52 protein-coding genes and 6 tRNA genes (1 of these 58 running past the window's edge) are annotated in these 57671 nt (G+C 40.1%); 41 read left to right on the forward strand and 17 right to left on the reverse strand.

The window, feature by feature from the left end:
- Window positions 1–582, reverse strand: partial view of a pseudouridine synthase gene (locus IF202_RS02640; protein WP_191593315.1) — the 5' portion only. Its footprint begins 147 nt before the window's first position; only the first 582 of its 729 coding nucleotides appear in the window; it begins with the start codon at window positions 580–582; the stop codon falls past the left edge of the window.
- Window positions 583–725: 143 nt separating this feature from the next.
- The gene (locus IF202_RS02645; RefSeq protein ID WP_191593316.1) at window positions 726–1001 is read right to left on the reverse strand and encodes a cold-shock protein; all 276 of its coding nucleotides are present in this window, start codon (window positions 999–1001) and stop codon (window positions 726–728) included.
- Between the two features lie 354 nt (window positions 1002–1355).
- Between IF202_RS02645 and clpS the strand changes: the two genes are divergently transcribed.
- Entirely contained in the window at window positions 1356–1703 is a 348-nt protein-coding gene (clpS, locus tag IF202_RS02650) for an ATP-dependent Clp protease adapter ClpS (protein WP_191593317.1), read from the forward strand.
- Window positions 1704–1723: 20 nt separating this feature from the next.
- Entirely contained in the window at window positions 1724–3979 is a 2256-nt protein-coding gene (clpA, locus tag IF202_RS02655) for an ATP-dependent Clp protease ATP-binding subunit ClpA (RefSeq protein ID WP_191593318.1), read from the forward strand.
- Window positions 3980–4071: 92 nt separating this feature from the next.
- On the opposite strand, the gene infA is transcribed toward clpA, so the two are convergent.
- On the reverse strand, window positions 4072–4290 hold the full coding sequence (gene infA / locus IF202_RS02660) for a translation initiation factor IF-1 (RefSeq protein ID WP_012070936.1): 219 nt from the start codon (window positions 4288–4290) through the stop codon (window positions 4072–4074).
- Window positions 4291–4514: 224 nt separating this feature from the next.
- Entirely contained in the window at window positions 4515–5258 is a 744-nt protein-coding gene (aat, locus tag IF202_RS02665; RefSeq protein ID WP_191593319.1) for a leucyl/phenylalanyl-tRNA--protein transferase, read from the reverse strand.
- A 535-nt stretch (window positions 5259–5793) separates the two neighbouring features.
- On the opposite strand from aat, the gene IF202_RS02670 reads away from it, so the two are divergent.
- From IF202_RS02670 to cobA, 7 genes are all read left to right on the forward strand, one after another.
- Window positions 5794–6660, forward strand: a complete 867-nt coding sequence (locus IF202_RS02670) for a hypothetical protein (RefSeq protein WP_191593320.1) — start codon at window positions 5794–5796, stop codon at window positions 6658–6660.
- Window positions 6661–6819: 159 nt separating this feature from the next.
- Window positions 6820–9504: a DNA translocase FtsK gene (locus IF202_RS02675; protein WP_407943806.1), complete on the forward strand. Its 2685-nt coding sequence runs from the start codon at window positions 6820–6822 to the stop codon at window positions 9502–9504.
- An 81-nt stretch (window positions 9505–9585) separates the two neighbouring features.
- Window positions 9586–10215: an outer membrane lipoprotein chaperone LolA gene (gene lolA, locus IF202_RS02680; protein ID WP_235963174.1), complete on the forward strand. Its 630-nt coding sequence runs from the start codon at window positions 9586–9588 to the stop codon at window positions 10213–10215.
- Window positions 10215–11573, forward strand: a complete 1359-nt coding sequence (locus IF202_RS02685; RefSeq protein WP_191593321.1) for a replication-associated recombination protein A — start codon at window positions 10215–10217, stop codon at window positions 11571–11573. The genes lolA and IF202_RS02685 overlap by 1 nt, the downstream gene beginning before the upstream one ends.
- A complete protein-coding gene (crcB, locus tag IF202_RS02690; protein WP_191593322.1) occupies window positions 11570–11941 on the forward strand; it encodes a fluoride efflux transporter CrcB in 372 nt (123 codons plus the stop codon). The genes IF202_RS02685 and crcB overlap by 4 nt, the downstream gene beginning before the upstream one ends.
- A 64-nt stretch (window positions 11942–12005) precedes the next feature.
- On the forward strand, window positions 12006–13307 hold the full coding sequence (serS, locus tag IF202_RS02695) for a serine--tRNA ligase (RefSeq protein WP_191593323.1): 1302 nt from the start codon (window positions 12006–12008) through the stop codon (window positions 13305–13307).
- Between the two features lie 56 nt (window positions 13308–13363).
- On the forward strand, window positions 13364–14107 hold the full coding sequence (gene cobA / locus IF202_RS02700) for a uroporphyrinogen-III C-methyltransferase (RefSeq protein WP_191593324.1): 744 nt from the start codon (window positions 13364–13366) through the stop codon (window positions 14105–14107).
- An 89-nt stretch (window positions 14108–14196) separates the two neighbouring features.
- Here the strand turns inward: cobA and IF202_RS02705 are convergent, their stop codons facing one another.
- From IF202_RS02705 to IF202_RS02725, 5 genes are all read right to left on the reverse strand, one after another.
- The gene (locus tag IF202_RS02705; RefSeq protein WP_191593325.1) at window positions 14197–14517 is read right to left on the reverse strand and encodes a TusE/DsrC/DsvC family sulfur relay protein; all 321 of its coding nucleotides are present in this window, start codon (window positions 14515–14517) and stop codon (window positions 14197–14199) included.
- Window positions 14518–14542: 25 nt separating this feature from the next.
- Complete coding sequence (locus IF202_RS02710; protein WP_191593326.1) at window positions 14543–14830, reverse strand: DsrH/TusB family sulfur metabolism protein; 288 nt, start codon at window positions 14828–14830, stop codon at window positions 14543–14545.
- A gap of 2 nt (window positions 14831–14832) precedes the next feature.
- Complete coding sequence (locus IF202_RS02715; protein WP_191593327.1) at window positions 14833–15180, reverse strand: DsrE family protein; 348 nt, start codon at window positions 15178–15180, stop codon at window positions 14833–14835.
- Window positions 15181–15184: 4 nt separating this feature from the next.
- Window positions 15185–15577 carry a sulfurtransferase complex subunit TusD gene (gene tusD / locus IF202_RS02720; RefSeq protein WP_191593328.1) on the reverse strand — a complete coding sequence of 131 codons (393 nt, stop codon included), beginning with the start codon at window positions 15575–15577 and terminating at the stop codon, window positions 15185–15187.
- Between the two features lie 129 nt (window positions 15578–15706).
- Window positions 15707–16372, reverse strand: a complete 666-nt coding sequence (locus IF202_RS02725) for a Bax inhibitor-1/YccA family protein (protein WP_191593329.1) — start codon at window positions 16370–16372, stop codon at window positions 15707–15709.
- A 417-nt stretch (window positions 16373–16789) separates the two neighbouring features.
- Here IF202_RS02725 and IF202_RS02730 point away from each other — a divergent pair, with 417 nt between their 5' ends.
- The 10 genes from IF202_RS02730 (at window position 16790) to IF202_RS02775 (ending at window position 24735) form a co-directional block, all read left to right on the forward strand.
- The gene (locus IF202_RS02730; protein WP_191593330.1) at window positions 16790–17602 is read left to right on the forward strand and encodes a DnaT-like ssDNA-binding domain-containing protein; all 813 of its coding nucleotides are present in this window, start codon (window positions 16790–16792) and stop codon (window positions 17600–17602) included.
- Window positions 17568–18350, forward strand: coding sequence for a replication protein P (locus IF202_RS02735; protein WP_235963176.1), 783 nt, complete (start codon window positions 17568–17570; stop codon window positions 18348–18350). The genes IF202_RS02730 and IF202_RS02735 overlap by 35 nt, the downstream gene beginning before the upstream one ends.
- 120 nt (window positions 18351–18470) lie before the next feature.
- A complete protein-coding gene (locus IF202_RS02740) occupies window positions 18471–19112 on the forward strand; it encodes a response regulator (protein ID WP_191593331.1) in 642 nt (213 codons plus the stop codon).
- A gap of 17 nt (window positions 19113–19129) precedes the next feature.
- Window positions 19130–20953, forward strand: a complete 1824-nt coding sequence (uvrC, locus tag IF202_RS02745) for an excinuclease ABC subunit UvrC (protein ID WP_191593332.1) — start codon at window positions 19130–19132, stop codon at window positions 20951–20953.
- Between the two features lie 44 nt (window positions 20954–20997).
- The gene (gene pgsA, locus IF202_RS02750) at window positions 20998–21558 is read left to right on the forward strand and encodes a CDP-diacylglycerol--glycerol-3-phosphate 3-phosphatidyltransferase (RefSeq protein WP_191593333.1); all 561 of its coding nucleotides are present in this window, start codon (window positions 20998–21000) and stop codon (window positions 21556–21558) included.
- Window positions 21559–21654: 96 nt separating this feature from the next.
- Window positions 21655–21729 (forward strand) — tRNA-Gly (locus tag IF202_RS02755).
- A gap of 25 nt (window positions 21730–21754) precedes the next feature.
- A tRNA-Cys gene (locus IF202_RS02760) sits at window positions 21755–21828 on the forward strand.
- 12 nt (window positions 21829–21840) lie between these two features.
- A tRNA-Leu gene (locus IF202_RS02765) sits at window positions 21841–21926 on the forward strand.
- Between the two features lie 364 nt (window positions 21927–22290).
- Window positions 22291–22929, forward strand: coding sequence for a response regulator (locus IF202_RS02770; RefSeq protein WP_191593334.1), 639 nt, complete (start codon window positions 22291–22293; stop codon window positions 22927–22929).
- A gap of 63 nt (window positions 22930–22992) precedes the next feature.
- Window positions 22993–24735 (forward strand): ATP-binding response regulator, encoded by a 1743-nt coding sequence (locus tag IF202_RS02775; RefSeq protein ID WP_191593335.1) that lies wholly within the window; start codon window positions 22993–22995, stop codon window positions 24733–24735.
- A 40-nt stretch (window positions 24736–24775) separates the two neighbouring features.
- Here IF202_RS02775 and IF202_RS02780 read toward each other — a convergent pair whose 3' ends face one another.
- Entirely contained in the window at window positions 24776–25465 is a 690-nt protein-coding gene (locus tag IF202_RS02780) for a hypothetical protein (RefSeq protein ID WP_191593336.1), read from the reverse strand.
- A gap of 222 nt (window positions 25466–25687) precedes the next feature.
- Between IF202_RS02780 and IF202_RS02785 the strand changes: the two genes are divergently transcribed.
- On the forward strand, window positions 25688–26119 hold the full coding sequence (locus IF202_RS02785) for an acyl-CoA thioesterase (RefSeq protein ID WP_191593337.1): 432 nt from the start codon (window positions 25688–25690) through the stop codon (window positions 26117–26119).
- Window positions 26120–26244: 125 nt separating this feature from the next.
- Window positions 26245–26679 (forward strand): hypothetical protein, encoded by a 435-nt coding sequence (locus tag IF202_RS02790; protein WP_191593338.1) that lies wholly within the window; start codon window positions 26245–26247, stop codon window positions 26677–26679.
- A gap of 124 nt (window positions 26680–26803) precedes the next feature.
- Here IF202_RS02790 and IF202_RS02795 read toward each other — a convergent pair whose 3' ends face one another.
- Window positions 26804–27313, reverse strand: a complete 510-nt coding sequence (locus tag IF202_RS02795) for a hypothetical protein (protein ID WP_191593339.1) — start codon at window positions 27311–27313, stop codon at window positions 26804–26806.
- A gap of 421 nt (window positions 27314–27734) precedes the next feature.
- On the opposite strand from IF202_RS02795, the gene IF202_RS02800 reads away from it, so the two are divergent.
- Window positions 27735–28607: a DMT family transporter gene (locus IF202_RS02800; protein WP_191593340.1), complete on the forward strand. Its 873-nt coding sequence runs from the start codon at window positions 27735–27737 to the stop codon at window positions 28605–28607.
- Window positions 28608–28736: 129 nt separating this feature from the next.
- Here IF202_RS02800 and IF202_RS02805 read toward each other — a convergent pair.
- Window positions 28737–28821 (reverse strand) — tRNA-Leu (locus tag IF202_RS02805).
- 75 nt (window positions 28822–28896) lie between these two features.
- Window positions 28897–30120 (reverse strand): EAL and HDOD domain-containing protein, encoded by a 1224-nt coding sequence (locus tag IF202_RS02810; protein ID WP_191593341.1) that lies wholly within the window; start codon window positions 30118–30120, stop codon window positions 28897–28899.
- 199 nt (window positions 30121–30319) lie between these two features.
- Here IF202_RS02810 and IF202_RS02815 point away from each other — a divergent pair.
- The 7 genes from IF202_RS02815 (at window position 30320) to IF202_RS02845 (ending at window position 42347) form a co-directional block, all read left to right on the forward strand.
- Window positions 30320–30395 (forward strand) — tRNA-Ala (locus tag IF202_RS02815).
- A gap of 135 nt (window positions 30396–30530) precedes the next feature.
- Entirely contained in the window at window positions 30531–33995 is a 3465-nt protein-coding gene (gene recC / locus IF202_RS02820) for an exodeoxyribonuclease V subunit gamma (RefSeq protein WP_191593342.1), read from the forward strand.
- The gene (gene recB, locus IF202_RS02825; protein WP_191593343.1) at window positions 33992–37717 is read left to right on the forward strand and encodes an exodeoxyribonuclease V subunit beta; all 3726 of its coding nucleotides are present in this window, start codon (window positions 33992–33994) and stop codon (window positions 37715–37717) included. Before recC ends, recB begins: the two co-directional genes overlap by 4 nt.
- Complete coding sequence (gene recD / locus IF202_RS02830) at window positions 37704–39668, forward strand: exodeoxyribonuclease V subunit alpha (protein WP_191593344.1); 1965 nt, start codon at window positions 37704–37706, stop codon at window positions 39666–39668. Before recB ends, recD begins: the two co-directional genes overlap by 14 nt.
- Window positions 39669–39850: 182 nt before the next feature.
- Window positions 39851–40858, forward strand: a complete 1008-nt coding sequence (gene trpS / locus IF202_RS02835) for a tryptophan--tRNA ligase (protein ID WP_191593345.1) — start codon at window positions 39851–39853, stop codon at window positions 40856–40858.
- A gap of 12 nt (window positions 40859–40870) precedes the next feature.
- The gene (locus IF202_RS02840; protein ID WP_191593346.1) at window positions 40871–41728 is read left to right on the forward strand and encodes a Tim44 domain-containing protein; all 858 of its coding nucleotides are present in this window, start codon (window positions 40871–40873) and stop codon (window positions 41726–41728) included.
- A gap of 106 nt (window positions 41729–41834) precedes the next feature.
- Window positions 41835–42347, forward strand: coding sequence for a chemotaxis protein CheW (locus IF202_RS02845; RefSeq protein ID WP_191593347.1), 513 nt, complete (start codon window positions 41835–41837; stop codon window positions 42345–42347).
- A gap of 120 nt (window positions 42348–42467) precedes the next feature.
- Here the strand turns inward: IF202_RS02845 and IF202_RS02850 are convergent, their stop codons facing one another.
- Entirely contained in the window at window positions 42468–43766 is a 1299-nt protein-coding gene (locus IF202_RS02850; RefSeq protein ID WP_191593348.1) for an inosine/guanosine kinase, read from the reverse strand.
- A gap of 85 nt (window positions 43767–43851) precedes the next feature.
- Between IF202_RS02850 and IF202_RS02855 the strand changes: the two genes are divergently transcribed.
- Both IF202_RS02855 and trxB read left to right on the forward strand, forming a co-directional pair.
- Window positions 43852–44604 (forward strand): HesA/MoeB/ThiF family protein, encoded by a 753-nt coding sequence (locus tag IF202_RS02855; RefSeq protein ID WP_191593349.1) that lies wholly within the window; start codon window positions 43852–43854, stop codon window positions 44602–44604.
- A gap of 125 nt (window positions 44605–44729) precedes the next feature.
- A complete protein-coding gene (gene trxB / locus IF202_RS02860; RefSeq protein ID WP_191593350.1) occupies window positions 44730–45680 on the forward strand; it encodes a thioredoxin-disulfide reductase in 951 nt (316 codons plus the stop codon).
- Between the two features lie 123 nt (window positions 45681–45803).
- On the opposite strand, the gene ppa is transcribed toward trxB, so the two are convergent.
- Window positions 45804–46334 carry an inorganic diphosphatase gene (gene ppa, locus IF202_RS02865; protein WP_191593351.1) on the reverse strand — a complete coding sequence of 177 codons (531 nt, stop codon included), beginning with the start codon at window positions 46332–46334 and terminating at the stop codon, window positions 45804–45806.
- Window positions 46335–46542: 208 nt separating this feature from the next.
- Between ppa and ihfB the strand changes: the two genes are divergently transcribed.
- From ihfB to IF202_RS02890, 5 genes are all read left to right on the forward strand, one after another.
- On the forward strand, window positions 46543–46848 hold the full coding sequence (gene ihfB, locus IF202_RS02870; RefSeq protein ID WP_191593352.1) for an integration host factor subunit beta: 306 nt from the start codon (window positions 46543–46545) through the stop codon (window positions 46846–46848).
- A 74-nt stretch (window positions 46849–46922) separates the two neighbouring features.
- Window positions 46923–47246 (forward strand): LapA family protein, encoded by a 324-nt coding sequence (locus IF202_RS02875; RefSeq protein ID WP_191593353.1) that lies wholly within the window; start codon window positions 46923–46925, stop codon window positions 47244–47246.
- Window positions 47243–48430 carry a lipopolysaccharide assembly protein LapB gene (lapB, locus tag IF202_RS02880; RefSeq protein ID WP_328797183.1) on the forward strand — a complete coding sequence of 396 codons (1188 nt, stop codon included), beginning with the start codon at window positions 47243–47245 and terminating at the stop codon, window positions 48428–48430. The genes IF202_RS02875 and lapB overlap by 4 nt, the downstream gene beginning before the upstream one ends.
- Window positions 48431–48529: 99 nt before the next feature.
- Entirely contained in the window at window positions 48530–49237 is a 708-nt protein-coding gene (gene pyrF / locus IF202_RS02885) for an orotidine-5'-phosphate decarboxylase (RefSeq protein WP_191593355.1), read from the forward strand.
- Window positions 49238–49369: 132 nt separating this feature from the next.
- Window positions 49370–49678: a ComEA family DNA-binding protein gene (locus IF202_RS02890; RefSeq protein WP_191593356.1), complete on the forward strand. Its 309-nt coding sequence runs from the start codon at window positions 49370–49372 to the stop codon at window positions 49676–49678.
- A 40-nt stretch (window positions 49679–49718) separates the two neighbouring features.
- Here IF202_RS02890 and IF202_RS02895 read toward each other — a convergent pair whose 3' ends face one another.
- A complete protein-coding gene (locus IF202_RS02895) occupies window positions 49719–51440 on the reverse strand; it encodes a SulP family inorganic anion transporter (RefSeq protein ID WP_206705348.1) in 1722 nt (573 codons plus the stop codon).
- A 218-nt stretch (window positions 51441–51658) separates the two neighbouring features.
- Here IF202_RS02895 and uvrB point away from each other — a divergent pair, with 218 nt between their 5' ends.
- The 3 genes from uvrB to IF202_RS02910 all read left to right on the forward strand — a co-directional run bounded on the left by uvrB (window position 51659) and on the right by IF202_RS02910 (window position 54062).
- Entirely contained in the window at window positions 51659–53683 is a 2025-nt protein-coding gene (uvrB, locus tag IF202_RS02900; RefSeq protein WP_191593357.1) for an excinuclease ABC subunit UvrB, read from the forward strand.
- Between the two features lie 31 nt (window positions 53684–53714).
- Window positions 53715–53903, forward strand: a complete 189-nt coding sequence (locus tag IF202_RS02905; protein ID WP_191593358.1) for a hypothetical protein — start codon at window positions 53715–53717, stop codon at window positions 53901–53903.
- An 82-nt stretch (window positions 53904–53985) separates the two neighbouring features.
- Window positions 53986–54062 (forward strand) — tRNA-Val (locus IF202_RS02910).
- A 471-nt stretch (window positions 54063–54533) separates the two neighbouring features.
- Here IF202_RS02910 and IF202_RS02915 read toward each other — a convergent pair.
- Entirely contained in the window at window positions 54534–55424 is an 891-nt protein-coding gene (locus tag IF202_RS02915) for a LysR substrate-binding domain-containing protein (RefSeq protein ID WP_191593359.1), read from the reverse strand.
- Between the two features lie 170 nt (window positions 55425–55594).
- Here IF202_RS02915 and IF202_RS02920 point away from each other — a divergent pair, with 170 nt between their 5' ends.
- Window positions 55595–56782: an MFS transporter gene (locus IF202_RS02920; protein WP_206705349.1), complete on the forward strand. Its 1188-nt coding sequence runs from the start codon at window positions 55595–55597 to the stop codon at window positions 56780–56782.
- Window positions 56783–56795: 13 nt separating this feature from the next.
- Entirely contained in the window at window positions 56796–57605 is an 810-nt protein-coding gene (dkgB, locus tag IF202_RS02925) for a 2,5-didehydrogluconate reductase DkgB (RefSeq protein ID WP_191593361.1), read from the forward strand.
- Window positions 57606–57671: the final 66 nt, after the last annotated feature.

Genomic DNA, 57671 nt, shown 5'->3' on the forward strand with positions numbered 1-57671 from the left:
TTGCTCTTCAAAACTCATTACCTCTTTTGATAAATCATCGGTTGGCTCAATATGATTCCAGTGACCCACTGGCGTATGGTCTAGGGTGTATGGACCAATAGCGTAACGTATTAATCTTAGAGTTGGAAAGCCAACCGCCGCTGTCATGCGGCGTACTTGGCGGTTCTTTCCTTCACGAATCTGCAGTGATATCCAACTAGTTGGAATGTTCTCTCTGTGTCTTACCGCTGGTACTCTTTCCCAAATATCTGGTGTGTTCAGCTTTTCTGCTTGAGCAGGTTTAGTTAATCCGTCTTTTAGTGCTACGCCTTTTCTGAGTTGTGCTAGGGCATTCTCTGTGATGTTGCCTTCTACCTGAACCCAGTAAGTTTTTGGTAGCTTAAAATCAGGTGAAGCAATGACGTGTTGTAATGCGCCTTGGTTCGTTAAAAGCAATAAACCTTCTGAGTCAAAATCAAGTCGTCCTGCAGGGTAGAATTCTGGTGCTTCAATGTAATCGGCAAGGGTGCTTTTTTCTCCTTCTGCAGAGAATTGGCATAGAACTCGAAAAGGCTTATTAAATAAAATCAAATTGGAAGACATATGCTCTATGTGTGATTGGCTTATGTAGAGAGTATGGAGTGATATTTATTTTCATAAGAAACATCTTACTCCTCGTAATGAAGAGTAAGATAGCAAAGTTGCTCTTAGATAGCGATGTGGCCTGTGCTGATAAGCTTAATCAACTATGCAGTTTGACGGTTTTTATTTTCATCGTTAGGCGTGGTCTTTTGTGATTGTGCTTCTGGTTGCTCACAAAGAATAGGGTTAATATTTATTGCGTGTAGTCCTCTTTCGCCAGGTTCAGTATTAAATGTAACTGTCTGGCCTGCTTTCAGTGTTTTATAGCCTTCAATATTGATTGCTGAGTAATGGATGAATAAATCTTCACCGAAATCTTCTGACACAATAAAGCCATAGCCTTTTGCATTATTAAACCACTTCACTGAACCTTGATGCATGAGTCACTCCTTATTCACTCTAATCGTTGTAAACATCGACTTTCAATTTTCCGTGTTATCAAATATGAGCCATGATATGAATACGGTTTTTTTTAAATATAGGTTTAATTCCTCAGCTTACTAAATAGCTGCAAGTTGTTTTTTATCAATCAGTGCTAGAATTTATTCATTAAATCTAAGACCAAAGATTGATTGCATAAATAATGCCCTAATAATGAGAGTAGAAGTCCTTTTTCAATTTGTAAAATTCAAAGGGCAATGAATGGTATATATAGTTAAGAAATATGAAAAATTAAGTGGTAGTGCGCCGAATTAGGCAAATTACGTAAAAAATTGTAGCCTCAGAGGCATGGGATGATTGTAAACCATAAAATTAGACTAGTATCAGAAGATGAGCAGCATGGGAACGTTAATATAGCTATTGCTCCAGAAGAGGTAGAGCTGCAACCGCCTTCAATGTATCAAGTAGTATTGTTTAATGATGACTTTACGCCGATGGATTTTGTTGTGTTTGTTTTGCAGAGGTTTTTCTCTATGGATGGGGAGAAGGCGAATCAAGTGATGTTGGAAGTACATCAAAAAGGAAAAGGTGTTTGTGGTATTTATCCTTTTGATATTGCAGAGACGAAAGTGGCAATGGTACAACAGTTCGTAGAGCAAAATGAGCACCCTTTAATGTGTGACCTACAAAAGGTCGACTGATTCAGAGTGAGGGAATAGCAATGTTAGATAAAGAACTAGAGCAAACCCTGAATACAGCGTTTAAAGCGGCGCGTGACAAACGCCATGAATTCATGACAGTAGAGCATTTGTTGTTGGCTCTCATTGAAAATCCTGCTGCATTAAGTGTTTTAAAAGCATGTAGTGTTAATTTAGATGTATTAAGTAAGGAGCTTGAGGAGTTTGTTAATAGTACAACGCCTTTAATTCCTGTGGATGATGAAGAGCGAGAAGTTCAACCAACACTAGGCTTTCAGCGTGTACTACAACGAGCTGTTTTTCATGTGCAGTCATCTGGTAAGCGTGAAGTTACTGGTGCAAATGTATTGGTGGCTATTTTCAGTGAGCAAGAAAGCCAGACTGTTTACTTATTAAAGCGGCACGGTGTTGCACGTATTGATGTGGTTAATTTTGTTGCTCATGGCATATCTAAGTCAGGTGAATCTTCTTCGCAAGAGGCAGAGCAAGACGAAGAGTCGGATGACTCCACAGTTGTGCCATTACAGAAGTTCACGACCAACCTTAATGAAGAGGCGAAAGCTGGAAGAATTGACAAGTTAATTGGTCGAGAATACGAAGTCGAGCGTGTGATACAGACGCTTTCACGTCGTCGTAAAAACAATCCGTTATTAGTGGGTGAATCTGGAGTTGGTAAAACGGCTATTGCAGAAGGCTTAGCTAAACGTATCGTTGATGGACAAGTGCCTGATGTGATCGCTGATGGTGTTGTTTATTCTTTAGATTTAGGCGCCTTATTAGCAGGTACTAAATATCGTGGTGATTTTGAGAAACGACTTAAGCAATTGTTGGGTGAGTTGAAAAAGCTACCTCATGCAATTTTGTTTATTGACGAAATTCATACCATTATCGGTGCTGGTGCAGCGTCAGGTGGCGTTATGGATGCGTCAAATTTATTGAAACCGGTGCTTAGTTCTGGTGGTTTGCGCTGTATTGGCTCAACAACCTTTCAAGAGTTTCGAGGTGTGTTTGAAAAAGATCATGCTTTGGCTCGTCGTTTCCAAAAAATTGATGTTAATGAACCTAGTGTTGATGATACTTACCAAATTTTAAAAGGCATTATTGGCTCATTTGAAGAGCATCATAAAATCAAATACGAAGAATCTGCGCTATTGGCAGCTTCTGAATTAGCGCAGCGCTACGTAACAGATCGTCATATGCCAGATAAAGCTATTGATGTCGTTGACGAGGCTGGTGCATATCAGCGTTTGCAGCCCGAAGAAACGCGTAAATCTGTTATTACGGTGACAGAAATTGAAGATATTGTTTCTAAAATTGCTAGAGTGCCAGTGAAGGCTGTCAATTCTGACGATAGGAAAGTGCTGTCAAATCTAGAGCGAAATCTAAAAATGGTGGTGTTTGGTCAAGATAATGCAATCGACTCTTTGTCAGCGGCGATTAAATTGTCTCGCGCTGGCTTAAAAGCAGAGCAAAAACCAATAGGTTCTTTCTTGATGGCGGGACCAACAGGTGTTGGTAAAACCGAAATTACGAAGCAACTAGCGAAGCAATTAGGACTAGAGTTAATTCGTTTTGATATGTCCGAATACATGGAGCGCCATGCGGTATCTCGCCTGATTGGTGCGCCACCAGGTTATGTAGGATTCGATCAAGGTGGATTGCTTACTGAGGCCGTGACTAAAAATCCACACAGTGTGGTCTTGCTTGATGAAATTGAAAAGGCACACCCTGAAGTCTTTAACTTGCTTTTGCAGGTAATGGATCATGGTACTTTGACAGATAATAATGGTCGCAAAGCGGATTTTCGTAATGTCATTTTAGTCATGACGTCAAACGCAGGCGCAGAAGATTTAGCTCGTCGTTCGATTGGTTTCTCAAGCCAGGACAATTCGACTGATGGTATAGAGGCAATTAATCGTACTTTCACGCCAGAGTTTAGAAACCGACTTGATGCCGTTATTCAGTTTCAGCAGCTTGATGAACGCATTATTTTTAATGTAGTTGATAAGTTTTTGGTTGAATTACAGGTTCAGTTGGACCCTAAAGGTGTGATGCTAGAAGTGTCTGATACTGCGAGGGGGTGGTTGGCAAATAAAGGTTATGATCGTCAAATGGGTGCTCGCCCAATGGCTCGTGTTATTCAGGAATATTTGAAAAAGCCTTTGGCGGATCAGATTCTTTTTGGCGGCTTACATGATGGTGGTCATGTAAAAGTATCATTAGATGAGAAAAGTGATGAACTTAAGTTTGAAGTAATAAAGGAAGCGGTTGTTCACTAGTTTTCAAGCAGACATAAAAAAACCGGACTATGCCCGGTTTTTTTATGTCTATTATACCTGTTTGCTATTTAAGTGTTTTTTAAACGCTTAAATTAACGGGCACGATAAACAATACGACCTTTCGAAAGGTCATAAGGTGTTAGTTCTACTTTTACTTTATCGCCAGTTAAAATACGGATGTAGTTTTTACGCATTTTTCCAGAGATATGAGCAATTACAACGTGTCCGTTTTCTAATTCAACACGGAACATGGTGTTAGGCAGCGTATCAATGATAGTGCCCTCCATTTCTAAACCTTCTTCTTTTGCCACAATATGTGTCCTATGGTGTTAACTAATTATTTAGTAGACGCCGACCATGCATTATTCGAAGGTCTACAGACAAAGGGAAAAAATGTTTCTCTTTTGTCAATTGAACGCCAAATTTTCAACTTAAATGTAAATTTAGCGACGTCTGAATTTTGATCGAGCATATTTTGCCTAAAAATACGACGTAAGGCAAACTTAGTTGTGTTTTTATCTAAGCTATTTTTATGCTAAATAGGTTGGTTTTGAGCTTTTTTACCAATACTTATTAGTGCTTTGTTTGTATCTGGGGTAGGAATTAACTGTTCTAGTTTTTTACAGAATTCTTTCCTATCTATAATAGTAGCTCCTAAAGACAGTAGATGGTCTGATTCTACTTGGCAGTCTATGAGTTTTATTCCGCAGCTTTCAGCGATGCTGCAAAATACTTTTAAGGCTATTTTAGATGCGTTAGGCGCTAATGAAAACATAGACTCTCCGAAGAACATGTTACCCATTGCGACACCGTAAAAACCGCCAGCTAGCTGTCCATCTTTCCATATTTCGATGGAGTGGGCATAACCTAACTTATTTAATTCTGTGTATGCACTTTTTATGTCGTCCGATATCCATGTGCCTTCCTTATCTGCTCGTAAGGCTGAGCAATGAGCAATAACGGCTTCAAACTTCTTGTTGATGGAAAAAGTCCATACGTTTTTTTTAATGGATTTTTTAAGTGATGTTGATAAATGGAAGTGTTTGGGGTGAATAACGCACCTTTGTTCAGGATGCCACCATAAAATTGGATCGGGATCGCTAAACCAAGGGAAAAAGCCTTTGCTGTATAAATGTATTAACCGTGTGGAGGATAGGTCTCCACCAACAGCAGATAAGCCTTCAGGGTCTTGTAGTGTGTCGTCTGGGTTTGGTGTGTCATAAGGTGATTCTGAAAGTAGTATAAGTCTTGGTTCATTGCTTTTGGTGCTATCAGTCATATGTCATTTACTTTTTCAATAATTTCATTTTTCAATTGTAATTTTTTTAAGCATAAAAGGCGATCTAGAGGCTTATTGTTTGTTATAAAGTAGATAGTAAGTGTGTGGTGTTTACTTTTTTTGATGTTTAGGGTATAGGTCCTAAAAAAACTAAGAAACTTACAATTAATTGACGCAATGATGTGATTAATTATATATTATATGCATAATAAAGTGTAAGTGAGTGTGTGTTTTTACTTGGTTTGAATCTTTTTGATGGAAAAATGATCAAAAATGTAAAAAAAAAGTTAAAAAGTGCAAACGAACACTTGACCAGTAGGTGAGAGTTTAGGTTTAATTGAGTTAGTCCTAAACTGTGCTTTGTAAATACGATGTTAGGAACTACAGGATGCTTTACTTTTTTGATGTTTGTCATGAAAGTGAAACTGATTAGTTTTAAGATATGGAAATCGTTAATTACAGCGTTTTCTAGTTAGATAAGCTAAATCGAATGGGTCTACAAGGCCATATTATATAATTTAAAGGGGAATTTTGAATGAAAGCGATTAAACTTGCTTCTATCTTCGCGGTATCTGCTGTTGCGGCTGCTGTATCTACAACAACTCTAGCTGCTGAGCCTGTTTTTAAAGGTACTGCTGGTCTTGAGTACAAAGCATTCGCTGACGATGCTGGTACAGATGCTGCAAACTCACAAGGTGAAGTTAACATCATCGGTGATACTGGTCTTGTTTATTTCGATCTAGACATGGAAGGTGCTACAACTTCTTCTGATGGCGGCTTTGACTTAGACGAAATCTACGTTAAAACTGGCGCTGTTATGTTTGGTGATTTTGACGGTTCTCTTGCAGATGCTGCAGCATTTAGTGCTGGCGTTGAAGAAGATAACGATGATGCTAAAGAAGATCTAGGTGATGATCTAGCGATTCGTTACGCTGTATCTGATTCACTAACAATTGCTGCTGAAATTGCAGAGGGTGACAGTACTGGTACTGCATCTTTCGCTTTTGAAACTCAAGTAGATATCGCTACTATTGGTGTATCTGGTGCTTACAAATTCACTAGTGACATTGATAACGTAATCTTAACTTTAGGTGTTAGCGTTCCTGTAGGCGATATGCTTTCTGTTTCTGCTTTCTACCAAGGTGGTTCACTTGCTGATGCTGATGTTAGTAACATTGGTTTAGGTCTAGATCTTGCTATTACAGAAGAGTTTACTGCTGCACTACAGCATTACTCTCAAGAAGGTGAGTCTGCTGTAGGTACTGATTACGCAGATCAAGGTGTTACTGAAGCAACTCTTAATTACCAGCCAGGTGATATTCGTTACTACTTCTCTTACGTAGATTACGAAGCTGATGCAACTGCAGATTACTCTGTAGTTGGTGCTGAAGCTTCTTTCTAAGACTTTTCTTTATAGACTTTTGTCTTAAAAGATTTTCTTAGCGTAAAGCGAAAGCCAGCCCTTTGGGCTGGCTTTTTTTATGGTAAGATGGGCAAACTTGTGACTCCGTGTTTTGGAGCATGTATTTGTCTTGATTAGCATAAAATAGGAAGACGCGTTTTGTCAGAAAATATGAGTGAGTCGGTACGATCACCAATTTGGGATATGTTCGCAAAGCAAGCTGCGTTCATTACAGCTTTGTTAGTTTTATTCTTCTTTGCTTTAGCTACCTATAGCTACAGTCCCGAAGATGCTGGTTGGTTTTATTCTGGCAATGGCAGCGTTGTTCAAAACTCTATGGGCCCAATAGGGGCTACTATTGCCGATCTAATATCTGGTTTTTTCGGTTCACTATTCTATTCACTACCTCCTTTATTCTTTTGGGTTGCTATTATCTTATGGTGTAACCCTCATTCACTGTTACCACTTAATAATGCCTTGCTTTGTACTATTGGTAGTATCTTGTATTTATCTTTTGGCTCTGTCTTATGTTTTTTACACACGGTTGGTGAGCCCTCTCTTCAATATGGTACTGGCGGTATATTAGGCGATGGCTTAGGGCGTTTGCTTTATGGTTTCATTGGATATGATGGCGCCACGTTAGTGAGTCTAGCTTTAGTCGTTTTATCTTTTACATTATTGTCTCAACTGCATTGGTTGAGTCTAATGGATAGATTGGGTGAAATGGCTTTTAACCTTGTGATGTATATTCGCCAGAAATGGTCAAATCACCGTGAAGAGAAAAAAAATAAAGAAAGTACAGCTATTGATAGTGTAAATGATGAAGTTGAAGAGTCTGAAGAGCCTGCGATTGTTCGTAAAAGAAGGAATGCGCAAAAAGAAGAAGTTACTGTTGAAGATTTGTCTGTAGATGAGTCTGCATTAGATGAGCTGTCAAAAATTAAAAAAACTCGATTTGGGCTGACCTCAATTTTTTCTAAGTCTCATAACGTTTCTGCAGATGAGGAGGTTAAGATTCATGAAGAGCCTAGCTTTTCTGATCTAGACTCCCTTTCTATCGATGATGGTGATATGAGTTTTGATGATACGCTTTATATAGAGGAGTCATTTGATACAGAAAATACAAATACCTCATCATCTTTTGCTACTAATGACAGTAAGGTCAAGGAAAATGATAGTAAAGGGCTCCGGACTTCTGGGGTATCAAAAGCGCAAGCGGATGCTATGTTGTTCCAAGAAGAAAAAGCTGAAATAACACCAACAGCCCATAAGCCTGCATTTCGTACTCTATCAGAAGCGAAACAATTAGATTCTTTGGGTGGGCCTTCTGCAAATGAAGAGGGTATTAAGTCTGAACAAAAAGCTTATTCATTACCTGATCGCAGTGTCTTAACTAAGCCTAAACCTAAGCAAGGTGGGTATTCAGAGAATGAGTTGCTGGAATTATCTGAACTTTTAGAATTGCGCCTACAAGATTTTGGTGTGAAGGCGGAAGTTGTCGAAGTAAACCCTGGGCCTGTTATCACTCGCTTTGAGATACAGCCAGCGCCTGGAGTAAAAGTTTCTAGAATTACGAATTTGGCAAAAGATCTCGCACGTTCTTTAAGTGTGATGAGTGTGCGAGTGGTTGAAGTTATTGCAGGGAAATCAACCATAGGTATCGAGATTCCGAATCAAGTTCGTGACACTGTTTCTTTTTCTGAGGTCATTAATTGTGATATGTATGATCGAGCGTCATCTCCACTTACATTGTCTCTTGGTCATGATATTTCTGGTGAGCCGGTGGTTGTTGATTTGGCAAAAATGCCTCACGTTCTTGTGGCCGGTACAACAGGCTCAGGTAAATCTGTTGGTGTGAATGCCATGATCTTAAGTATGTTGCTGAAGTCAACGCCAGACGAAGTTCGTATGATCATGGTTGACCCAAAGATGCTTGAGCTGTCTATTTACGAAGGCATCCCCCATCTTTTAACGCCTGTTATTACTGATATGAAAGATGCAGCGAATGGTTTGCGTTGGTCGGTTGATGAAATGGAGCGTCGCTATAAATTAATGTCAAAACTGGGCGTGCGTAACATCGCAGGCTACAACAAAAAAGTTCGTGATGCTATGGATGCTGGTTCACCAATTGAAGACCCATTATGGCAACCAGAAATGGCGATGTTCTCTGAAGACGGTGTTGCGCGTACAGTTCCGCATTTAGAGCCTTTGCCTTATATCGTTATTATCGTGGATGAATTTGCAGACATGATGATGATTGTTGGCAAAAAAGTTGAAGAATTGATTGCTCGGATTGCACAAAAGGCGAGAGCGGCCGGTATACATTTGATTCTGGCCACACAGCGACCTTCTGTTGACGTAATTACGGGCCTAATTAAGGCTAATATACCAACGCGAATGGCATTTCAGGTTTCTTCAAAAATTGATTCTCGTACAATTTTGGATCAAGGTGGCGCAGATCAGCTTTTAGGTATGGGTGACATGCTGTATTTACCTGCGGGCTTGCCAACGCCAATTCGGGTGCATGGGGCTTTTGTTTCTGATGAAGAAGTGCATGCGGTTGTAGAGGAGTGGAAAAAAAGAGGTGAGCCTGCGTATATTAACGATGTTGTTGTGAACCCTGAAGACTTGATGTCCAATGATAATAGTGAAGACAAAGACGCTCTTTATGATGAAGCTGTGAAAATTGTGTTAGAAACGCGTAAAGCTTCTATCTCATCTGTTCAACGACGTTTAAAAATAGGCTACAACAGAGCGGCGAATTTGGTCGAATCAATGGAATCGGCAGGCTTAGTTGGTCCAATGGGAACTAATGGGCAGCGCGAGATTTTAATTCCTGAGTGATTTTTTACAGTTTTTTAAGCAGCTACTTTTATGCTGATTATTAGAAAATGCTTTCTTGGGGCAGTTATATGGAGAAGTGCTTTGATAAATAAATTAATCACAATGTGTGTCGTAACCGTTTTATTTTCTTTTCAAGCCGCTATAGCGCAAGAAAATGACAATGTTGTTCGTTCAGTTGAAAACTTGTTAGAGGTAAATCGGAATATTGAAGGTGAGTTTCGACAGGTTACTTATGATGAAAAGGGTAAAGAGTTACAAGTCAGTCAAGGTGTATTTCTTTTAGCAAAACCTAATCAATTTGTTTGGGATAGTGTTACACCTTTTGCTCAGCGTATCGTTTCAGATGGTAAAACTATTACAGTATGGGATGTGGATTTAGAGCAAGCAACGCAAAAAGCGGTATCTGATTCGATATCAAGTTCTCCTGCAGCCTTGCTTGGTCAACCTGCTTCAGAAGTGTTGCCTAACTATAAAGTAGAGTCATTGGGTGGTGGTCAATTTAGCTTGTCACCTAAAGAAGGCCAAGATTTATTTCAGACGTTAACCTTGTCATTCGAAAATAAAGTAATCAGCACTATGACTATTTTAGACGCACTAGGGCAAACAACTGTTATTGAGTTTAAAAATGTTGAAACCCATAAGGGTGTGGCTAAAGAGAATTTCTCTTTAGATTTACCTGATAATGTAGACGTCATTGTAGAAGGTCGGTAATGAAAGATCTTTTCTCGGATGTGCCGACAGAGGCTTATAAGCCTCTTGCTGCCAGAATGCGACCTGCATCTTTGGATGATTATATCGGGCAAGCGCATTTAGTCGGTCCGGGAAAACCACTACGAAGAATGGTTGAAACAGGGAATTGCCATTCCTTTATTTTATGGGGGCCGCCAGGAGTTGGCAAAACGACCTTTGCTCAATTACTGTCACATGCTTTAGATGCGCAATTTATTGAGATATCCGCAGTGATGTCTGGCGTAAAAGAAATTCGTGCTGCCGTAGATCAAGCAAAACAACTGCGTATGATGAATGGAACGCAAACAGTCTTGTTTGTTGACGAAGTGCATCGGTTTAATAAATCCCAGCAAGACGCATTTTTACCCTTTATTGAAGATGGCACTTTTTTGTTTATTGGTGCCACCACAGAAAATCCTGCTTTTGAATTGAATTCTGCGTTGCTATCAAGAGCGCGTGTTTATCGGTTAAAAACACCATCAACAGAAGATGTTGAGGCTGTTTTGATTCGAGCTATTGAAGACCGTGAAAAAGGAATAGGAAGCGGTGGGTTTCAGATATCGGAGTATTTTGTTTCTGTGTTAGCGCAAGCCGCAGATGGCGATATTCGACGTGGCTTGAATTTTTTAGAAATATTATCTGATCTTGTGGAGCCCGAAAGCGAGGTGACGCAAGAACAGTTAGAAGATGTATTAGGTGGAAGTGTCCGTCGTTTTGATCGTAAAGGTGATGTTTTTTACGATCAGATATCTGCTTTTCACAAGTCGGTCCGAGGCTCTTCTCCGGATGGTGCCTTGTATTGGATGGCGCGTATGTTAGATGGTGGTTGCGACCCTTTGTATATTGCACGGCGTTTGTTGGCGATTGCGTCAGAAGATATAGGAAATGCAGACCCAAGAGCATTACAGGTAGGTTTAAATGCGTGGGATGTGTTTGAGCGTGTTGGCCCAGGTGAAGGAAATCGAGCAATAGCACAAGCTGCAGTTTATATGGCGAGTGCGCCTAAAAGCAATGCGGTTTATCAGGCGTTTAATCAAGTTATGTCTGATGTTGCTGATCAGCCAAGTTATGAGGTGCCAAACCACTTACGTAATGCTCCAACATCATTGGCTAAAAGTATGGGGCATGGTGATGAATATCGTTACGCTCATAATGAAGAGCATGCTTATGCCGCTGGCGAGAACTATTTGCCAGAAGAGCTTGCTGAGATGCGTTATTATCAACCGACAGATCGTGGGTTGGAGAAAAAAATCACTGATAAGTTAGCGTGGTTATCTGGGCTGGATGATCAGAGTGATCGTAAGCGTTATGAGTTCATGTCACGAGAAAAAGACCTATGATGTATTTTATGATCGCGATTGGCGGAGCCTTCGGTGCGTTAAGCCGATATGGTATGACAAGATGGATTAACAGTTATTGGCAGCATCATTTTCCACTTGCAACCATGCTAATTAATGTAGTCGGTTGTGTGTTAATGGGCGTTGCGTTTGTGGTAATAAGTGAGCGAATGCCGTTACTTGAACCCTATCGTCCTTTGATAATGGTGGGTTTTTTAGGTGCATTTACAACATTTTCGACTTTTTCGTTAGAAATTGTCTCGCTTATTAACATGCAGGCTTGGCTAAGTGCGATAAGCTATTTATTATTGAGTTGTATTTTAGGTATTGTTGGCCTTGCCATAGGCATGGCCATAGCTAGATTTTTCTAATTCATTTTTTGATTGAAATGAGTTGGTTTCTTATTACGTTGTTAAAAAGGATACTGTTGCAGAAATGTTAGACATTAAAGCGTTGCGTGCTGACCCAGAAGCCATTGCGGCTCAACTTAAAAAGAAAGGTTATGAGTTAGATGTGGCGACTTTTTCTTCCTTAGAAGAGCGTCGTAAAGCCATTCAGGTAGAAACTGAACAGCTGCAGCAAGAGCGTAACTCGGTATCCAAAGAAATTGGTCAGGCGATGAAGTCTGGTGAGAAAGATAAAGCGGCTGAACTTAAAGCTCAAACAGCTACATTGGGCGATGATTTAAATGCAGCGAAAGACCTGCTAAACGAAGTTCAGTTAGCCATGGAGGCTTTGTTAGAAGGCATTCCAAATCTTCCTCACTCATCTGTGCCAGAAGGTAAAACAGAAGATGACAACATAGAAATTCGCCGTTGGGGTCAACCTAAAGCCTTTGATTTCGAGCCAAAAGATCATGTGGACCTTGGTGAAGCGATGGAAATGCTGGATTTTGAAGCGGCAGTTAAAATTACAGGATCTCGTTTTGCCGTTATGCATTCAGATCTAGCTCGACTTCACCGTGCCTTGACTCAGTTCATGATCAATACGCACGCCGATGTACATGGTTATAGCGAAGTTTATGTTCCTTACTTGGTAAACTCGCATTCACTAAAAGGTACTGGTCAACTTCCTAAATTTGAAGCAGATCTTTTTAAAGTGCCTGTCGACAAAGACAGTGGAAATAATGATCTTTATTTGATTCCAACTGCTGAAGTGCCAGTGACTAATTTGGTACGTGATGAAATTTTAAATGATGCAGATTTGCATAAGAAATTTGTGGCGCATACTCCTTGCTTCCGTAGTGAAGCGGGCAGCTATGGTCGTGATACGCGCGGTATGATCCGTCAGCATCAGTTTGAAAAAGTTGAGCTTGTGCATGTTTGTCGTCCAGATCGCTCTGAAGAGGTGCTTGAGGAGCTTGTGGGGCATGCGGAAGCCATCTTGCAAAAATTAGAACTTCCTTATCGTACTGTCATTCTATGTGGTGGTGATCTTGGTTTCTCTGCACATAAGACTTATGACATTGAAGTTTGGTTGCCAGGCCAAGCGAAATACCGTGAAATTTCTTCTTGTTCTAACATGTGTGACTTCCAAGCTCGCCGAATGCAGGCTAGATGGCGTAACCCTGAAACGGGTCGCCCAGAATTGGCACACACTTTGAATGGTTCTGGACTAGCCGTTGGGCGTACCTTGGTTGCAGTACTAGAAAATTATCAAAATGCCGATGGAAGTGTGCGTATTCCTGATGTACTAATTCCTTACATGGGTGGCAAAACGCTTTTGAAAAAAGCGTAATTTACAGGACTAATAAAAAAGCCTCGTAGGAGGCTTTTTTTGTATGAGAGCAAATTATGACGGGCAAGGTCTATTTGATTGGTGCGGGTCCAGGGGATCCAGAATTATTAACGTTAAAAGCTTATCGCTTATTAAAAATGGCGGATGTGGTTTTATATGATCGATTGGTTGGTAAAGAAATTATCGATCTGATTCCTGAAACAGCAGAAAAAATGTACGTAGGTAAGGCTAAATCACTTCATAGCCTTCCGCAAAACGAAATTAACAGCTTGCTGGCTCGTAAGGCTAAAGAAGGTAATATGGTAGTTCGTCTTAAAGGCGGCGACCCTTTTATCTTCGGCCGAGGCGGTGAAGAGCTAGAAGAGTTAATTGAAGAAAATGTGGCATTCGAAGTTGTGCCGGGTGTAACTGCTGCCGCTGGTTGTGCTGCGTATGCAGGAATTCCTTTAACGCATCGTGATTATGCTCAATCAGTGCGATTTTTAACTGGGCATTTAAAAGATGGGACAACTGATCTTCCGTGGGAAGAATTGGTTCATCCAGCTCAAACTTTAGTTATCTATATGGGCTTAACAGGCTTAAAGGAGATAAGTCAGTCTCTGATGAAGTTTGGTATGAAGCCATCTATGCCTGTCGCCATTGTCGAAAAAGGCACCACTAAAGAGCAGCGTGTTTTCACATCGACAATTGAACATGCCTATGATGTTTCGATAAAAAATGAAGCGAAATCACCGGCTTTATTAATTATTGGTGAAGTCGTAACCTTACAGGAAAAACTAGAATGGTATGGGAAGTACTAATTCGTAATTTCCATAAATAGAAAATAAAAAAGCGGAGTTCATTAAGTTAAAGCTCCGTTTTTTTATTGATTAGATAGTAATCAAATCTATTACAAGCAGTTGGCGGGTTTTGGTAAACCTGCAATTTTCGCGGCTAACTTTGGTGGACTGCCAGGAAAAAGTGTCATTAAGTAAATGCTTCTGCCTTTCTCTGAACCAAGTGCTTTGCTAACAGTTTTTACTAAAGGTCGCATGGCAGGAGATACTTCGTATTCATTGTAGAAGTTGCGGAGTAAATGAATGATTTCCCAATGAGCATCGGTAAGTTCTAGATTGAGCTCTCTAGCTAATTGATTGGCTAGTTCAGGTGTCCAATCTTGTAAATTCAGTAAATAGCCTTCTTCGTCTAAAATTGGCGTCTTATTTTCCATAAATGCAGTCTCGTCTTTCTAGTCGTTACCAGCTTATATTTGCTTGGGCGGAAAAAGTGAGTTCTACCCATTCTTCGTCAGAAAGTGATATTCCTATTTTAGGTGTTAATCCATAAGCTTTTACATCACTTTGTAAATAGAAGATTTCGATATTTTTTTTATCTATAAGTATTTTAAATGAATTACTATGTTGGGTCGTTCGTAAAATACCTTCTTCAATAAGTAATATTTGGTCGCCTGTTTGAAGGCTGTTTTGCCATGTTTCTTCAAGGTCGACAGTGTAAGCAAGCTGGTTTATTTGATGAAGTGTCATAATTAGAACCGAAAAACCTGTTGGTAATTTGAAAACATCTGATTCCACTCTGTTTCGTTGAGCGCTTGAGTTCCTTGCCATGTGTGTTCCGTATTGGAATTTAGGTGGGACTCTTGGATAAAGATATTTTCAATATCGTAAAATTCTAAACCTTCTAGTAATTTATGAAGATTTTTCCCTTGTTCTACTTCGGGGCTTTGATTAGTTCCTAAAATAGACAGCGCTGCGCCAGATAAACAAAGATCAACAGCTTGTTCAAAAGTCGCCAAAACCAAAGCAAGGTCCAAACCTTCTTTACAAGATAGACTTGAATAGGGGCTACTGTTTAGGTGAATTAAAGTGTTCTTCATTTGTTTACCTAAACTGAATGATTTTATTTGTGGTGTTCATGAGTTCAACCAAAGTGCCTAACCCTTCAAGTTGGAATTGCTCAGCTAAGGAATGTTGATTTAATTCGTATCGACGACTTTCGTCCTCACTAATAATTCCGCGACGCACGGCTGCTGCAATACACAAATACAATGATATATCGTATTTTTTGGCAATGTTCTGCCACGCTTTTGTTAGGTGTATTTCATCTCTAGGTGGTTGGTTTAATTTATTACCAATCAATACGGCGTCTTCATAAAAAAACACACCTTTAATACAGTCAGGATATCTTTTTAAGGCTGCTTGCATAAAGCGAAGAGCAGTGTGGCAAGCTTTACTTTGATACGGTGAGCCTGTGATTAGCAGGGTGTATTGCATTAAAAAACAACCTTTATAAAGCAAATGAAATTAGCAGATTAATAAAGTTTACACATAAAAAAGGCCGCAGTCTGCGGCCTTTTTTATTTTGCGTTTGTTCTCCTTCTATACTTTCGTTAGAAAGAAGTACTAGTCATCACTATTTGCCATGCCAAGCAAAGATAAGATGCTAAGGAACATGTTGTATAGAGAAACATACAAGTTCACAGTCGCAACAATGTAGTTTGTTTCACCACCACGTACGATTTGGTTTGTTTGCAGCAAAATAATAGCGGCAGAAAACAAGGCAAAACCCGCAGAGATGAAGATTTGAAGCGCTGGCATTTGTACAAAGAAGCCTGCGATAACAGCAAATAATAGGACAAAGAAACCTACTGTGATGAAGCCGTTAAGGAAGCTGAAATCTCTTTTTGAAATAAGCGCATAAGCAGATAATGCTAAGAATGACAGGCCGGTAATGCCTAGCGCTGACATAATCAAACTTCCACCACCAGGCAGAGTTAAGTACATGCTTAAAATAGGGCCAAGAGTTAGTCCCATAAAACCAGTCAAAGCAAATACAAACAAAATGCCAAGTGAGCTATTTTTAAATTTGTGAGTTAAGAATAATAAACCATAAAAACCCACGAGAGTAATGATCAACCCTGGATGTGGTAGATTCATTGTTACGCTTAAACCAGCTGTAAATGCACTGAATAACAATGTTAGAGACAAAAGTCCATAAGTGTTACGAAGCGTTTTATTTGCCGCTTGTGACGATGATGAAGGTGCCGATAAGGCTTCCGTATAACGCATGATTATTATTCCTCTAAGGTTTATAACTGTCTACTAAGACGTAATATGCGGTTGAAAGTTCCAAAGTTCAAGTTAGATTGTTTATCTAATGAGATAAAGATAGAAGAAAACTGCAAAATATAGAGGAAAATTAAAAATAATTAAGCTTAATTGGCATTTTTTGCTTTTTATTGAGTTTAAAATCACTCTTATTTAGAGGGGCGTTGTTTAAATAAAGATAATGTTTAGGATACTTATACCTATGGCCCCTTAGTTCTATTAAGGAATTTTTTTCTCCACCGTGTTCAGGAAAAATGAAAAATAGCCCTCTAATATTTGATATCTGCCTTTTTCAGTGCCATATGGTTTGTGAAGGTTATCGTGCTTATAGTGATAGCTTTTGGTAAACTATTGTACTAAATATGCGAAGCGAGATTTATGTTGGATAACGACTACTCATTACCGATATCATTTTCTATGGCGGCCCAAATTGGGTTAGAGGAAACGGTGCTGCTGACTTTTTTAAAGCAGCAGGCTTACCTCGCTAACGCCCATGTTTTACGAGTTGAAATAAGTCGGTTAAGCGTCCAACTGCCTTTTTGGACTATGCCTATGTTGATGCGATTGTTGGCAAACTTACAGATTAGTCAACTACTAAGTTTTCAACGCAAAGACGAAATATTAGACATTCAATTGGTGTCATCAAATAAGACGACACAAATAGCGCGAACACAAGAGACAGCATTAGCACCTCAAGATGATGCGTTGATGAGTAAGATGGATAGATTGCATAAAGCATCTAGAGAAAAGCCAGAAGAATTTACTCCTCAGCCTAAAAGTTACCCAGCGAAGCAGGCTGTAAGGCAATATGATGCGCCTTTCTCTCCACCTGTAGCGAATGATCGTCGTGGCGTAACGGATTTTGATTTGTACCTTGAGCAAAAAGAACGCTCTCGTCAACCTGATCAATGGCAGCCAGAAGAAGCAACATTAGAGCAAATTACGCAAGCCGGTATCGCTCGTGATTTTGCCTTGTCTTTACAGCCTGAATTTTTACTAAGAATTAAAGAGCAGCGTAAAAATGTCAGAACATGGAATAGCGAATTTTTTAAATACGTAAAACGTCAGTGGCAATACAAACAATCGGATCGGTCTTCATATGAAGGAACCTCAGGCAGTACAAAATTTAATAAAACCTCTCGAGAACAGGTTAGCGATGCCCTCACAAACATCCACGACACAGACTGGTGAGTCTGGAGCCTATGGTACAGGCTCTTTTAATGCCGGAAATACAAGTCGTGAATCTGGTCCAACTGAGGCAGAGCAGCAAACACGCGTTCTAGTGAATATGTTGTTTGCTCGTTTTAAGGCGATTTATACTCATAAATTTGCCTCTGCTTACAGTAATCCTGACGAAGTGAAGTTGGCGAAACGTGAGTGGGCAATTGCTTTGAAAGGATTTCAAGAGCCATTGTTAGCTTACGCGGTAGAGCGGACGAAAGAAGTGTACGCATGGCCGCCGACCATCTCTGAGTTTTTAAAACTAATTAGTACAGCGTATAAAGCATATGGTTTGGCTGATCCACGTTCAGCGTACTTAGAAGCCTGCTCTTGTCGAGTTGATCCGCTTACTTATAAGTGGAGTCATCCTGCTGTTTTTTTTGCTGGTTCAAAAGCTGGCTGGTATAAATTAAAGTCTGAAGAAGAGCGTGTATCCTGGACTTTATTTGAGCAAGCATACATCGCAATAGTTGATCGAGTGATCGCTGGTGAGCGTCTAGTCATTCCCAAAATAATAATGATTGAAGATAAGCTCACACTAGGTGTTCCAGATCTAACGAGTAAAATAGCTAAAGAATTGTCAATAGAAGAAGAAGAAGTTGCGGCTTTACTCTATTACACGCAAAAAACTCATGGATCTGGAGTGCGTAAGCGTTACAGAGAAATTAGCCAGAAAAAACTTTTAGAGATGGGTTATAAAGATAAACTTCCTGAATAGTGAATCTATTTGATTTGTGTCATGCGACACGTTTTATCCTAGCAAGGATGCTATCGATGTAAATTTTATCTGCACACGGTGAAAGTTACATAAGATATTGAAACGTTTGGTAAGGTGATTATGTTGAAAGTATTAATTGTTGATGATCATGATGTGGTTAGTCAAGGAATTAGCCGTGTACTACAAGACGTGACTGGTGTAGACGTGGTTGGTGTTGTGCATAATGGAGAGGAAGCAATTATTCAGGCTAAATTATTGCTGCCGGATATTATTCTTATGGATGTACATATGCCTGGAATTGGTGGTTTAGGTGCCACCAAAGAAATAAAGCGTATTCTTCCTAAAATAAAGATCATTGCTTTGTCCGCATTAGACGATAACCTCTATCCAGTAAAATTATTAGAAGCGGGCGCGTCTGGGTATTTAACCAAAGGAACAAACACGTCTGAACTGTTAGAGGCTATTGAAGTGGTTTCTAAGGGCGAGCATTATATTTCTAAAAGCGTTGCTCAAAAAATGGCGTTATCTAAATTCTCAATTGACGGAGATGGCTCGCCATTAGGACAACTATCAGACAGAGAGCTACAGGTTGCTCAAATGATTGTAGATTGTAAAAAATCTAATGAAATTGCCGAGCACTTAAATGTGAGTCCTAAAACCGTAAGTACTTACCGTACACGTATTTTCACCAAATTAAGCATAGAAAGTGATGTGGAGCTAATCCATATGGCGGTACGTTATAATGTGCTTGGTATGGGCTAGGCGAAAATGAGGTTTGTTTGAGCCATTCTGAATTTGATCCTAAGCATTTTGTTAGTAATTTAACCACTCGGCCAGGCGTTTATCGCATGTATGGCACAAAGGGTGAATTATTGTATGTCGGAAAAGCCAAGAATCTAAAAAATCGTGTGGCAAGTTACTTTCGAGTGACAGGACTCACCACGAAAACAATGGCATTAGTTGGTCGTATTCACACGATTGAAATTGCTGTTACCAAAAGTGAAACAGAAGCTTTGCTGCTTGAGCAAACACTCATTAAGCAACACCGTCCGCCCTACAATATTCTCCTACGAGACGATAAATCCTACCCGTATATTTTATTATCGAACCATAAGCATCCAGCTTTGTTATTTCGTCGAGGCGATAAAACAGATAAAGGTACTTTGTATGGTCCTTTTCCAAGTGGTGGTGCAGTAAAAGAAAGCCTGAATACTATGCAGAAGGTATTTAAAGTGCGCCAGTGTGAAGATTCGACATACTCGAACCGGTCACGTCCTTGCTTACAATATCAAATCAAGCGTTGTTCAGGGCCTTGTGTTGGCTTAATTAGCGATGAAGAGTACGAATTAGACGTGCGCCATGCACGCATGTTCTTACAGGGTAAAGACCAAGAACTAACCTCTGAAATCACAACACAAATGACCTCTGCTGCTGCCGACATGGAATTTGAACGTGCTGCCGAACTGCGTGATCAAGTGATCCAGCTAAAACACATTCAAGAGCAACAGCACGTTTACGGACAAACGGGTGATGCAGATGTTATAGCTTCAATTATTCAGCCCGGTGGTTTGTGTGTTCATGTGATGATGGTGCGCAAAGGCAAAGTTGTTGGCAGTAAAAGTCATTACCCAAAAATGCCAATAGAGATAACAGAGGGCGAGTTGCTTTCGTCTTTTATCGCACAGTTTTATCTCGGTGGTATACAAGAATTACCTAAAAATCTGATTGTCAGTCATGAGCTAGAAGATGGGCAGGCGTTAATAGAAGGTATTTTTGAAACCACACAAAAGAAAATTGAAGTGTTCAGCAATGTTAGAGGACAGCGTGCTAGATGGCTCGACCTCGCCAAGCTAAATGCAGAGCAGGGATTGCAAGCTCGTTTATCAGATAAACGAAACCACTTTAGTCGTGTGACGGCATTGCAAAAATTATTAGGTTTCTCTGAACCACCAAGTCACATGGAATGTTTTGATATTAGTCATTCTAGTGGTGAAGCAACCGTCGCGTCCTGTGTTGTATTTGGGCCGGATGGGCCAGATAAAAAACGCTACCGTTCTTTCAATATAGAAGGTGTCGAGCCTGGTGATGACTACGGTGCAATGAAGCAAGCTTTAACTCGTCGTTATAAACGTGTAAAAAGCGGCGAGCTAGATGCGCCTGATGTACTGTTGATAGATGGCGGTAAAGGTCAATTAACTCAGGCTGAATATGTATTAAAAGAGCTTGGCCTAGTTGATATTTTTTTATTGGGCGTAGCAAAAGGTGATACGCGCAAACCAGGATTAGAAACACTTTATATCGGGTCTAAAGAAGATGAGGTGGTTTTGCCGCCAGATTCGTCAGCATTACATTTGATTCAGCATATTCGTGATGAGGCTCACAGATTTGCTATAAAAACTCACCGCCGTAGAAGAGATAAGAAGCGTCGTCATTCAATATTGGAAGAGATACCAGGAATAGGTCCAAATCGTCGTAAAGAGCTTTTAACCGCCTTTGGTGGTTATCAGGAATTATTATCCGCCAGTCAGGATGACATTTCAAAAGTAAAAGGAATTGGTATTAAAAAGGCAGAAGAAATTTATCTTTACCTTCATAAAAGTTAAGCTGGGTTATAGAGATAGAATATAGCCTAAGAATTAGGAATAAAATGAACATACCAAATATATTGACCTCAGTACGTATCTTTATGATACCGATCTTAGTGGGGATCTATTACTTGCCATGGGAAGGACGTTATTATACTTGTGCGATTATTTTTGCACTTGCTGCGATAACCGATTGGCTAGATGGTTTTTTGGCTAGAAAGCTTGATCAAACTACACCATTTGGTGCCTTTTTTGACCCTGTTGCCGATAAGCTAATGGTATCGATTGCCTTGGTAATGCTGGTGGCAAGTTATGCGAATCCATTATTAACCATAGCGAGTGCCATTATTGTTGGTCGAGAGATCGTGATTTCCGCATTACGTGAGTGGATGGCTGAAATGGGTAAGCGCGCAAGCGTGGCTGTTTCATATATTGGTAAGTTGAAAACGAGCATGCAAATGTTGGCTATCTTTATTTTGCTTGGTAGTCGTCCTGAAACGACTTCTGCTCATGTTGGGGAGGCTGTTTTAATCGCCGCTGCTGCGTTAACGCTCTGGTCAATGTATGTTTATTTAAAAGCGGCTTGGCCTGAGTTAAAAACGAAAGAGTCGAACGAAAAGTAAACAGAAATAAAAAAAGTCCTTAAGTTAGCTATTTATTTGAAGATTCCTCTTGACGTGAAAGCTCAAATACATAGAATAGGCACCGTCTTTTGAGACGCGGGAATAGCTCAGTGGTAGAGCACAACCTTGCCAAGGTTGGGGTCGCGAGTTCGAGCCTCGTTTCCCGCTCCAATAGATGAAAAGAATTCTGATTAGAGGCCGGATGGCAGAGTGGTCATGCAGCGGACTGCAACTCCGTTAACGCCGGTTCGATTCCGACTCCGGCCTCCAAAAATCAGATATGCCCGGGTGGTGAAATTGGTAGACACACAAGACTTAAAATCTTGCGCTTAATAGGCGTACCGGTTCGATTCCGGTCCCGGGCACCATTTATGGTGCCTTTTTTTATGCCTGCACTTTCTTATCTTGCTTAATCCCTCTGAATATATACTCTCAAGCGTTTTCTTAGCGTTACTTCAAATTGTAAGCTTTTCCTTTTATATACTGTCTGTTCTGAAACTCAGCACCGTATCTCTACTGTAAAATGTTTAAATGCGCCACCTGGCAAATAAAGGGGTTGTCATTTGATATTTTTATTCTGATAGACTTAAATTTCGTAGTTTTATAGTTAAAAAATTGGAATTAATTATAAAAAAACTTTCAGATAGCTTTAAATCTTACCGCTTTGGTTCATATTTTATTTATAATAGGGTGTCGATTTTTTATTTAACCTTAACGGACTAAGAGTTTTTAATGAAAATACTGAGTTTGGATGATCACCCTATATTTAGCCAAGGCTTAAAAGCCTCCTTATCTGCTCACTCGCCAGATTTTGATGTGACTTCTGCTTTTAATAGTAAACAAGCGCTAGAGTACCTACAGCAAGATACTGAGTTTGATTTGCTAATATTGGATTTATCTATGCCTGATATGGATGGAATCGCATTCATGAAGTCTCTGATCTACAGAAATATTGATCTACCTATCGTTATCATGTCAGCAAAAGAAGATTTGATTACCTTATCTGAGTGTTTTGGATTAGGAGCGTTGGGGTTTCTGCCAAAAACATGGTCGGTCGATCAACTTAGTGCAGCATTAACTAAAATAGCGAACGGCGAAATAGTTGTACCTGAAAATATAGCCAATTCTTTGGCTGTCATGTCAAAAAATTCCTTTAAGAACACTCAAACCTCTCTTAGTGAGCGACAGCTAGAAATACTGAAAATGGTTCAGGCTGGACTGAGTAATGCAGGTATTGCAGTTGTTCTTTATATTAGTGAGACAACAGTTAAGACACATTTACAAAAGATATTTAAAATTTTAGGTGCAAAAAATAGAATCGACAGTGTGCGTAAAGCTGAAAGTTTAAAAATATTGCCTATTCTTAAATGAAATTATTCAACGTAAGTTCTTTCTTAGCTCTGATAAATGATTATTTTCTAAAGGTGTTTTATTTTGATTGAATCAATATTGAATGCTAAAAATAATGAAGTTCTTATTGAAAAAGAACGTTTTACCTTATATATGGGGGAAATGTTACGAGTCTGTATTGGGTCTATATTTATAGGTCTTCCTCTTTTTTCTTTTATTTTTTTACCTCAGGCCTATCGATACTCTTTCAGCGTTTGGTTTGCTTTTGATATCGTTTTATTGCTGAGCGTGTTTTTCACCTTTTACGGGTTTTATAAGCATAACGGTAGATTTACTGATTCTATGTGGAAAAAAATCAGTGATATTCCTATTCTGATTTTTAGCTTTTATATCGCATCTGCTCCTTGGTTATGGCTTCAAACAGAAGTGGATATTTATTTTTATACCATGTTTATTATGGTTATTTCATTAACGGGGACAATTACACATTCTATCTCTTATTATTTTTCGAGGCAGGCGTTATTTTCTACTCTGCCTATATTATCGTTACTAATAAAATTTTATACGATGGAAAGCCATAATCATTTTGAAATTTACATTGTGGTTCTTTTGGTTTTGGCTGGATTGATCGCATTTTCCCATCGTATTAATAAGTCTCTGACAAACGCTATTGTTTTGAAAATTGAACATCTTCAGGCACGGGCTAATGCTGAGCGTGTTAATGCAGAAAAATCTCAATTTATCGCGGCTGCAAGCCATGATATTCGACAGCCGCTTCAAGCAATTAATCTCTTAGTTGATACCCTAAAATCAAGAAATACGAATTCCAAGGATGGTATTCTGTTCGAACGTTTGGAAAGTAGTGTTGATAGTATGTCTGAGTTGCTTAATAGCCTGCTTGATGTGTCTAAGCTAGATGCACAGGTCATTATTCCTCAGCCGAAACATCTTTGTTTAACTGAGTTATTACTGAAATTACAGGGAGAGCTAGAGCCATTGGCGAAGGCCAAAGGCCTGAATCTGAGGGTTGAAGCGGAAAATATTACGGCGGTGGCGGATGTCATTTTACTAGAGCAAGTATTAAATAATTTACTGTCAAACGCTATACGTTATACCGAACATGGTGGCATCATATTATCTGCTAAGAAAGAGTCAGAAAAAATAACAATAAGTGTAAGAGATACAGGGATAGGTGTGAATATCCTTGATCAAGAAGCTATATTTCTTGAATTTCGTCAGTTGCATAATCAAGAGCGTGATAAAAGCAAAGGCTTAGGGTTAGGGTTGTCGATTGTTAAGCGACTGTGTGCATTGCAAAATTGGCCCTTGTCTCTTGATTCTGAATTAGGTATTGGCAGTTGTTTTAGCTTCACAATACCGCAAGGAGATAGTGAATTAATCCAAGTGGTAGAAAAGGTAGATATTAACAAGAACTTAGTGGCTGTGGATGTGATTATTATAGACGATCATGAAGGTGTTCGTTTTAGCTTATCTAATATGTTGCGAAGTTGGGGTTGTAAAGTACGTACATTTGATTGTGCTGACAGAGCTTGTGAAGAACTGCGCTCGTTTCCAGAATGGCAGCCTAATTTAATAATATCAGATTATCGTTTACGAGAAAATTTAACTGGTATTGAAGGGATTGCACAGATTAAGAAGGAATTAAAATCCGAGGCTGAATCTATTATTATTAGTGGCGATACGGCACCAGACATAATAAAGAAAATAGAAGAGAGCGGTTTGATTGTATTACATAAACCAATCAAACCGGCAAAACTTAGAGTCGTACTATCTAGAAAGATGAAAAGTATTATTGAAAATGATTAAAACCTTTCTAGATATTTTTTAATGCATAATAGCAGTGAAATTACTTGTTAGCCCTTAAATATTCGAAGCCAAATAAGCTTTTTCCTGACTTATGGTTGTAATATTGGCAATACAGCTTTTCACCTTCTTTAGGTGCTAAAGTACTTGTATTAGCTGAAATACTCAGCATTGTTTTGCCTTTTTTTGATAGTTTCTTTTTCCATAATCCACTACGCTGGCTGTTGCTTCCTTCTGCACATTCTTCAATGCCTTCAGAGTTTCCACAATACAGCATCATGGCCTTTCCACTTAATACATCGACGCTGTAAGGTATTTCTGTTTTGCCTTCAGTTTCATTGACTGCACCTGCACTAGGATTTGCCGACTTAATGCACTGCATAGACCAATCATTTGAGTTGCCTAGAGCTTTATATGCTTTTGTATCAACTTCCATGTAGGCTATTTGGTAAGGCTGAAGGGAAGGTAAGATACAGCCATCGGTTAATTGACCTTTTTCCCTTTCTATAAGACCTGTACGTTTTTCTTTAGTAAAGCCTTTTTGGAATGTGTAAGACCTGTTATAGCCGATGATAATATTTTCAGGTTTAACGTCAGTACAGGTTGTCATAGATGTTAGGCTTTTATCTGGCCCGCCAGCTAGACTTGGGGTTTGAGCTGAACTAGTAGCGACATTGAATACGCCGATTGATAATACTAACCCCATAGATATAGATATTTTAGATAATGTCATTGTTTCATTCCTTTGATTGCTGAATCATTACTTGGTGGACTATATAGGTCGGTAATTAAAACAGTAAAAAAACCATACTTTAGTATGAATATGAATGGCGTTAGAATGGTATTTAATTCATCGACTGAATCAATCGATGAATATGTTGTTTAGCCTGTAATTGAGTAGAAGCAACTTCTGTATTGTTGCTCTAAGCTTTAAGTAATAATTGAGAGAGATACTATGTCCGGATCAGAAGAAAAAGCGAAAGGGCGCCTTACTACTAGAACGGTCGCTATGCCGAGCGATACTAACCCAGCGGGCGATATTTTTGGTGGCTGGGTTGTGTCGCAAATGGATATTGCCGCAGGTATTTGTGCGGGCCAGCGTGCTCAATCTCGTGTTGTCACTGTGGCGTTAGATGGGATGAGCTTCATTCGACCTGTGAAGGTTGGTGATATCTTAGGTGTTTATACATGTGTAGAGTCGGTTGGTCGTACTTCAATGAATATATTGGTTGAGGCATGGGTTCGACGAGACCGTATTGGTCATCGAGAGAAAGTGACGGAAGGTATGTTTAAGTTTGTAGCGATTGATGAGGATGGCCGTTCTACTCCTATTCCACATGAAGATGATCTGCCAGATTATGTGAATAACGATTTTCATGATCATTAGGATTGATTGCCATTTTTGTATTTAAAAGGTCATATTTTATTTTCACATGGCTAAGGGTTGTTTGTTTTTTGATCTATTTTGATGTCATACTGCAGAAACTATAATTTTTAAATGGAAGTTTGATAATGAAATTAATTAAATATTTTTCTATTTTTTTTGTGCCTGCTGTTTTGTTTGGTTGTGCTTCTGGCTCTCACACTCTTACTGGCGACCCTCGTCCAGAAATTGAAGTAGATCAGGTATCGGTATTCACAGAAACGCCTACATTTGATTATGTCGTGGTTGGTGCTGTACGAGTATCGAGTGGTAATAGCTTCACTGAAGAGTCTCGGATTGAAAGTGCTACTGAAGAGTTGAAAGAGCAAGCTGCGAAGATTGGTGCAAATGGTGTGGTGTTGGACGACGTTACTCAGTTGTCTTTTCGTGGTTTAGGCTCTAATGTTGGTTTAGGTCTTAGTAGCAGAAGTGGCGTTGGTGCTTCTCTCGGTTCGAGCTTTTCATTTCCAACAACTGAGATGACTGGTACAGCTATTTATTATGAAGTAGAGATAATAGAATAAGCTTAATTATTTAGACAAATATTACATAAGAGTATTTTTAGTAAGATTTTTATCTTTATTAGATGTGTAGATAATGCAAACAAAAACAATAATTAAATATTGTCTTTGTTTGCATTGGTAGTTATTACATTTTAGTTACATTCACTTTGAAGTCATTGTCACCAAGAGACTTGCTAATAGTATAAGTGACCGAAGTCGAGCGACTTTCTTTAGAGTCATTTTCAATTATTTCTATATTAGCGATACATTGTTGGAACCCAGTTCTGTTATCTGTGCTTAACGTTCCGATGTCGTTGATCTTATATGATAAGTTATCGGCTTTCTTTCCAAATTGCTTTGCAACTTTACTCTTTACCGTTTCTAGTACTGAGTCCTTTGTAGCAGAGTCGTTGCATGTAGGTACATCACTACCTGAAAAAGATATAAGTACAATTAAAGTTAATAAAACACCTGCGCCTAAACGTACACCTAGTTCTTTTTTTCCTGATTTAGGTGAACCTTCAGGCTTTGGGGAAAATGCATGCTTTATTATTTCTTTCCATTCCCAGGAATCAGTTGTTTCAATTGTGCTGGTTTCAGCTGCACTTTTTTCAACTTCAGTAGTTTCTAAGTCGTTAGTATTTTTATCTTTCATATATCCCTCATGATATCCCGATTTAAAATTAAATTAGATGAATTACGGGACTACTTCATCTAACGTTGATTTTAGGTGCTATTGAGCTGTGCGATCCTTCTAGCTCAAACTATTCGACTAGCTAAAATTATAATTAAAATAAGAACTCAACTCTACTCTAATTTTAATTAATCATGCGTATTACTCAAAATAATGAAATTGTTTTTTAATAGAGTTACTTCAGAAAATTAATAAATTGGCTATGTTTTTATTCATTCATCTGCTTCTAAAAAATATATAAGTTTAGACAAGTATTGTATTTAATTTGAAGTTTAATGAATGATGTTTTTTAGTTTTAAAGCTAAAATAGCGCTTTAAAACTAATGTATATACACGCTCAAAAAGTTCAGCCTGACCTAATAAAAATTAAAAGGAGTAAATCATGTGGATTATCTATGCCTTGCTATCCGCTCTATTTTTTGGAGCGCGTGGGGTAATGTATCAATGGACATCACAGAAAAATATCAATCGTAATTTAATGCTATTTGGTGTGTTTTTTGTGGGGTTTGTTATTAGTGCTGTTGCTATGTATGTATTAGATCAGCAATGGTATGGGTGGGCAGATGTCTGTGTTGGGTTGGCAATGGGCTTCGGTTCTTTCGCTGCGAATGCCTCTTTGCACAAAGGTTTTTCGGTAGGTAAAGCCTCACTTATTAGTATTCTATCGGGTTTACCACCATTATTTGTTGTACTGTTGGCTTTTCTATTTTGGAACGAAACACTCACAACGCAACAATTAATAGGTTTTATTATTATTTTTGTTGGGCTTTATACAATCCGTTATTCAAACGATATCTCTTTTCGTAATTTACAAGGCGCTCAATGGGGGTTACTTGCCGCACTGTGTTTTGCACTGAATGATCTACTGGGTAAACAATCGACTCGTCTTGATGCAGATATGTTCGCGACACTAACACTGATGTTTGGTTTTGGTAGTTTCTTATTTGCTCTTGGTTGGTTGAAAAGTTGTCAAGTAACCGAACAGGAGAATAGTAGTGCTGACCCTCGTTGGTCAGATCTAAAAACATTTTCTTGCGGGCTTCTTATTGGTCTAAGTAATGTGGCTGGAATGATGGCAATATTATCCGCTTTTGCAATCGGAGCTGCCGGATTGGTTTCTGCTGTAGCAGCAATGAATATTTTAATTATTTTATTATATTCGCGTGTATTTCTAAAAGAAGCCTTTAGTCGTCAGGAAATTTTAGGGTTAACAGCTGCACTGGTAGGTATTCTTATTTTACGCTTAAGTCAGTAAAGGCTTTTTGAAATATTGCATATTATGGGTATTCAATTCAATACTATGGTTCAAAGAGAATAGTCTCAAAAAAACTATCTCCCAAAACCAACAAAGCCCTAACTAAAAATAGCTAGGGCTTCATCTAAATGGTACCAGTAGGCGGACTCGAACCGCCACGCCCGAAGGCAACGGATTTTGAATCCGTCGTGTCTACCAATTCCACCACACTGGCCTTGAAAAAGGTGAAACGTATTTTATGTTTTTTTGTATAAGAGTCAATCGTTTAACATGAAATAAGTCTATTAAATTAGTTAATTGACTTCATCACGTCTTCAGACCAAAGCATGGCTTCAAGAAAAGATCGATTTAGATCTGTTATTTCTTTTGAATTCATGGATTGCATGTTATCCCAGTTTTGTTCTTCGCAATTTAATGTATGTCTAAGATAAAAGCCTAATTCTCCTACGCAGTCGGTAATAGCTTCCAATACGCTTTTTTCTAGGGCTATTTGTTCTAATACGGTTTTCTTATCGATATTGAATATCGCGTCTATACCAGACATTAAACCCACCATAAAAGCAGATTCAGCTTGTGTCGATTTTTTATTTTGAGCTAATAGCTGGCAGCAGCGACCTCGTGTTAGAAGTACTTTGAACAACGAGTTGGGTTGGTTTGTTGATGAAGTTAGAGTGATTAATAGAGTCCATTTTTTTAATTGAATTAGACCTAAAAAGACAATGGCTTCTTTAATCGAGGTGACTTTTTTAGAGATGCCACATACTGGGCTGTTTAGAATTCGTAGCATTTGATAAGACAGTTTTGGATTTCGTTCAACGAGGCCTGTAATCGCTTCAATACTGATGTCTTTGTTTTGAAGGGCGTTTAGGAGCTCGACAGCACTATGTGTAGCTGAGTCGATTTTTTTACCTTTAATGATTTCAGGTCGTTGTAAAAAATACCCTTGGAATAAGCTGAATCCCAGTTTCTTACAGAGCTCAAACATTTCTTCATTTTCGATTTTTTCAGCTAATAAAATTAAACCTTTTGCTTTTAAGTCGTCTATTTGCTCCTTGTATTGGTTTGGAGGAGTGGCTAGAACATCTACTTTAATAATCGACACCCAAGGTAATAACGATTTGTAATTCTCATCAAATTGATAGTCATCCAAAGCAAAACGATAACCAGCAGAGCGCCATTTTTTAATTGATTCGATAAAATCAGGCGTTATTTTTTGGTCTTCGAGTATCTCAATGAAAACGGTATTGGGGTCGATAGGAAAAAAAGCATCCGATTGCATAAGGTCGGTGGTGATGTTAACAAAAAAAGGCTTTTTTAATTCATCTTTCATTTTTGTGATGCCAATACACAAATTCACAAGAACTTGGCTTGTAGCTGCTTCACCATCAGATACGTTGGCATTTAAAGTGTCTTTCCCACGGAATAGCAGTTCATACCCAAAGATTTCTTTCGTCTTTTTGAGTATTGGTTGCTGAGCCATCATTAGGTCATCTAAAACCGTTGGAAATTCCATTTTATACTTCTCTTAATCAAATTTATTTTTGTAACTCTAGAGTAATTCCATTGTTTATTATTCTTCTATCAAAATATATCGTTCGTTATTTATACAATCTAATATATTAGAGTTTCATACTTTTATATACTGTATTTTTCATAATCAAAAACAGTTGACACAAAAAGGCAGTCCTCATAAAATTCTTTGCAGCTTTTTTGGGGCCTTAGCTCAGCTGGGAGAGCGGTTCGCTGGCAGCGAACAGGTCAGCGGTTCGATCCCGCTAGGCTCCACCATTAAGCAATCTGCATATAAAAATCTAAACCCATAAACAACTTAAATCCTTCCTTTTGTTTATGTCTCTTCAGGGTTACGCTAACCTTTCTGTATTCTATTTTTATTTCTTGTATTCACCATGACGGGACTTGTGCATGTTTCAACTCTATACAGGTAATCGACTAGAGGATTTAGCCGTATTGCTTGCGAAAATTTTGGCAGTTTCACCGCCAGAAAACCCTTTCGATGATGAACATATCTTGGTGCAAAACCCAGGGATGGCACAGTGGCTAAAAATGTTCGTCGCTCAGTCCCACTCTATTTCGGCAGGTCTGGCTTTTCCTCTGCCATCTACTTTTGTTTGGCATACCTTTGCTCAAGCTCTGGACGATATCCCATCGCAGAGTGAATTTAATAAACCCTTCCTCGTCTGGCGATTAATGAGGTTGTTGGACTCGCGTTTAAATGAACCAGAGTTTCAAGCGCTTCACTGGTACCTTGAGGAAGATGATACTCAAGTTCGACGCTTTCAATTGTGCAGCAGTATTGCTGACATTTATGACCAATATTTGGTGTATCGACCAGATTGGATCAAGGTCTGGGAAGCGGATAGCAAGCAAGATCAAGCCCTTAATACTTTATTTGAGCAACAGCCTTGGCAAGCGATCCTATGGCGTGATTTGGTAGCGGACATCAGTGAACGTGGAACCTCCTTGTATCATCGAGGGAACTTGATTGAAGCCTTGCAAGACGTGTCACAGTCCTCGACTCGACCAGAAGGAATTCCAGAGCGGATCTTTATTTTTGGTGTGTCGTCTTTGCCGCCAAATACATTGGACTCTTTACGTGTTTTAGCCGCGTCTGGTTGGATTGATATTCATCTTTTTCTACAAAACCCGTGCCGTTTTTATTGGGGTGATGTGGTGGATAAACATTATTTGGGAAGAGAAATAAAACGGCAAACACTTAAACCGGGATTAAGTACAGAAACACTGCATCTGGATGCTAACCCTTTACTGGCAAGTTGGGGGCGATTGGGTAGAGACTATATTGCTCAGCTTCAGGAAATGGCAGATGACGAATTAGAAATCTTTGAAGGCTATCAAACAGCCGAGACTAATGGTCTGTTGCAATGGGTTCAGCAAGATGTGCTGACGTTAGAAAATCACGGAGCGGAAGAAGAAAGAAACGGCCTAATAACCAGTTCTGAGTATCGACATACTATTGATGTTAAAGACCAAAGTATTCGCGTTCACCTTTGCCATAGTCCGCTGCGTGAAGTCGAAGTGTTGCATGATCAATTATTGGATATGTTTGAGCGAGATCCTAGCCTGACACCAAAAGACGTTATCGTTATGCTTCCTGATGTAAATGCGTACAGCCCATTCGTCAAAGCTGTTTTTGGAAGTAAAGGAAGTGAGCAGTCTAAAGATGGTAGTCAAAAGTACAGTAAAAAGAACATACCTTTTGCCTTGATTGATCAATCTGGTGGAATGGAAAATCCAATTGTTGATGCGTATTTGTATTTGCTTGGTTTGGGTGAAAGTCGATTTACCTTGTCAGAATTAATCAGTGTATTAGAAGTCCCAGCGGTATTGGCTCGCTTTGAATTAACACCGAATGAATTAGAGCGCATTCGCCAATGGTCGACAGAAGTCGGTATACGTTGGGGATTAGATGGTAAAACCGCTCAACAACATGATCTTCCAATGCAAGAATCTCATACTTGGCTAAATGGCGTACGACGTATGCTTTTGGGTTACGCCATGGGACACGATTATATTTGGGAAGGCACGTTAAGCTACGGAGATGTAGAAGGTTTGGAAGCTTCTGTCGCAGGAAAGTTGGCTGGATTTTTAGTCGAGATCAACGATGCTCAGTCTCGTTTAATGGAGTCTTTGACACCAAAAGAATGGGTGTCGACGTTATATTATCTAGCAGAGCGATTCTTTCTGGTTGACGAAGACGATGCTTTTTCTGCGCTGTTAAGTAAGCAACTCGATACATTAACATTGCAATGGCAGCAAGCGCATTTTGATGCGCCTTTAGAGCAACAGGTTTTGCGACAACTGCTCTCGCCTATGTTGCAAGAATCACAAGGTGGCCAACGGTTTTTAGCCGGTCGGATTAATTTTTGTACCTTGATGCCAATGCGTTCTGTGCCGTTTAAAGTTATTTGTGTCTTAGGACTAAATGAAGGAGATTACCCTCGTAGTGTGGCTCCAATTGGTTTTGACCTCATGGTAGGCCAATATCGAAGTGGCGACCGAAGCCGACGTGAAGACGATAAATATCTATTTCTTGAAGCGCTTATGTCAGCGCGAGATTGTTTTTATATCAGTTATGTTGGGCGTAGTATTCAAGATAACAGCCACAAAAATCCCTCTATCTTGGTTAGTGAATTATTGGAATACATAGGACAAAGCTGTGTGTTTGAAGGTGACCAGACTCTCGCACCAGACGATGCACAAGCAATGCTATTGGAAAAGCTCGTTATTGAGCATCCGTTGCAGCCTTTTAATGCTTCTTACTACGTTTCTAATCAGATCGGTGCTCAAGATCAAGCAACCCATAGTCAGATCAATTATGGAAAACCTGAAAATTTGCGATTATACAGTTATGACGAGCAATGGCTGCCCGCTCTACTTGGTGTTCATAAAGCAAAAGAACAGAATGATAAGGCAGAAGAGGGCAAGCAAGGGTTTACGCCTCTGGTTAATTTGGAGCAACCTAGATTAGAAATTGCCTTAGATGAAGTATCTCGTTTTGTTAGTCATCCAGCGCGCTACTTTACTCAACGTCGTTTAAAAGCGTATTTGAATCTGAGAGAAGAAGAGGAACAAGAAGACGAACCCTTTGCACTGGATGGTTTGGCTGGCTATCAACTGCGTGAATCTTTGCTTCAAGCCATGCTGAAAAATGACGAAGCCGATTTTGTTGAACGGTTGTCATTAATGGGCGCTTTACCTTATGGCGCCATTGGCCGTTTGGCTTTACAGCAGAGTCAGAATCAATGTCGTCAGCTTCTTAACGTATTACAAGGTTATGCACTGGAAGAATGTGAACCTATTGAGGTGAACTTATCGCTGGGTAGCCTAGTAGTGCAAGCTTGGTTGGACTTACCAACAGCGACGACGCGCTTGTCTTATCGTATTGGTGATTTGTCTGCTCATCAAAAAATGCGAATGTGGATCGAACATTTAGCGCTATGTGCCCAAGGCACACCAAAACAACACCACCTGATTAACCTCACTAAAATGGGCAAGTTATTACAGCATAGCTTTATTTTGATCACTCCAGCTGAAGCTGAACAACATCTCGCTGATATGCTTGCATTACTGCAAACGGGTTTGTGTCAGCCGCTTGCCTTACCAGCCAAAAGTGCGGATGCCTGGTGCAAAAGCTATTGTTCAAGTAAGGCGTCAGAAGACGCTGATGTGGCTTGGGAGCAAGCATTGAAGATTTACCAAGACAACAGCAGCGCCTTTACGAATAGTGAAGTGGAAGATGCGTATTGGCAGCGTTATTACCCTGATTTAACCGATCATAAAGAGATGTTTGTGACCTTATGCGAACGAATCTGGCTACCGATGCATCGTCATTTAGAGGTGTTCGAATGAGTGTTTCAGTCATTTCTACTCAGATACCCACTCCATTAGATGCGTTAACGTTTCCATTGTTTGGAAAGCGGCTTATCGAAGCAAGTGCAGGAACAGGTAAAACTTACACTATTGCTAATTTGTATTTGCGTTTGTTGGTGCCAACGGGGCAAATGGGAGACTTGAATACACCGTTAACGGTGGATCAAATTCTCGTGGTGACCTTTACCGAAGCCGCGACGGCAGAGCTGAAGTCTAGAATTCGTGAGCGTATACGTGTAGCACGAAAAGCCTTATTACAAGGTGAGAGCCAAGATGCTTTTCTTACTGATTGGTTGGCAAATATGTCTGGCGTTCAAAAAGCTGGCGCCATTGAAAAATTACTCTACGCTGAAAAACAAATGGACGAAGCCGCGGTATTTACTATTCATGGTTTTTGTCAGCGAATGCTGAGCCAAAATGCCTTTGAAAGTCGCATGCTGTTTCAGCAAACCATAGAAACGGATGAACAAGCGCCTTTGTCTTTGGCCGTTAAAGATGTGTGGCGCAGTGTATTTTATCCTATGGATGACACTAAGGCAGCGTTGATTCAACCACTTTGGTCTGGCCCAGCTGCGTTGCAAAAAGACTTATCTTTATTGAACAACCAGCCAGACGCTAAAATGGCTGTGCCGGATTACGACTGGGAAGACGCTTTGGTTCGTGCTCAACAAATGATGTCGTCTGTTAAAACGATGTGGTTGACGTATTCACAAGACATTATTGATTCCCTTGAGCGCAGTGGAATCAAACGAACTTTTTGGCGTAAAGATCCATCGAAAGATATTCAAGCCATGACGCAATGGGCGAACTCATCACGTTTTGAATTAGGTAAAAGCTTAGAGAAATTCGATACTAACGAGCACGCCAGTAGACTGAGTAAAAATGGTGAAATACCTGCCCATGAATTCTTTGGGTTAGTGCAATCGTTAAGAGAAAGTTTCCCTGATGCTGGCAGACTAAAGTCCGTATTGCTGACGCAACTTTGGCAGCAAACACAAGAGCGAATGACACGTTGGAAGCGCAGTACTCAGTCACTGACATTTACGGATTTGTTAACCTCGTTGGACGTGGCTTTATCTAAAGACGAAGCGGGTAAATTAGCGGAACGAATTCGCCATTTATATCCCATTGCTTTGATCGATGAATTTCAAGATACGGACGCGGTTCAATATCGAATTTTCTCTACTATTTATCAGCCTGCCGAAGTGGACCAAAATACGCTTGGCCTGATTATGATTGGAGACCCTAAACAGGCAATTTATGCCTTTCGTGGCGCCGATATTTACACCTATTTATCTGCGAAAAAACGAGTGGATGGCGTGTATTCTTTGGCGACCAATTATCGTTCTTCGGCGGCGATGATCCAATCTGTAAATGGTTTGTTTAATGCACAAGAAGAACCTTTTAGAGTGTCAGGTATTCCTTTCGTTGAAGTGCAAGATCGTGGTGTAGAAGGTCGTTTTTCACGACAGGGAAAAACTCAAGCCGCGCTGCAGTTTTTGTATCAACACAGTGACGAACCTGTTTCTACAAAAGACTATCGAAATCAAATGGCAGAATCTTGTGCATCGCATTTGCATGAACTTTTGTTAGAGGGGCAGTTGGTCGAAGGTCAGCAAGCGCAATCTCTTATTGGTAATGACGGCGTTCGCCCGAAAGACGTGGCTTTGTTGGTGACAAATTTCAGTCAGGCGAATGCACTGAAGGACGCATTACGCCAACGCGGAATTGCCAGTGTGTATTTGAGCGATAAAGGCTCTGTTTTTGAAACCGTTGAAGCACGGGAACTGTTAATTGTTTTGACGGCAATCTTATCGAACGGGCAAGAAATGAAGTTGCGTTCTGCGTTAGCAACGAGTTTGGTTGAGTGGACATTAGAAGAGTTAGACACCTTAAATCATGATGATGTGGTGTATGAAAAGTGGGTTCAAGCTTTCCGGCACTATTTAGAGCTTTGGAATAACCAAGGTCTGTTGCCGATGTTGCGTGAGTTTATGCAAGATGTGTCTTTAGCGACAAATATGTTGAGTCACTTAGGTGGAGAGCGTCGCCTAACGGACTTCTTACATCTGACAGAAAAACTACAGCAAAAATCTCTTGAATTGGATTCGAAAGAAGGCGTTTTACGGTATTTGAAATTAGCCATTCAAAATCCGAATGGTAACAGTGACGAGCAAAAAATCCGCCTTGAAACCGATGCTGAATTGGTTCGTATCGTGACGATCCATAAGAGTAAAGGCTTGGAATATCCCATCGTTTATTTACCGTTCGCTTTTATGCCATATCGAGATCAGGGTTCTTCTGCGCTTTATCATGATGAAGATGAGCAACTTTGGATCGCTGTCGATCCAGATGAAGCACAAAAAGAGCGTCATAAAGAAGAGCTGTACGCAGCTGAAATTCGCTTAGCTTATGTGGCATTAACTCGGTCAAAAGAAGCATGCTTTATTGGCTCGATGGAGGTGGGTAAAAAAGCCAGTAAATCTCGTGAGGCAATATCCGATGTGCATTTGAGCGGAGTAGGAGCCTTGATCAGTGAAGGCGAATCGCTTAATGCTGGTGACTTGTATTCAAGTATCGGTAATCTTTGCGGGCGCTACCAGCCAAATCAAATGTGTGTGTTGGATTTACCCGAAACACCTCCTAGTTTACCTCGTTTTAAAATGGCTAAAGTTGAAGAGGCCTCACCAGTCGCTCGTCAGTTTGATGGTCGTATTGAGCGTGACTGGTGGGTGGGTAGTTACTCTTCTTTAGTGGTTGAAGACAAGGATCATCATGATGAAAGTGTGCCTGGTTTAGATGAAATGACACGAGTCGTTGATCCTCTGGAAGGCGCTCTTCTAGCTGGGATCACAGAAGTGACGGAAGAATCATTAATACCAGAACGTAACCGTTTTACGTTTCCGAAAGGAGCGAACCCCGGAACGTTCTTGCACGATACCTTGGAAGGCAAAGCATTGCATGATGTGACGTCGGACCCAAGCTTTAAAGACTTGCTTAAAAACAGTCATCATAAATTAATGGCCGAGTATTACGAGCGGCAAGGTTTTGGTGAATGGCAAGAAGTACTTGAAGCTTGGTTATCAGAAATTGTAAACACTGAGCTGGTGGCGGGAATGACTTTAGGTGCGTTGTCGCAAAAATCTTGCCGTAAAGAGTTGGAGTTTTTTATTCCTGTTAACGGTCTGAATGCCTTGGAGCTGGATCGAATATCTAGAGAATACGATGACGTGTCACGTGTTGCCCCTATGATTCAAGATCGACCTTTGAAAGGCATGCTAAAAGGATTTATCGATTTATTGTTTGAGTGGGAAGGTCGATATTACGTATTGGATTATAAGTCTAATTATTTGGGTGATGCCTTTAATAATTACGAATCTGATAATTTGATTCATGCTATCGCAGATCATAGGTACGATTTGCAATATCAACTTTACACCTTAGCGCTGCATAGATTATTGAAACAACGTTTACCGAATTATAATTACGATCTTCATGTTGGTGGCGTGGTGTATTTGTTCTTGCGTGGTATGACGGTAGGGCAGCAAACAGGTGTATTTCAAACTCGTTTGAGTTTAGAACATGTGAATGCGTTAGATGCACTCTTTAGTGGTGAACAAAAAACGGATGAGCAGAGCAAGAAGCAAGACGATAATAAAGTAACAGCGAGCGCTGAGGTGGAACAATATGGACTTTTCTAATCAGCTAAGTCTTCTTGGAGGCGATGAATTAGACAATGCTTTAGAGCACTCGTTGAAGAGTTCAGAGACAGTGAATGAATCTGACTCTGTTAGTCTATCTGCAATGCAAGCAAAAGGTATATTGCGAGCGATTGATTGCCAATGGATTGAGCAACTAGCCAAACATATTGGTGAAAATAATCCATCGATTTTGATGGCGGGTGCTTTGTGCAGTGCTTATCTTGGTGCTGGGCACATTTGTATTGATTTGGCTATGATTTGGAATAAACCGCCTGAAGGTATAGAGCGAGAACAATGGCAAGGTTCATTAGCTAATAGTGGCGCTAATAGCGTTGAAACGTGGTGTGATGTTGTAGGCGCTAGTGCCTTAGTGTCTTCTAAGCAGAGTATGAGTGAGCGGCCAATGGTGTTGATCGGCACGCGTTTGTATCTGTTCCGATATTATCAATACGAGCAGCAGGTTTTACACTATCTACGCAGGCAATTTGATGTGCCACCTTTTGATGTTGATGCGCATTTGATTACGCAATTGTTTCCTAAACAAAGTGATAACGTCGATTGGCAAAAAGTCGCGGTAGCAAATGCAGCGAGTTTACCTTTTGCTGTGATTAGTGGAGGGCCTGGAACTGGCAAAACAACCACAGTGACTAAACTGTTGGCTCTATTGGTTGCTCAGCCTTTTAATTGTTCTTCTACACAAAATAAACCTCTTCGAATTGAGTTAGCCGCGCCCACAGGAAAAGCCGCCGCCCGGTTGACGGAGTCTATTTCAAAAGCCAAAGCTGGCTTGCCACTTAGTGATGAAATTAAACAAGCGATTCCAGATCAGGCCAGTACGTTGCATCGATTGCTCGGCAGTGACTTTGGTCGTAGTCGTTTCAAACACAACAGAGAAAACCCATTGCATTTAGATGTCTTACTGGTAGATGAAGTGTCTATGGTTGATTTACCCATGATGGCGAAGTTGATTGATGCTTTACCATCACATGCTCGGCTGATTTTATTAGGTGATAAAGATCAGTTAGCGTCTGTGGAAGCTGGCAGTGTATTAGGTGACTTATCTTTTGGCATCGAAAATGTGTATTTTCAACCAGAATGGGCAAGGCGATTAGCGAGCTTAACCTCTGAAAATATCGTTTCATTTGGTAACGCTTCTGCTCCTCCGATTAGCAAAGCACTAACACTGTTACGAACGAGTTATCGATTTGATGAAAATAGTGGCATTGGGTATTTGGCAAAAGCGATGAATGCGGGTGACTCTCGAGGCGTTCTGAACTGCCTTCAATCAGGTTATGGTGATGTTCATTGGTGCATTCCCGATGAGGGGCAAACGAAAGCCGATATAGCGACCTTGGCAAAAGGTTACGATGATTATTGGGAAGCCGTGAAGCAGGGTGCAGATATTAATGAGCTGTATCATATTTTTTCCCGCTATCAAATTTTGACAGCTGTGCGTCAAGGTGAATTTGGTGTTGAGAAAATTAATGCCCACTTGGAACAGTATTTTTATCAAAGAGGGCGCGTAAAAGATCCTCACGTTTGGTATCCAGGAAAGGCGGTTATGTTGACCAGAAACGATTCCGCGTTAGGTTTGTTTAATGGTGATATTGGTCTTTGTATGGAAGATCAGTTTGAGCGATTGCGTGTTTGGTTTATGCAATCGGATGGAACCTTTACTGGGTTGTTACCGAGTCGATTGAGTGAGTTTGAGGTAGTTTTTTCCATGACAGTGCATAAATCTCAAGGTTCTGAATTCGAACGAGTCGCTTTGTTATTGCCTATGAAGCCGTCGCCAGTATTGACCAGAGAGCTTCTATATACTGGAATTACCCGAGCTAAGAAAGAATTCTCCTTGTGGGGATCGAGTAGTTTAATTCGAACTGCAGCAGAAACAAGTATACAGCGCTACTCTGGCTTAATTGATGAACTATGGCCAAAGTCAAAGGCGTAATGTCATTTGAGTTATGATTTTTACTTGATATTAAGCTATTCGACTCCATTATAGAGAAAGTGCAAAAAATGCTGATAAAACATCAGACTAAATAATCGTAGAGGATCATTCTTGCAGTGGTTTTTTTATGATAATGTAAGCTCAAATTTAGATATTGAGCAACGTAGGAAAGAGTAGTAGTAATGGCAAAAGAAATTGTTTTAACTGGTGTCACCACCACAGGCACGCCACATTTAGGAAACTATGTGGGTGCAATTCGTCCTGCGATTGAAGCGAGTCGTCAAGAGAATACGGAGTCTTACTTCTTTCTTGCTGACTACCATGCTTTGATCAAGTGCCAAGATCCAGAGCGTGTTAAGCAATCTAGATTAGAGATTGCAGCAACTTGGCTAGCATGCGGATTAGATACTGATAAAGCAACGTTCTATCGTCAGTCGGATATTCCAGAAATTGCAGAATTGAATTGGTTATTAACCTGTGTGACTGCAAAAGGTCTAATGAATCGTGCACACGCTTATAAAGGTGCGGTGGACGAAAATCTAGCCAATGCTCAAGATCCTGACTTTGGTATTACTATGGGGTTATTTTGTTACCCTGTTTTAATGGCGGCTGATATCTTGGCGTTTAACGCGCATAAAGTACCAGTAGGTCGAGATCAAATTCAACATATTGAAATGGCTCGTGACATCGCTGGCCGTTTTAACCACCTATTTGGTGAACATTTTGTATTGCCTGAAGCGGTTGTCGGAAAAGAAGGCTCGATTCTTAAAGGCTTAGATGGTCGTAAGATGAGTAAAAGCTACAACAATACGATTCCATTATTTGATACCGAAAAGAAACTGCAAAAAGGTATCAATAAGATTAAAACAAACCTACTTGAACCAGGTGAAGCGAAAGACCCTGATGATTCAGTGGTATTTGATATCTACAAAGCTTTTTCTACGCCAGAGCAAGCTGCGCAAATGCATCAAAACTTTTTAGATGGCATTGCATGGGGTGAAGCGAAGAAGGAACTATTTACTTTGGTAAACAGTCAACTTAGTGAGCCGCGCGAAAAATATCTTGAGCTAATGGCAAATCCTGCTCATGTTGAAGATATTTTACAAGCGGGTGCTGCAAAAGCGAGAGCTCGTGCAGGCGCAATGATTTCAGACCTACGTAATGCTGTTGGTTTGGTCAATTTTAAATAAAGGAGAGTTTTTGTGAGAACAACTGTATTTGCTATGTTTATGGCATGTGTTTTAGCAATTGGCGTCGGTGGTTATAGTGCTGACGTTCAAGCGAAAAAATTTGGTGGTGGTAAAAGCTTTGGTAAAAGTTTTTCTATTTCCAAGTCTAAAACAACGTCTGCAACAAACACGACTAGTACCGCAGCTGCTGGCACAGGCACTAAAAGAACTGGCTTTCTAGGTGGTTTAGGTGGCGGTTTGTTAGGCGGTTTATTAGTGGGTGGTCTTTTTGCTACTTTATTTGGCAGTGGTGCATTCTCTGGTATTTCTTTTGGTGATATTTTACTGTTTGCCTTGATTGGCTTTTTGGTTTACAAATTTTTTATTGCTCCAAAACGTCGTGCAGCAGAACACGCTGGTGCAAATGGAATGTTTCGCGAAGCGACTGGTTCACATGGAACCGCTCAACAAACTCCAATGACGGGTGTCGGTGGATTTGGTGGTGAACCTGAAATTAAATTGCCAGCAGGTTTTAATGAGCAAGCATTTGTTGAACAAGCTAAAAGTCATTACGTGGTTTTACAAAAAGCATGGGACGATAATAACTTTGACGAAATTTTAGATTACGTTAGCCCTGAACTATATAACTTATTAGTGAAAGAGCGTGCAAACTACGGTGATGATAAACCGCGAACTGAAGTTATCTCTTTGATGGTGGAGATTGTGCGTGGTGAAATTATTGGCTCTACCGCTTCTATTTCTTTGCAATTTTCAGGTTGGATTAAAGAAGGTGAAGAAACTTCTGATACCAATGAAATTTGGCATTTAGAGAAGAACATGTCTGATGCAAATGGAAACTGGACAATAGTTGGTATACAACAAGACAACTAATTGTTACTTAACATTGCTAGTAGGCTCATCACTGTTTGATCTAAACTAGACAAAACTCTTGATGAGTTCTACATTACTTAAATTAAATTGAATACGGATGTGAGCCATGTCTGAATTAGCGCCTGTTAAAGAAAATGGAAACGCCTTGGTTGAATCGAAAAAAGGAGAACAGTTACAATATTTAACGTTTAAATTGATCGATGAAACCTACGGCATTAACGTTATGCAGATTAAAGAAGTGCTGCGTTATAGCGAAATTGCCCCTGTACCAGGAGCACCTGCTTTTGTATTAGGTATCGTTAATTTACGTGGTAATGTTGTTACAGTCGTTGATACGCGTGTTCGCTTTAGTTTGCCTGAATGCACTATTTCTGATGATACTCGTATTATTATTATCGAACATGATGGTGAGCAAGTTGGCCTGCTAGTTGATGCGGTCCAAGAAGTATTTTATTTGTATCAAAATGAAATAGAGCAAAGCCCGAGTGTCGGTAACGATGCGGCATTGATGTTCATTCAAGGTGTTTATCAAAAAGAAGAGGAATTAGTAATTCTTCTTGAACTTGATAAAATGTTTGAGCGTGCTGATGAAACTCTTGCCATAGAAGAAATGAGCTAATAGCGAATTTCTTTATTAGAGTACTGTTTTGTTATAGCGGCTATTTTAATCGAAGAACATAAAAAAACCATGCATCGCATGGTTTTTTTATGTTTGAAAAACATAATACAGCTGTGCTTTTTATCGTTCCCAGTAAGCTTCTTCTAAGCTGTCTTCGCGCTCTGGTAAGCCGCGAGATAAGCGAGAGGCGTTCTGCGCGAGTATTTCGTAGCTTACACGGTTTGAATATTTACAGATTTGAGCGAATGAAGAATACGCAAGGAAAGGTGCTGTATGTTTACTAGAATTGGGGATACTTTCCTTATGGAAGTGATTAGCTGAGATGTCATGCAACAGCGCAGACAGTGCACCGTCTCCTGCACCATTGGTATTGCTAATTTTTTCTGGTCCGCCCATATATGGGTCAATATGAGAAAATACCTTGATCGGTGTTGAGCAAGCGCTGCGTAACATTGGACGACTGAATTCCCAGCGATTGAAATCGGCTAAACCTCCAGACTTAATAGGGTTTGTTGTTTCGCGTTTGAAGGTATCGTCAGTATGACCACAGAGGTACATGCCATCAGGGCCAACTGTCAGTAAAACGATATCGACATGCTCTAGTATCTCGTTAGCAGCTTGAAGAGGGTCAGATAATCCCGTGAGTGCTTCTGCTTCTAACTCATTCATTGCTAATACATTCACATAGTTTTTGATTAGCCCAAGTAATTCTTCTCTATGTTCTTCAACTAGATGAGAGGTGCCTAATGTCAATACGGTTGGTACGTGGTGAGCATGGGCGTATTTTAGAGCTTGCAGCATCGCTTGTTTGATTGGTTTACCTTGATGTCTTAGTGGATAAGCGCAAGTTACTAATGCAGCAGCGCCAGCAATAATGTTTTCTGGTATATGGTCTGTGTCGAGTTCGTCCATATCGCCAGGAGCAATGGCAAAGGTTCGTTCACCATCTGGTGTAATTAAAGTAATGCCTCGACCTATATCTCCTGATACACCTTGGAGGTGATTCATGTCGACTTTGCTGCTGGTGTGACAAATATAATGATAAGCTGGTGAGCCTAATGTGATATTAGCTGACATCACACCGAGCAAAACGGACTTATCATCCGCTAGAACAGAATAGTTATGAATAGTGTTGCCAATTGTGCCACCGGCAAAATGGTCTGAAATACATTCTTGTGCTGTCAGTTCACTATAAATTGCAGTAGCGGTATCAACATCAACAAGGTTGGAAAGGCCTTTTTGAATGTTAAATGTTTCTAAGAATTGGTCGGAAACATTAGCTACTACATCAACAATCGTTTCATCTAATCCAACAATGTAGGTGTCTTTGTCTGGTTGTACTTCGTAAGTAGGCAAAACTGGTTTTGGTTGAGAGACAGGGAAATAGTGTTTAATTTTGCGTTGGCCGGGGAATTTCATGTAAATTCTCGTGGATTAGGTAGAGAGTGAGTTTATCAAATAATTAACCAGTCGGGCAGGATGATCCGCAGAAAATAAGGTGAAAATGAACGAATCACAGTTAGATCGTTATAGCCGTCAGATATTATTGCCTAATTTTGATATACAAGGGCAGTTGCAGCTCTCACAAGCCAAAATCTTAGTGATTGGTTTAGGCGGACTTGGAAACATAGCGGCAACCTATTTAGCAACATCAGGTGTTGGGTCATTGGTCTTGGCGGATGGAGATCAATTAGAAAATAGCAACCTACCACGTCAAGTACTTTATGATGAAAGTCAGTTAGGACAAGATAAAGTCGCTGCGGCAGTGGAACAAATCACCAAGAAAAATCCAGCTGTTAAGATCAGAACCGTTTCTCAAAAATTATCTGGAGAGCCTTTAGCAGATGAAGTAGATAATGCCGATTTAGTATTAGATTGCACTGATAATTTTACTGCCAGACAAAGTATTAATCGTGCTTGTTTGAAATATAAAAAACCACTAGTTAGTGCTGCTGCGATTCGTTGGGAAGGGCAACTGGTTAGCTTTTTATACCATCAAGAAGTAAGCCCATGTTATGAATGTCTTTATCCTTCCTTATCGGATCAACATTTAAGCTGTAATGAAAGTGGTATAGTAGCCCCTGTTGTTGGCATGTTAGGGATTTTTCAAGCATTAGAAGCATTAAAAATAGTCAGCGGATGCGGACAAGTAAAGCATGGATCATTAAAACTATTTGATGGTTTTGAAGGACGTTGGCGTGAAATGCGTTTAACGCAAGACCCAAAATGCTTAGCTTGCTCGCTTGAAAACTCATAGAAAGCCCCTATGTTACTAATTAATATTTTTTGCTAAGAATTTCATCGATTTTTCGTTAGAATTCACCATAAGTTTTTAGCCGGCACATAATAAGGTGTCGAGCATTCATTTTCAGGAGCAATAACATGAGCGATGTTAAACACGCTAAATTGATGATTTTAGGTTCTGGCCCAGCGGGTTATACCGCTGCCGTTTATGCTGCACGCGCCAACCTTAATCCTGTGATGATTACAGGTATGCAACAGGGTGGTCAGTTGACGACAACGACTGATGTTGATAATTGGCCTGGTGATGACCTAGGTGTACAGGGGCCCGAGTTGATGGAGCGTATGCGTAAGCACGCAGAGCGTTTCGAAACAGAGATAATTTTTGACCATGTAAACAAAGTTGATTTAGAAAATCGTCCTTTCCGTTTAGAAGGTGATAGCGGTGTTTATACCTGCGATGCTTTGATTATTTCAACGGGTGCTAGTGCTCAATATTTGGGGCTAGATAGTGAAACTAAATACATGGGACAAGGCGTATCGGCTTGTGCCACATGTGATGGTTTCTTTTATCGTAACCAAGACGTGGCAGTGATTGGTGGTGGCAATACAGCAGTTGAAGAAGCGCTTTATTTATCTAACATTGCTAAAACTGTCACGGTTATCCACCGTCGTGACAAGTTCCGTTCAGAAAAAATTCTTGCAGATAAACTGATGGAAAAAGCGAAAAACGGCAACGTAAAAATCGAATGGTATTCAGAATTAGATGAAGTGCTAGGCGATGCATCTGGTGTGACTGGTGTTCGTATTAAAAACAACGAAACAGGCGAGAATAAAGATATTCCATTAGCGGGTGTTTTTATTGCCATTGGTCACAAGCCAAATACTGATATTTTCCAAGGTCAATTGGAAATGAAAGACGGTTATTTGAAAGTTCAGACAGGATCAGAAGGTAACGCGACTCAGACGAGTGTGAAGGGTGTTTTTGCGGCAGGCGATGTAAGTGATCATATTTATCGTCAAGCTATTACTTCTGCTGGTACTGGCTGTATGGCGGCTTTGGATGCGGAACGTTTCTTAGATTCAGAATAAATGTGCAGTGTAAATGGCCAGAAACAAATAGCTATTCATAAATAGACATAAAAAAACCGATCTTATGATCGGTTTTTTTATGTCTATAGATAATTAGATCAAAGATTTAGCTATCTTGGTATTTTATTGTGCGTTGTAAGCTTCGATACCTTCAACGATGGCTTTACGTGCTTCATCAGCATTCGCCCAACCGTCAACTTTCACCCATTTGCCTTTTTCAAGTGTTTTATAGTTTTCGAAGAAGTGCTCGATTTGATCGCGTAGTAATTGTGGAATATCGTTCACATCTTGAATGTGCCCGTATTCTTTACTTAATTTTTCGTGAGGAACTGCAACTAATTTAGCGTCCATACCTGCTTCATCAGACATGTTTAATACGCCAACTGGACGGCAGCGAATAACAGAACCTGGAACTACTGGGTAAGGTGTGATAACTAATACGTCAACTGGATCACCGTCATCAGCTAAAGTGTAGTTTACGTAACCATAGTTTGCAGGATAAAACATAGGCGCTGTCATAAAGCGGTCAACGACAAGGGCGTCCATATCGTGGTCGACTTCGTATTTTACTGGATTCGCTTGCGCAGGAATCTCGATAATTACATTGATGTCATTTGGAGCATCTTTGCCCGCTGGAATTTTGCTATAGCTCATTATTTTTTCTTCCAATGTGGTAAATATGGACGATATTATAAAAGCTAGACCGCTTCTATGCTAGCTATGGAAGGCGTACATTCGTGATATTCACTATTCTGAGCAAATTAAATGCATAAAAGTCCGACTAAAACGTGTTAACTTATTGCTTTCTTTCTGAATTTAGCTAGTCTTACAATGTGATCAAAATATAGACGCGAGGACACTAATGACAAAATCTGAGCTGATAGAGCTACTTATTGATCAGCAATCTCATTTACCAGTGAAGGATGTTGAGCAATCGATTAAGGCAATGCTAGAGCATATGTCTGATTCTTTGGCAAATGGTGAGCGCATAGAAATAAGAGGCTTTGGTAGTTTTTCTCTGCATTATCGAGCTCCCAGAATAGGACGAAACCCTAAAACTGGAGAGTCTGTAGAGTTGAACGCGAAATACGTTCCTCATTTCAAGCCAGGTAAAGAATTGCGAGAATTAGTTAATTTGCCTGACGAAGATATCAACGAACTTAATTAATTTACATCTTATGCCTCGAAATTTCTGAGCTATCACGGCATAATAACGCCATTCTATTTCTGGTAGGTTGTTTTATGCTTAAATGGCTGAAAAGGGTTATTTATACCATTCTTGTTCTTTTCTTCCTTGCTGTGGGTGTCTTTTTTGCCATCCGTAATCCGCAACTTATTGATCTCGACCTTGTTTTTTGGAAAGGGCCTCAACTAAGTATTGCGCTCTACATCATTTTATCCTTTACCTTCGGTGCTTGTGTGGCTTTATTAGTGAGTTCTGTTACTTATTTACGTAGTGACCGTAAGATCAAGGTTTTAAACCGTAGATACGAGAAAGCCCGTGATGAAATAGATGCTTTACGCAAAGCTTCTATTACCAAGGAACTGTCTGTTGGTAAGGAGTGATTGAGTTGACCGAAATTGGGTTGTTTTTGGTTCTATTTGTCGCACTCTTTGTTGGCTGGGCGATGGGGCGCAAAAATTCGACCAAAAAAAATAAACAGACTAAAAAAAGCATTCCCACAGATTACTTTCGAGGTCTTAATCACTTACTCAATGATCAGCATTCTGAAGCTATTGATGCTTTTGTTGATTCATTAGAAGTCAATTCTGATACTTTTGATATTCATCTTACATTAGGGAATTTATTTCGAAAGAAAGGTGAAATTCAAAAAGCCATTAATATCCATCAAAACTTACTTGCTCGCCCAGAAATATCTCAACGTGAAATGCGTATGGTGCAATTAGAACTCGCCAGTGACTTCATGTCTGCTGGCTTGTTAGATAGAGCAGCGCGTTTACTACTTAATATGGCATCTGCTTCACGAAAGAGTGAATTTCATCCCAAAATCCTGACCTTACTCGTGGACCTTTATGAGTTCGAACAAAACTGGGAAAAAGCGATTCAAATTGGGGCTGAGTTAATAAAAGAAACACCGATTAAAAAAGAAATAAAGCGTTTAGCCCACTTTCATTGTGAAGTAGCACAAGAACTAAAAGCTAAAGAGCAGTGGAAACCAGCTTTCCAACACTATAAATGGGCATTGGACGTTGATCCGAGTTGTGTTCGTGCAAGTATCGGAGCTGCAGATGTTTTGAATAGTCAGCGACGGTACCGTGATTCTATCAAAGAATTAAAGCATGCCGTTGAGCAAGATCCTGAATTTATCTCTCTCATTCTTCCTCAGCTTAAAGAGTGCTATCAAAAAGTGTGGGGAAGCAATGGCTACATTAAATTCCTACAAGAACAAAATCAGAAGAAGCCAACAACCGCTTTGATTGTGGCGCTCGTTCAGCATTATATGGAAACGGATAAAGATTATGCTGAAATGTTTTTGGTTGAGCAATTAAGATTACATCCTACAATTAAAGGCTTTAAAGAGCTAATTAACCTCCAATTGTCTGACTCTGAAGGCTATAACCAGCAACACTTGGTGGTGTTATTTGAGCTTATCGATCAGTTGGTACAAGCTAAGCACAAATATCAATGTCGCCAATGTGGCTTTCCTGGTCATCAATTACATTGGCAATGCCCTAGTTGTAAGAGTTGGGGTACTGTGAAGCCTATACATGGCTTGGAAGGCGAATAAGAATCATATTTTATATATAGATAAGCGCTCCGAGAACATTTCAAAAAATAAAATACAAATCATAAAAAGTCATAAGAAACTGAAAAAAGAGGACACTGAATGAGCTGCCAATCCCCAATTGTCGTTGCCCTAGATTTCCCAACTATGGAGCAATCTATCGAGATGGCGAAGCGACTTGACCCTAATCAATGTCGAGTGAAAGTTGGAAAAGAGTTATTTACAACTGCTGGCCCTGTTATTTTAGATGAATTACATCAGTTGGGTTTTCAAATTTTCCTCGATCTTAAGTTTCATGATATTCCAAATACGGTTGCAAAAGCCGTAACTGCTGCTTCTAAAGCAGGTGTTTGGATGGTCAATATTCATGCATCAGGTGGCCGTCGAATGATGGAATCTTCAGCTAATGCATTGCAACAGTTAACAGATCAAAAAACACTATTAATTGCGGTTACTGTGCTCACTAGTATGGATCAATCTGATCTAGCTGAGATTGGTATAGATGCGACACCAGAACAACATGTTAAGCGACTTGCTACTTTAGCTAAATCATCTGGTATGGATGGGGTGGTATGTTCCGCACAAGAGTCTAAAGTGCTATCTGCAGATCTTGGTAAAGACTTTGTTTTAGTTACTCCAGGAATTCGCCCAGTAGGGTCTGATCAAGGCGATCAAAAGCGAATTATGACACCAAGTGAGGCGATGGCTGCAGGAAGTCATTATTTAGTGATGGGGCGTCCAATTACTCAATCTATTGATCCTATTGCTGTTTTGGCTAAAGCTAATGCAGATTTAGGTGTGATGTTGTAAATAGCCATTTTGATTGTTGAAGTCTGTTAAAAAAACTTCTACTCTAAAACCACTTAGCTTTTTACTTTTATAGTAAAAAACTAAGTGGTTTTTTATTGGCAGGATGCCGAGCTTAATTTAAAAGGAGTTTCTATGAAAAAATTGAATTGTACTTTCCGAGTGAACGTTTCCCGTTTACTTCTCGTGTTGTCTCTGGTTTTTATACCATTCTCACTTTTTGCTGCTTCTCCTCTAGACATTAATACGGCAACGGCTGCAGAATTTTCTGCTGTTATGTCTGGTGTTGGTGTTAAGAAAGCAGAAGCTATTATTACCTATCGAGATGCTAATGGTCCTTTTGACTCTGTTGAGCAGCTGACGAAAGTGAAAGGGATTGGAAATGTCTTGCTTGATCGAAATCGAGATTTGGTTCGAGTAGTCAGTGAAGAGGTAGTGAACTAGACATTAGACCTAATTTCTAAGGTCTTAAGAAACAAGCCGATTACGCTTCGGCTTGTTTCTCTTCTAACTCTTTGATTGCTTGATGTTGAGTTAAAAACACCTTTCCGTTTAAATTCTGAATCAAATCCGAGTTTTGTAATATATCCATTACGGGACCTTTAACTTCTGATAAATGCAGTTTTACACCTGCATCCGCTAATCGACCAGAAATTTTCTCTAAGCTTTGTAACGCACTAGCGTCAATCATATTGACTGCTGTACACATTAATACTAAATGCTTGATGGCGGGGTTTTGAGATACTAGGCTTTGTAGTCTTTCCTCTAAAACACGCGCGTTAGCAAAAAATAAATTTTCATCAATGCGCACAGTCAGAATGCTAGGGTGTGTTTCTACCGTGAAACGTTGAACATTACGGAAATGCTCTGTCCCAGGCAAACGACCAACAATAGCGATATGTGGATGGCTTGTGTGCCATAGAAAAAACAGCAAAGACAATACAACACCTGTGATTAAACCAATTTGCATTCCCTGTAGAAGAACCATAGAAAAAGTCACTAATAAAAGCACGGCTTCTTTTTTAGAAAATCGCCATAAGTAACGAAGGTCTTCGACATTGACCAATTGCATCATAGAAATAGAAATTATTGCTGCCAAAATAGCTTTTGGAAGATAGAAAAATAAAGGTGTTAGAAAAAGTAGAATTAATAAAATGAAAAAGGCAGTAAGAATGCCCGTCATAGGGTTTTTAGCGCCACAGTCAACATTCAGGACAGTACGAGAAAAACCTCCAGTAACAGGAAAAGCGCCACTTAACGCTGAACCTATATTTGCTAAACCAAGGCCCACTAATTCTTGGTTGGGGTCTATGTCTTGGCGACGTTTCGCTGCAAAAGATTGTGCAACAGAAACCGAACCAACAAAGCCGACAATACTAATTAAAAAAGCACTCGGTAACAGCTCCTTTAGCATCGCCATATTTACTTCTTCAAGTGTAATACTTGGGATCTCACTAGGAATGGCGCCGATAATACTAACACCAACTTTATCCAGGGATAGCATTGCTACGACAATCGTAGCGAGCACAACAACCAGAACGGGACCAGACTTACCAAACAATTGAACCATTCCTATAGAACAGCCAATACTCTTTAAAAAGGCTGAAAAATATCGACGTATAAGAAGAAGGGATAAGATGGACGAAATACTTAATAATAAAGTCGGTAAGTTAGTTTCAGCTAAATGGCTGTACAAACTAGTTGCTAAAGGAATAAGTGTATCTCCTTCAGATTGAACACCTAAAAAATATTTGAGTTGACCAATAATGATGATGAGCGCCGTAGCACTGATAAAACCAGAAATGACAGGATGACTTAATAAATTAGTTAAAAAACCTAAGCGCAAGAGACTTAAAACGAGTAAAAAGACGCCGGATAAAAACGCGAGAAGAATCGCAACCGTAGCATATTGCTCAGTGCCAGACACTGCAAATGGCATGATGGCCGAAGCTGTCATCACTGAAGTGAGTGCTACAGGTCCAACAGCCAATGTTCGACTGGTGCCAAACACAGAATATAAAATAGAAGGAAGGATGCTAGCGTATAAACCCGTGATCGCAGGCAGACCGGCTAGCATGGCGTAAGCTAAGCTTTGTGGTATGACCATAATCGTGAAAACGATACTGGCTATGGTGTCGTTTTGCATGTCTGTTCGGTTGTAGGTTTTTAGCCAGACAAGTGCAGGAAAAAGTTTGCTTAATTTCATTATGTAGTTACATCACTTTTATTTTTAGTTATAAGCTTATTTGTTAATGCTATATGTGGGCGTTTAATGAGTAAAGTGAATTTTACGTTATGCGCAGGTTTGATTGGTTTTGAATATAATCACGGTTATGATTTATCGGTTTATCGTGCTTAAAAATCAGACGTATCGTACAAAATTTGATAACCTACGGAGTTGATTTTAAAGCCTAGGAAAATTCTGTGTCGCAAGAGTTTCAAATCGTTTCATCATATTCGCCTGCTGGTGATCAGCCAAAAGCAATTGAAAAATTGGTTCGTGGTGTAGAGTCCGGCTTGGCTAATCAAACGTTACTTGGCGTAACTGGTTCTGGTAAAACATATACCATTGCTAATGTAGTTTCACAGGTTAAGCGTCCAACCATTGTTATGGCGCATAACAAAACCTTAGCTGCACAGCTTTATGGCGAATTTAAAGAATTTTTTCCTAATAATGCCGTGGAATACTTTGTTTCCTATTACGATTATTACCAGCCAGAAGCCTATGTGGCTGCGTCTGATACTTTTATAGAAAAAGATGCATCAGTCAATGAACACATAGAGCGAATGCGTTTGTCTGCAACCAAAGCTTTGCTTGAGCGTAGTGATGTTATTATTGTCGCCACTGTCTCTGCGATTTATGGTTTGGGCGACCCTCAGTCGTATTTAAAAATGATGTTGCATTTAGACCGCGGTGATCGTATTGATCAGCGCGATATATTACGCCGTCTAGCGGAGCTGCAATACAGTAGAAACGATTTAGTATTGGAGCGAGGAAATTTTCGAGTTCGTGGCGATGTGATTGAAGTTTTCCCTGCTGATTCCGAAGATTTAGCAGTACGTATTGAACTGTTTGATGATGAAATTGAAAACCTATCTCTTATTGACCCGTTGACCAATAAAGTTATTCGTAAAGTACCGCGAATCACCGTGTACCCAAAAACCCATTATGTTACGCCAAAAGAAACCGTTAATGCCGCGATCGAACGTATTAAAGTAGAGTTAGACAGTCGCCTTGAGCAGCTTAAATCGTTGAATAAACTGGTTGAATTACAGCGCCTCGAACAGCGTACTCGTTACGATTTAGAGATGATGCAGGAGTTAGGCTACTGCTCTGGCATAGAAAATTATTCACGCTATTTATCTGGTAGGGAAGAAGGGTCACCACCACCTACCTTGTTTGATTACCTTCCTGACAATGCACTATTAGTAATCGATGAATCTCACGTTACTATTTCTCAAATCGGTGCCATGTACAAAGGTGATAGATCTCGTAAAGAGAATCTTGTTGAATATGGTTTTCGCTTACCTTCAGCGTTAGACAATCGACCAATGAGATTTGAAGAGTGGGAGCAAATTAAGCCACAAACTATCTTTGTTTCAGCGACACCAGGAAAGTACGAAGAAGAGCATCAAGATTGGGTAGTAGAGCAAATTGTTCGACCAACAGGTCTGATTGATCCTATTTTAGAAGTGCGCCCAGTGGCGACTCAGGTTGATGACCTATTATCAGAGATTAACTTGAGAGCGCCCATTGGTGAGCGTGTATTAGTGACTACGTTAACTAAGCGTATGGCAGAAGATTTGAGTGATTACTTGAGTGATCACGGTGTCCGAGTACGTTATTTACACTCAGACATTGATACAGTTGAACGAGTTGAAATTATTCGTGATCTCCGTCTAGGGGAGTTTGATGTACTGGTCGGAATCAACTTATTACGGGAAGGTTTGGATATTCCAGAAGTCAGTCTTGTGGCTATTTTAGACGCCGACAAAGAAGGTTTCTTACGCTCAGAAAAATCCCTTATTCAAACCATAGGTCGTGCTGCCCGTAACGTAAAAGGTAAGGCGATTTTATACGCCGATCGAATTACTGGGTCGATGGAGCGAGCTATCAGTGAAACGGATAGGCGTCGAGATACCCAAAAAGCACATAATGAAAAGCATGGTATTACTCCAGTAGGTATTACCAAATCGGTAGAAGACATCATGGAAGGTGCTTATAATCCTGGTGCTGGTAAGCGAGGCGGCAAGGTTAAGAAAGTTGCTGAAACTGCGAAAGAATACCAAGTAGAGAGCATGGAAGATGTTGCACAAGTCCGTAAGGCCATGATTGAGCTACAAAAAGAAATGACCCAGGCCTCTGAAGAGCTTAAATTTGAATTGGCTGCAGGTTATCGAGATCAAATACGTCAACTTCAGAGAAAACTGAAAGATGTAGGTGAGTAGTAAAACAGTTAACATAAATAGAGAGTAGAATATGGCCATTACCTTAAGAAACTACAACATTATTCGTGTCATAGACAATGGTGTCGTCGTTAACTGTACAGTGCTTGAGATGTGCTACGACTACGCCCTTGTGAAATTCAAAGACAACAAGTACAAAGTTCCTTACAACCTTATTGATGAAGTGATTGGGCATGAGTTACTTATCCCTATAAATGAATAACGTATTTAGTAATAAAGGCTTCAAAATTGTAGAGTAGGGCTTGTCAAAAGCCACTCTCTGCGTATAATAGCCAACACTTTTTAGGACTATAGCTCAGTTGGTTAGAGCGCATCCTTGACATGGATGAGGTCGGCAGTTCGAATCTGCCTAGCCCTACCACTTATTAAGTTAATAGAATCAAGGGCTTATACGTATTCATTAGCCCTTTTTTTATGTCTGTTTATCCATTCTTTATCACCTTATACTTTCTTTTTATTCGTTCTTTATTGTTGTTTTGTTCTCTTTTTCAATGAGTTTGATTAATTCTTTGGGTATTGTCTCATCTTTCCAATTGATGTTTGTCATATCTATGGTGCTGATGTCTAGTGCTGCGGCAACTTGTAACGGTTGTTCGTGTCCATCGATGTTGTGGTCATGTCTTCTGTTGGTTAGCTTACTAGATAGCGTGCTACTTTATGACATAGATAAAACCTACCTATACAAACAACTCAACATGTCGATGTAAAGTGAGTGCGCGCTGTTGACCATAAGAGGCTTGAATTACCACTAGTTCTATAGATAATTCGCAGCCATTTTTTCTAACTGCTTTTCATGCTCTATTAAGTAATAACATATCATGAGCATCAATTACTATAACGCAAGGTGAGCTTTAATGAAGGTTAAAAATGCCTCTATACGTGATGCTAAAGCTGTGTGTTTGTAGTACACCGCATTGACCTGCTCTCTGGGATTGGGTGTTTGTATTGATTCATTCAGTAGGCTGACCAAGCGTCCTTTTTTAATGTCTTCACTCACCATAAAGTTAGAAAGCAGGGCAATGCCATTGCCTGCTAAACACAATTGACGAATGGTTTCGCCGCTGCTGGCTTTGATGTTAACCGACAATTGGATAGGTGGCGTCGTAGGTAATTTGTTTAAATTGGCAATATCGAAAAAGCCGATAATGTCGTGCAGAGTTAATTCACCGACAGCTTTTGGTGTTCCTCGTATTGCTAAGTAATCTGGCGAGGCAACAAGATGAAGACGACTGCGACCAAGCAAGGTGGCATGTAACCCTGAATCGCTTAATCCGCCAATACGAATGGCAAGATCTGTTCGCTTTTCAATCAAATCAATAATGCTGTCGTTCGATACTAACTCAAGTTCAATATCTGGGTAAGCCGCTCGAAAAGGTTTAATGAGAGGAATGAGTTGATGGAGCACAAAAGGGCTAGCCGCATCGATACGTAATCGTCCAGAAGGTCTCGTTTTCTGAGCAGTAAGCGCAAACTCCGCACCAGCAATCTGTTCCATGGCACTGCGAATCGCCACGATAAAGCGTTCGCCTTCCTGCGTTAGGCTGACTTTCCGGGTTGTACGTGTAAATAAACTGCAAGTGTGTTCTTGCTCTAAGCGTGCCACAGCACGAGATACTTTTGCGACTTGAATGTCTAATGCATTGGCCGCCGCTGAGAAGCCCCCATGATCGGCAACCGCAAGTAATATTTCTAAGTCTTCCGTTTTAGAGCGGATGCTATTCATTGATTATTCCATTGCATTATTTTTGCGTTTATCGATAAAGTAATTTGTTATTTATGCGGTTTTTGTAAATATTAGCAAGCTTCATACTTCACTCCAACAAAACTTGAAATGTTTCTTTTAAGAACTGCTTTCTTTAAGGGGATGTTTCTTCAACATAGGAGTTCATGATTATGCCACTTGCTCTTTGGGCGCTAACACTCAGTGCCTTTGCAATAGGAACCACAGAGTTTGTGATTGTCGGCTTGATACCAACGATCGCAAATGATTTGTCTGTCAACTTGCCCAGCGCAGGCTTGCTTGTCAGTTTGTATGCGTTGGGTGTTGCGGTTGGCGCGCCTGTGCTAACCGCTTTAACGAGAACGCTTAATCGTAAATGGTTGCTCATTGGTTTAATGAGTCTGTTTATTCTTGGCAACATGCTGGCTTGGGCAGCGCCGGGGTACAACTCACTTATTGTGGCGCGTATTTTAACCGGATTGGCTCACGGTGTATTTTTCTCGATCGGTTCGACGATAGCGACTCGTTCGGTGCCGAAAGAAAAAGAAGCCAGCGCGATCGCCTTGATGTTTACAGGTTTGACTGTCGCCCTTGTTACCGGTGTTCCATTAGGAACTTGGATTGGGCAGCATTTTGGCTGGCGTGCGACTTTTTTAGTTGTCTCAGCATTGGGCTTAATTGCCATGATCGGCAGTGCTATCTTGGTGCCAAATAATCTCAAACAATCCCCGAGTGCCAGTTTGGTAAAACAAATGTCTGTATTGGTTAAGCCACGTTTGCTTTTGGTGTATGCCATGACAGCAGTAGGTTACGGAGGTACGTTTGTGGCCTTTACTTTTCTCGCATCCATTCTTGAATCAGTGAGTGGTTTCCCATCTTCCGCCATTGGTTTGATCATGTTGGTGTACGGTGTATCGGTAGCGATTGGCAATATCTGGGGCGGAAAAATGGCCGACCGCATTGGTCCGATTAGTGCCTTGTCTTATATTTTCTTGGCTCTGGCTGCCGTGCTGGTTCTCTTTTACTTCACCGCGCCTTATCCATGGTTGGCCTTGGTAACCGTATTACTTTGGGGAGCCTTCGCTTTTGGCAATGTACCAGGCTTGCAAGTCTATGTAGTGCAAATTGCAGAGCGAGAAACGCCCCACGCAGTAGACGTTGCCTCGGGTTTAAATATCGCTGCGTTCAACGTAGGGATTGCTTTAGGAGCGCTAATTGGCGGACACATTGTTGATCAATATCGTTTAATCGATACGGCTTGGGTTGGCGCTGTCATTGTGTTGGTGGCGCTGGCTTTGACATGCTTTAGCGGCTACTTAGATAAAAAAGACCGTTTTGTAGCTCAATTAAATAACCTGTAACAGAAAGAGTATTATGAAAAATATCAATTTTACGCTGGGAATGGGCACTTTTCGTCTGCAAGAGCAAGTCGCTTACGATTCTGTGAAAATGGCGTTAGAAGAAGGCTATCGCCATGTTGATACGGCACAAATCTACGGTAATGAGGCTGAAGTAGGGCAAGCCATTGCAGACAGCGGCCTCCCAAGAGATGAATTGTTCATCACGACAAAAGTATGGTTCGAAGCCTTTAGTGAGGACAAGTTCATCGACAGTGTGAAAGAAAGCCTCACTAAATTGAAAACCGATTATGTGGATTTACTTTTAATTCATTGGCCGTCACCGCAAGATGACGTTGATATGGCGTTGTATCTAAACGAATTGAAAAAGTCGAAAGAGATGGGCTTTGCTCGTGAAATTGGTATTTCCAACTTCACCATAGCGCAAACTCAACAAGCGTTAGACATTCTTGGTGAAGGCGAACTATTTACGAATCAGATCGAGGTGCATCCATATTTGCAAAACAATAAGCTAGTGGGCTTTTGCCAAGCTAATGGTATTCAAGTGACAGGCTATATGCCGTTTGCATATGGCAAAGTATTAGCGAACGAGACACTAAAAGGCATTGCTGAAAAACATCAGGTCAGCACTACACAATTGGTTATTCAGTGGTTAGCTCAGCGCGATATTGTCACGATTCCATCGTCTACTAAACGCAAAAACCTTGCTTCAAACTTTGAGAAAGTAAGTATTACTTTAAGCGATACAGACATGGATCGAATTGCCGCATTGGATTGTAATGACCGACAGGCTAATCCTGACTTCTCTCCGAAATGGGATCTATAGCGTTAGTTTTCTAACAGATATTAGCCTAACCATAACAATTTTTTAGATTGTTTTATGGTGACTGAT

The organism is Marinomonas colpomeniae, from assembly GCF_014803385.1.
Lineage (GTDB): Bacteria > Pseudomonadota > Gammaproteobacteria > Pseudomonadales > Marinomonadaceae > Marinomonas > Marinomonas colpomeniae.

Bases quoted from the DNA above. Each gene is read 5' to 3' on its own strand.
- IF202_RS02645 (WP_191593316.1), bottom strand. From the start codon at position 1,001: ATGCATCAAGGTTCAGTGAAGTGGTTTAATAATGCAAAAGGCTATGGC.
- clpS (WP_191593317.1), top strand. From the start codon at position 1,356: ATGATTGTAAACCATAAAATTAGACTAGTATCAGAAGATGAGCAGCAT.
- clpA (WP_191593318.1), top strand. From the start codon at position 1,724: ATGTTAGATAAAGAACTAGAGCAAACCCTGAATACAGCGTTTAAAGCG.
- aat (WP_191593319.1), bottom strand. From the start codon at position 5,258: ATGACTGATAGCACCAAAAGCAATGAACCAAGACTTATACTACTTTCA.
- IF202_RS02670 (WP_191593320.1), top strand. From the start codon at position 5,794: ATGAAAGCGATTAAACTTGCTTCTATCTTCGCGGTATCTGCTGTTGCG.
- IF202_RS02685 (WP_191593321.1), top strand. From the start codon at position 10,215: ATGAAAGATCTTTTCTCGGATGTGCCGACAGAGGCTTATAAGCCTCTT.
- crcB (WP_191593322.1), top strand. From the start codon at position 11,570: ATGATGTATTTTATGATCGCGATTGGCGGAGCCTTCGGTGCGTTAAGC.
- serS (WP_191593323.1), top strand. From the start codon at position 12,006: ATGTTAGACATTAAAGCGTTGCGTGCTGACCCAGAAGCCATTGCGGCT.
- cobA (WP_191593324.1), top strand. From the start codon at position 13,364: ATGACGGGCAAGGTCTATTTGATTGGTGCGGGTCCAGGGGATCCAGAA.
- IF202_RS02705 (WP_191593325.1), bottom strand. From the start codon at position 14,517: ATGGAAAATAAGACGCCAATTTTAGACGAAGAAGGCTATTTACTGAAT.
- IF202_RS02710 (WP_191593326.1), bottom strand. From the start codon at position 14,830: ATGACACTTCATCAAATAAACCAGCTTGCTTACACTGTCGACCTTGAA.
- IF202_RS02715 (WP_191593327.1), bottom strand. From the start codon at position 15,180: ATGAAGAACACTTTAATTCACCTAAACAGTAGCCCCTATTCAAGTCTA.
- tusD (WP_191593328.1), bottom strand. From the start codon at position 15,577: ATGCAATACACCCTGCTAATCACAGGCTCACCGTATCAAAGTAAAGCT.
- IF202_RS02725 (WP_191593329.1), bottom strand. From the start codon at position 16,372: ATGCGTTATACGGAAGCCTTATCGGCACCTTCATCATCGTCACAAGCG.
- IF202_RS02730 (WP_191593330.1), top strand. From the start codon at position 16,790: ATGTTGGATAACGACTACTCATTACCGATATCATTTTCTATGGCGGCC.
- IF202_RS02735 (WP_235963176.1), top strand. From the start codon at position 17,568: ATGCCCTCACAAACATCCACGACACAGACTGGTGAGTCTGGAGCCTAT.
- IF202_RS02740 (WP_191593331.1), top strand. From the start codon at position 18,471: ATGTTGAAAGTATTAATTGTTGATGATCATGATGTGGTTAGTCAAGGA.
- pgsA (WP_191593333.1), top strand. From the start codon at position 20,998: ATGAACATACCAAATATATTGACCTCAGTACGTATCTTTATGATACCG.
- IF202_RS02770 (WP_191593334.1), top strand. From the start codon at position 22,291: ATGAAAATACTGAGTTTGGATGATCACCCTATATTTAGCCAAGGCTTA.
- IF202_RS02780 (WP_191593336.1), bottom strand. From the start codon at position 25,465: ATGACATTATCTAAAATATCTATATCTATGGGGTTAGTATTATCAATC.
- IF202_RS02785 (WP_191593337.1), top strand. From the start codon at position 25,688: ATGTCCGGATCAGAAGAAAAAGCGAAAGGGCGCCTTACTACTAGAACG.
- IF202_RS02790 (WP_191593338.1), top strand. From the start codon at position 26,245: ATGAAATTAATTAAATATTTTTCTATTTTTTTTGTGCCTGCTGTTTTG.
- IF202_RS02795 (WP_191593339.1), bottom strand. From the start codon at position 27,313: ATGAAAGATAAAAATACTAACGACTTAGAAACTACTGAAGTTGAAAAA.
- IF202_RS02800 (WP_191593340.1), top strand. From the start codon at position 27,735: ATGTGGATTATCTATGCCTTGCTATCCGCTCTATTTTTTGGAGCGCGT.
- IF202_RS02810 (WP_191593341.1), bottom strand. From the start codon at position 30,120: ATGGAATTTCCAACGGTTTTAGATGACCTAATGATGGCTCAGCAACCA.
- recC (WP_191593342.1), top strand. From the start codon at position 30,531: ATGTTTCAACTCTATACAGGTAATCGACTAGAGGATTTAGCCGTATTG.
- recB (WP_191593343.1), top strand. From the start codon at position 33,992: ATGAGTGTTTCAGTCATTTCTACTCAGATACCCACTCCATTAGATGCG.
- recD (WP_191593344.1), top strand. From the start codon at position 37,704: ATGGACTTTTCTAATCAGCTAAGTCTTCTTGGAGGCGATGAATTAGAC.
- trpS (WP_191593345.1), top strand. From the start codon at position 39,851: ATGGCAAAAGAAATTGTTTTAACTGGTGTCACCACCACAGGCACGCCA.
- IF202_RS02845 (WP_191593347.1), top strand. From the start codon at position 41,835: ATGTCTGAATTAGCGCCTGTTAAAGAAAATGGAAACGCCTTGGTTGAA.
- IF202_RS02850 (WP_191593348.1), bottom strand. From the start codon at position 43,766: ATGAAATTCCCCGGCCAACGCAAAATTAAACACTATTTCCCTGTCTCT.
- IF202_RS02855 (WP_191593349.1), top strand. From the start codon at position 43,852: ATGAACGAATCACAGTTAGATCGTTATAGCCGTCAGATATTATTGCCT.
- trxB (WP_191593350.1), top strand. From the start codon at position 44,730: ATGAGCGATGTTAAACACGCTAAATTGATGATTTTAGGTTCTGGCCCA.
- ppa (WP_191593351.1), bottom strand. From the start codon at position 46,334: ATGAGCTATAGCAAAATTCCAGCGGGCAAAGATGCTCCAAATGACATC.
- ihfB (WP_191593352.1), top strand. From the start codon at position 46,543: ATGACAAAATCTGAGCTGATAGAGCTACTTATTGATCAGCAATCTCAT.
- IF202_RS02875 (WP_191593353.1), top strand. From the start codon at position 46,923: ATGCTTAAATGGCTGAAAAGGGTTATTTATACCATTCTTGTTCTTTTC.
- pyrF (WP_191593355.1), top strand. From the start codon at position 48,530: ATGAGCTGCCAATCCCCAATTGTCGTTGCCCTAGATTTCCCAACTATG.
- IF202_RS02890 (WP_191593356.1), top strand. From the start codon at position 49,370: ATGAAAAAATTGAATTGTACTTTCCGAGTGAACGTTTCCCGTTTACTT.
- IF202_RS02895 (WP_206705348.1), bottom strand. From the start codon at position 51,440: ATGAAATTAAGCAAACTTTTTCCTGCACTTGTCTGGCTAAAAACCTAC.
- IF202_RS02905 (WP_191593358.1), top strand. From the start codon at position 53,715: ATGGCCATTACCTTAAGAAACTACAACATTATTCGTGTCATAGACAAT.
- IF202_RS02915 (WP_191593359.1), bottom strand. From the start codon at position 55,424: ATGAATAGCATCCGCTCTAAAACGGAAGACTTAGAAATATTACTTGCG.
- IF202_RS02920 (WP_206705349.1), top strand. From the start codon at position 55,595: ATGCCACTTGCTCTTTGGGCGCTAACACTCAGTGCCTTTGCAATAGGA.
- dkgB (WP_191593361.1), top strand. From the start codon at position 56,796: ATGAAAAATATCAATTTTACGCTGGGAATGGGCACTTTTCGTCTGCAA.